The sequence below is a fragment of the Pedobacter sp. N36a genome (assembly GCF_014472395.1).
Classification (GTDB): Bacteria; Bacteroidota; Bacteroidia; order Sphingobacteriales; family Sphingobacteriaceae; genus Pedobacter.
Map to the genome: position 1 here is coordinate 518,818 of NZ_JACSZW010000001.1, position 57,671 is coordinate 576,488.

The following is a 57,671-nucleotide window of genomic DNA, read 5'->3' on the forward strand; positions in this document are numbered from 1 at the left end:
ACATCGTCTGATTAACATCATCACTACCACCGTATTGACTCTGAATCGCTGCCGAAACATTGGCTGCATTATAATCCAGTTCATTGGCAGGATAAAGCCAGCGCAATGGGAAATTAGTACTAGGTGTATTTAAGTTAGTGCTGCTGTTTAAAGTAAAGACCGGATAGCCAGTTCTTCTGTTCTCCATCCAGGCACTGTACTTGCCTCCATGTAAGAAATTAGCCAGGTATTTTTGGGTGATAATTTGTTCCAGCTGCTGTGCATTGGTTCCTGCCAGTGCTACACCTGCAGTATTTGGGAAGGCCGAAATATAGGCCGCATCCATTTTCATATTGTGGTTATAATCTGCCATATCCGGTGTACTCGCGGCTACAAAAGTCATCGAGCTGCTAATTCCAGAAGCGTAATAAGATTGTGCAGTAGCAGTGCTGATCCATCCTCTTAAACTAGCTTCCGCCAGGATAAATTGCTGGTCCCAAAAACTAAATAAGCTCACTGCTTCTGCATTCACCAATTGTACATAACGGTTATTCAAATCTGCATAATCCTTTCCTACCCTACGGGTTTGCAGACTAGAAAAAGCATCAGCAGGTTCTACACCAGGGTAAGCATTATAATCTGAGGCCAATAATCCGGCGGTAATTTTTAGGGGTGATGGCTTCGCATAATAGAATAAACGCTGATCCTTTAGCGCCTTCATAGGTGCCAACAAGGTATTGGAAAGCATCGTATAATTTGATTTTACAAATGAATTTCCTGAACCTGCCGGCACATCCGACCATGGATAGTTTTGTCCGGCAACATTGTTGTAAGCTAAAGCAAAATTATCTTTATAATCACGCATCAAGGGACGATTAGCAACAATATCCTTAAAGCGATCGATTACTTTTAATTCTGCATCACCTGTTTTTTTATACAAATTCATCAAGACATGAAGTTCGAAGCTATTCGTCAGCCTTCTCCAGTTGTCTATGTTTCCGCCATAAATCGGATCGCCCTCAAAATTGACTCCTTCGGAAAATAATTGATTGGCCTGATCCAGCTCATTTAAGATCCCTAAAAATACTGTTTTTTGGGTATCATATTTTGGTTGCAGCACTTTTTCACTTTCTCCTTTAATGGCATCCGCATAAGGGACATCTCCCACCTGCATACTGGCATTAAAAAACTGCCAAGCCCGAATAAAATGACCTAATGCCTGATAAGATTTCCTCAATCTTTCATTTGTTGCATATTTTTCCATTGGCGGAATGTTACGCAGCAAGGTGAGGCGAGTAAAATCTGCTCTCCCTAGCTTATTGTATTGCAGGTTTTCCTGACCTTCTCCCCAGGTGATGTATTTAGCTAATAAAAATGGCTGTATGAAACCCTTTGTATTAGCGATTTCGGATCTGGTGATGTTCAGAATCATTCCTGTGGCCAGGATAGAAGAGCTGACCTCTGTAGTTTTATCCGGGTTCGAATTGATATCTTCAAACTTCTGGCATCCAGCGCTCAAAAGCCATAATACCGGCAAAATTGATATATATTTTAAAACGTTAGTTTTCATAAGAATTTATTTAATGATTAGAAGCCTATTTTAAAATTGAAACCCAGCATACGCTGCGATGGTGAATTCAGGTTCTCGGTATCCACATCCGGATCGGAATATTTAAAATTGGTCCACATCCATAAGTTTTGTCCTGTGACCGAGAAGGAAGCTCTTTTTAACCCTAGTTTGCTTACGAATTTCTGGTTAAAACTATAGCCCAGCGACAACTCGCGAAGTTTCACAAATGACTCATTCTGAATCCCTTTATCACCACCTCTAAAGTTCTGCGCATAATCCTGATAACCTACTTCTACATCATTGGGTGCATACTGACGGGTATCACTTGTAATCTGGCCATACTTATCATAGGTCACATTTCCAGAAATCACTTTCACCCCTTTACCTATAAAATTATTCTTACCATTGACCACCTGATCATAACGATATTGATTATCTGAATCTGGATTTGTACCGGTATCCCACATCTTGTCGTACATATAATTGTACATCAGGCCACCAATACGGCCATCAATATTTACATTCAGGTTCCAGTTTTTATACCTGAAACTATTGATAAAGCCGAAGCTGAAATCAGGCTCTCCATAACCATATTTTTTGTTGTAATCACTTTCCACTGGAGAACCATTATTGAAAATGATATTGCCTTGTGGATCTCTCAGCCAATAACTGGCTTTATAAGTATCCAGTCTTTCTCCTTTTTTAGTCCATAAATCATCCGGAGAATATAAAGGATCGATATCTACATAATAACGGTGCTGCTGGGCCCAGTTCATGGTGGCATACCATTCAAAATCTCTTCCTTTAATCACCGAACCATCTACAGTAATCTCAATACCACGGCGTTCATAAGTTTCCTTAGTATTGACGATTGCCATGCCAAAACCACTTGAATTAGGCAAATAAGCGGTATTTCCTTGTCCTTTTAGATCTGTTTGTCTGTTATAGTAATACTTATTAAAATAAGCTACATCAAAATGCAGGCGTTTTTTAAAGAGGTAACCTACAGCACCAATTTCCCAGGTACGCTGTGAGCTTGGCAACAGATTTTCACCCAATAAATAACTAGGATAGGAAGCGGAATTTAGTGTATTCCAGGCCGCAGTATTGGTCGTATAGACACTATTAATAGCATAAGGATCGAAGGCTTTTTTAAAGATCGTCCATGACCCGCGCAGCTTAAACATATCCACTACTTCCGGGAATTTCAGGAGTTCAGAGATCACCACACTGGAACCTATAGAAGGATAAAAATAGTCTCTTGACGATTTAGGCTGTGCCGAATTCCAATCATTTCTACCGGTTACATCCAAGAAAACTGCATCGTTCCAGCCAATGGAGGCTCTGCCATACAAACTATTGATTTGTCTGGAGTTATGAAAAGGCTCCACAGTTGGCGCCTCAATAGAACCTGCCAATGAAAAGAAGGTTGGAGAAATCAACCCATTTCTAGTGGTCGATTTCAGCCCTTGATCCGCGAAATAATAAATCGTTCCCCCTACCAGGCCATCAAATGACCATTTATTGAGTTTCTTTTTATAGGTTAAAATCAGGTCATCATTGGTGCTATATCCTGTGGTATTGTTGATACCATACATCCCTCTTGCATTCCAGCCTCCTCTGGTAGAGAAGATATTTGCTGTCGGATTTCGCTTTGTTTCTGAGTTGTTGTAGTTGTCGTAACCCAAACGCAGCATCAGGTTAAACTCTTCATTAAACTTATAATTTGCGGTCACATTCGCATTAACGGTATTTTCAGTTTTTCCATTTAATTTCTCATGTGCAATCAGATAAGGGTTGTCATACCAGTTGGTATACATCCAATTTTGCGTTTTATTTGGCACTACCCAGTAATCTTTATAATCACGAATGTCGTACTCGGTACCAGTCCACATCACCAATTGATACAGGTAACCCTGGTTGTCATAACCACCGCCCCAAATTTGAGGAGCAGAGCGTCTGCTCAGACCAAAATGACTTTCGATTTTAAATTTATCATTGATTCTGATCTCTCCACCGGAGGTTAAATTCATCATGCTCAGCTTCTGATTAGGAAACTGTCCTTTATTATAAATATGATTTAAGCCGATTCTGAAGCTTCCATTTTCTCCGGTCTGGGCAATGGAAATGTTATTACTGGTCACTACACCGGTATTCATAAAGTTCTTCAGGTTGTCTTTACCAACAGATACCAGCGGTCGATTGTCTTCAAACTGTTTCGTTACCGGGTTCCAATCTCTGGCAGTATTTCCAGCATCCAGCTTAGGGCCCCAAACGTAATCATTGTCGATCACCCCATTTTGTCCGCGGCCATAAGAACTCTGTACTTCCGGAACGGCCAGATAGCCCAGTTGAAACATGGTATTGCTATTGATGTCAACGGCAAAACCTTTACCGGCAGCCCCTTTTTTAGTCGTAATCAACAATACCCCGCCATCTGCACGTGAACCGTATAATGCAGAAGCGGTAGATCCTTTTAACAGGTCCATGCTTTCAATATCATCAGCAGGAACATCGCGAAGCGTCATATTCCCATAAGGAACCCCATCGATAACCAATAATACGCCTTCTCCTCGAAGTTCCAGTTTTGGCTTTTCATTAAATTCCGTAGAATTCTTCACCACCAATCCTGCGACCTGTCCGGTTAAGGAAGTTCCAAGATCCACTCCTTTTACGGTCTGCACCTTATCACCGCCAATCTTTTGAACGGCATATCCCAGAGATTTCTCCGAGCGTTTCACTCCTAAAGCGGTGACGACTACTTCAGATAAGTCTTGTTTTTGCGCTTCCAGTACAATGTTGAGCACTCCAGTAGTTGAGGCCACTGTAATTTCTCTGGTGGCATAGCCGAGGTACCTGACTACCAGTACATCTCCTGCTTTTGCATTGATCACAAAATCACCGGAGGTACTACTTGAAGCACCTTCTTTTGTGCCCTTCACAATAATTGAAGCACCTGGCAGGGGATTTCCTTCTGTATCTACCACCTTTCCTTTAATCGGCAAAAGCGCAACAACTTCCCCCTTTGGGATGGCCTCCTTTTCAATTATTTTCTTTTTAATCACCACTGTTTTATTGAGGATCATATAAGAATAAGGTCTGTTTTTAAAAATCTGGGTTAGGGCATCTTCCAGGCTTACTCCTTCCATTTCAATACTGATCAGACCTTCCTGCTTGATCAACTTATTGTTGTAGAAGAAAGTATAACCACTTTGCTTTTTAATGTTTTCAAAAAGCGCATTGAAAGTGGTGTTTTTTTCTGAGAGTGTAATTTTCTGGGAGAACCCATCTGCGGATACCTGCAGGCAGCCAAAGAAAATTAAAATTACGGTGAGTTTCATGGCCAATACGGTCTGTGTTGAGCATAACCACCTCATAAAAGGGGTTTTACTACATGAGTTTAATTTCATATTTTTGAATGTTTCGTTTATTCATTAATTATCCAATAAGTTTTTTTTGAGGTCAACCGGAACATTGTTCCATTCTGATAAGATCGGATTGGGCAGACAGGGCCCTGTTGCGAGCAGGGTTCTGTTTTTCCTTCCTAACAGTGTTGTTTTGCAAGCATTTATTTTTCCATAAGCGTTGGTGGTGGTTTTAGAGCTTGGTTAGCGTTTAATTATTTGGTTAAGGTTTAATTAGATTTTACTTTTTAACGATCAGCTTACGGCCTTCAATCCTAAATTGAGTCCCTTCAAAAGACAATATTTTGAGTGCCTCGCTGAGCTTAATTCCTCTGGGTATATCGCCCACAAATTCATCGTCATGACGGTCTACTTCATACACAACTTCTATATCGTACCATCGGGAAAGCTGTCTCATGACCTCGTGCAGGTTCTCTTTTTCAAAATGGAAGAAGCCATTTTTCCAGGCCATCACCTGTGCAATATTTGCCGTATTGACTTTTAAATCTCCTGATCCATTTCTCTTCAAATTGGACTGCTGCCCCGGTTTAAGCACAATTGTATTTGCGGCTATCACCTTCACCCTACCTTCAAGAAGTGTAGTTTTCAATTCTCCCTCATCGGTATAAGAACTGATATTAAAGTGAGTACCCAATACCTGTACCTGCTGACCGCTTGTGGAGACAACGAAAGGGACTTTCTTATTTTTCGCCACTTCAAAATAGGCTTCTCCTTCTAGTTCAACTTTCCGCTGACTCACATGTGCGAATGTGGTTGGGAACTTTATGGAGGATGCGGCATTGAGCCATACTTTTGTACCATCGGGAAGATTGACCTGATAGACACCGCCTTTAGGAGTGCTTATGGTATTATAAGCCACTGATGTGGCATCGGATGCAGTCACCGAATACACCAATTCTCCGTTTTTACTTTTCGAAATCTTTACCCCACTTTGTTTAGCCAGTTCTCCATCATTGGCATCGGTGAGCGAAATTTTTGAGCCATCGGCCAAGGTTAAAGTGGCCTTATTTCCACCAGGATCTACGTCATGAGTGTTTACCGCCAGCTGATTTTCGGTATTTGCTGATTTGTTCTGAAAATAAAGGTATCCACCAACAGACAGCACCATTAAAAATACGGCAGCAGCAACAGCCTTTGGCCATAGAAACCTAGGCTGCTGACTGCGGTTAAAATCCTGTTCATCAGCTTCAGTAAGCTCCGCATCTACATTCCAGGCCTTGAACAATTGTCCGTCCAGCTTCCCTTTACTCAGCAATTCCGCAAAAAGTTCCAGTTCCTGATCCGTCAGCTGTTTCTTCAGATAACGTTCTACAAGTATTTCATAAAAATTATTCTCTTCCATAGGATGTCCGTTCAAATATTAAGACAATATTTAAGGGGCTTAAGGGTAGCTGAAAATTATTTATTTCGTAATTATTTTAGGAAGACCGTTAAAAGTATGCCTAATGATATCCCCAGGTCTTTTTTCACAGAAGCGCTCAATACTTTCATGGAACTCACCATGTGATTTTTGACTGCATTTCTGGAAATCCCCAAAGCCAGTGCCACCTCATCATAACTTTTACCTTCCTGCCTGCAAAGTTTAAAGATTTCTCTTGTTCTCGATGGCAAGGCTGCAAGCGCTTTCTCCAGGTATTCCAGATATTCTTTCGCCAGCAGTTCCTCTTCGGTACAGCTCCGTTGTTCGACAAAGCTATTGATCACTTCTCCCATCGCTACATCAGACCTCATTGCCTTTTTTAGGCTATTTAGGGTATGATTTCTGGCCATAATAAATAAGTAGGCCTTAATCGATCTGACTTCCTCCAGCTTAGATCTGTGCTGCCACATTTTAATAAAAACTTCTTGACTCAAGTCTTCGGATAAATCTGAAGAATTCACAAATCTTTTGATGTAAAGGGAGATAGCAGGACTATACCGATCATAGAGTTGAGAAAAAGCAGATTCCTGCCCTGCCATTATTTTGGCCTGCAGCTCCTGATCAGAAATGGTGTATTTTGTTGACATCTATAAATCCCGAAACTAAATTATCGAAATTAAGTCAATGTTATCCTAATGTTTTCGAATTAACCAATTCCTTCCTACAAGAACCAAAATTTCGCCTTATTTCTTGATTTCAGATATTTCAATGCTGCTGTAGCGTTTAGCTGCTGGAGCTCGTTTACTTAAATGCACGCTAGATTATGTTACCGGAGGGAGACCCATATCTTTCTCCGGTTTCTTTTCAACAAGAGGCCATTAACTCTGAGTGCAGGATTCCTCATCCCTGGTCAGCCGGAATATTCAATTCCGCTTTCTCCGCCACCATACAATTCCCTATATTTACCAAAAAACCTTTATATATGTTAGCTCATCACGTTTTATTCTGGCTAAAAGCCGACACTACAGAAGATCAGAAAGCCGCCTTCAGAATCGGCCTGGAAGGATTAGAAGCCATCGAAACGGTAGAAGCTTTCCACATTGGAACTCCCGCTCCAATTGATCGCGCGGTAGTAGACACTACCTATTCTTTCTCTTTGATTTTATTTTTCTCAGACCTGGAAGGACACGATGTGTACCAGGTTCACGATTTACACAAAGCATTTTTGGATGAATTCCGTGGTCTTTTTGAGAAAGTAATCATTTATGACGCTCATTAACATTTAAACGGAGAAAAACTTTATCCCAGCTGGGATGTTTTTCTCCGGAATACTAATTTTAACGATAACCATTTAAAAATAAACAGCCATGAGTGCATTTCAAGAATTGATCCAGTCAGGTACACCAGTACTCATTGATTTCTATGCAGATTGGTGCGGGCCATGTAAAACGATGAACCCTATCGTGCAGGAAGTAGCCAGAATTACCGAGGGCAAGGCGCGAGTGATTAAAATCAATATTGATAAAAACCAGGCCGCTGCACAAAAATATAATGTACGGTCGGTACCCACCTTTATGGTTTTTAAAAACGGAGCAATTGTATGGAGACACTCTGGTACCATTGACCAGATGAGCTTGTTAAAACAATTGTCTATTTAACATTAACAGAAATCATATTGCTATTTCTGGCTCCTGAAAAAGGAGCTGTTCTTAAAGAAAAGATCAGTTTATACTGACCGCTTGCTGCAGGACTTTCGATTTCTGCATCAATCGTTACTGCACCTTTTGCCGGAATCCTCAGTTGCTCCACATCAGCTTTGACCATTTTAAACTCCCCGAAATCTTCCCCATTTTTGTACCCATACTCCAGCAGGCAAGTCCATTTCTGGCCAATATTTCCTAAGAATATTTCCTCATCATAAGGATTTTCAATCTTCAGTTTTAACTTTAAAGGTTTACCTCTTTCAAGGATAGACGGGATTTCCAACGGATTAACAGCTACTTTCTGATACATTCTTACGGAATCAACCCAGTTGCCATAAAGCAGGCCTTTTGCCGTATTTAAGGTATCCTGACCTGGTAAACCTTTACTGTCTTCCACTACCCAATACACACGTTTATTTCTTAAACTATCTTCCAATGGCCAGATGTCATATTGATTTTTACGATAATCACGTGAATCATAACCAAAGCCTTTCGTGGTTTTGTTATAATAATTGTACTTCGAGGGCTCCTGAAAAGCATTCATAAAGATCACCGGAGCATCACCTGCCTTTTCATGAATCTGTTTTGCCCAGCTTTCATTGCCAAAATAATAAGCAACACTTCTATTCTTCATTAGGAAAGGAATAGGAATCAACAGCACCATCCTAACCAATAAAATCAGGACAATGTTAACAATAGCCAGCCTTTCAAACCATTTAGGAACCGTTCCCTTTGACAAATAAAGATAGGCCAGGATAAACAGACAAATCATTCCTGGTAAAGTCCAGTGTGCTTCTACCCTGCCTTTAAAAGTGCTGAACAGGAAAAAAATGAATACCCCATAGCAGTTGACTTTAAGCGCCCTCACAAAGGCATCGGGAGTTTTCAGCAAAGATGCTGAGCGGTATAAGAACCAACCTACTAATGGACCTGCTAATGCCAATTGCGCCAGCAGGTATTCTATAGTAAACTTTGATTTATAGAAAGCCGCAGAGCGATCAATTACGTGGTAATAAAATGAAGGGTAATTGTTTTCCACCTGCCACCAGATGTGTGGGAGAAAAGCGAAAATAGCCACCCCAACAATCAGCCAGAAAGAAGGACGTTTCAGCAGTTTCAGGTTAGAAAGAATCGTGAACAGCAATACTAAAATCCCATGGTATTTACTGTACAGCAAACAAGCAATGACTATGGCCAGCAATAAGGTCCATTTCAATTCATCAGACGCTACATATCTTTGATAGATATAGAAAAATAAGATCGTAAAAAAGAACAAAGGTGCGTCTGGCGTGGTGATAAAACCATATACATGAAAGAGTACGATCGAGCTGAACAGCAGGATAAACAGTTTGATATTCTCTCCATAAGGCTTTACAATTTTCCAGAGCAGCAGCACTGATAAGGAGCTCGTGATCACGGTAAAAAAACGCATTCCCAACGTGGATGGGCATAAAAGATCGCCTATTTTGATAAAGAGGGCCACCATTGGAGGATGGTCAAAATACCCCCAGTCTAAAAACTTAGAGTACATCCAATAGTAAGCCTCATCCGAGTGAACCTCCACAAAACTAGCTTGTATGATGTTCAGTAACGTCCACAGCCCTAAGAAAATAAATAATATCTGCTCGTTACTCTTTTTGGTTTGTAGCATTTAGGGATAGATTTTAACTGGAGAAAGTATATAGGTAATTGGCGAAGAAATTCCATAAGGAGATGACCACGATGGCGCAGGCCTTGGCCACATAAAAATTCCATTTTAGTTTATCATGCAGCAGATAAATCAGAATATTACTGAGGAATAGTCCCACTAGGGCAATCATAAAAAATTTACCGAATTGCGTAAAGCTGGCTCCGGCATGGTCTTCAAAAGTCCAGTTGCGGTTGAGGGTATAATTGGAAGCCGTAGCCACCATAAAACCCAACGAACTGGATACATATTTATGGATCTTGAGTTTTTCCTTGCAGAGATAAGTAATGCCAAAATCTATGGCCAGACCGGAAAAGCCCACGACACCGAATCTGATAAACTTATACAGTAAAGTAGGACTAAATTCAATTACGGCAAGCTTGATCATAGAAATAGAAATCGGTACGTTTCGCAAAAGTACATATTAATTTCATTTTCGGAGGATTTCCAAGCCCTTAAAGCTTCGGAGATGGTTAGGGAAGAGACCAGCTGGGCTTTAGCCGCAGGAGGGGGTTCGGTTAGGGTTTGGATAGCACAGACTAAGGCGACCCTACGCGAACCCTACGCGAACCCCTTCCGCTCCCTATTATAAGGCCCTTCTCTTCCCGACCACTTCCCGACCACTACCAGTAGAAAACTTTAGTTTTTCAATATTTTCACTTAATGAAAATTAATTACCAATTAATAGTGACTTTTCAGCTCAACTACTGAATCATTGTTTATTGCTGATTCAGTATCAAGATGTTTTATTTTGATCCGGCTGCTCATTTTCTTTATTTTGATCAATTAAATGATGAATGCGCTGTACGGTTGCTGCTGATCTCCAACCATCTTCTGGTGTATGCAACACATAATCCAGCAGCTGATCGATGGTACTGGTGGCCACATGAATTCTGGAATCTGAAGCTGCGTAATAAATAAATACCTTACCGTCTTCATCTGCAATCCAGCCGTTGCTGAACACCACATTAGACACATCGCCAATGCGCTCTGTCCCTTCTGGCGCAATAAAATATCCGGCAGGTTTATGAGTCACCAAACTCAGGTCATTGAGGTCTGTCATGAACATATAGAGCACATACCTTAATCCCGCAGCCGTATTTCTAACGCCATGAGCGAGGTGCAGCCAGCCGTATTTTGTTTTTATTGGGGCTGGCCCTTGACCATTTTTAGCTTCATAAACGGTATGGTATTCTTTTCTATCAATCACCAGTTCTTCCGGAATCTCTGCATTTTCTATAGATTCGGAAAGGCCAAAAGCAATTCCTCCGCCATTACCTGCTTCAATAAATGAATCCTGAGGACGGGTATAAAAAGCATATTTCCCATCAACGAACTCTGGATGCAGCACTACATTTCGCTGCTGTTGGGAGCCTGTTTTCAAGTCTGCCAGGCGTTCCCAGCTCAGCAAATCTTTGGAACGGATAATTCCACATTGCGCCAATGCCGCCGACTGGTCTCCTATAGATGCGGCAGGATCTCTCCTTTCCGTACAAAACAATCCGTACACCCATCCGTCTTCATGAGCAGTGAGCCGTACATCGTAAACATTAGTGTCGGGTAAATCCGTTTCAGGAATCACCACCGGATATTCCCAGAATTTAAACTGGTCGATCCCATTGTCGCTTTCCGCAATGGCAAAGAAAGATTTCCTGTCGCTAGCCTCTACTCTGGCCATCAACAGGTACTTGTTGTTCCACTTGATCGCGCCCGCATTGAATACCGAGTTGATGCCAATCCTTTCCATCAGGTAAGGGTTATTTTCTTTGCTCAAATTATAACGCCAGTACAGCGGGGTATGTGCAGCGGTTAATACTGGATTTTCATAACGTTTGAAAATACCATTTCCCAGGTTTTCAGATTTGTTTTTGCGCGTAATTAAAGACTGATGGGCGCGGCTGAGCTCCTCCAGTCTTTTGTCGTAATCCATCATATAATTCTATTAATCTTCGAGTTTATTCCACCAGGTTCTTTTCAGGATGAACACAATCACAGCCAATATGGCGATGGTGATCATCAATGGCATTTTCATCATTAAAATCAGGTACATTGGCAGCAGGGTGAGACAAAGCTGTGCAATAATGCCCAGCAGTACATTGAACATATCCCTGCCAAAATTCTTATTCGCTTCAAAGGAAGGATCCTCCTTTAAAACCATTTCATGAACGGGTTTCCAGAAGCCCCATGGCCTCACAGTCTTATAAAAACTTTTCAAGGTATTTTCATCTGTAGGAGGCGCCATATAGGTTCCGATCACAGATCCTGCTAAGGAAAGCAAAAACAGCAATGGGAAATAGTATAGAAACTCTACACCAGAGAAGAACCTCGTAAATACCAGGGCAGCGACAATACCTGTAAACATTCCCCAGAAAAAACCGTTGGAGTTGAACCTCCACCAATGCCATTTCAGTACGTTTGCAGCGATATAACCCCCGTATAAAGCGGATACGATCCATTGCAGTACGCTATTTACATCTCTCGCAAAGAAACCCAGCGTGATTCCTATGATCACAACCGATACACCGGATATATAATTCATGGAAATGATCTTTTTATTAGTGGCAGCAGGATTGACATATTTAAGGTATACATCATTTACAATATATGCTTGTGCCGCATTTAATGTCCCTGAAAAAGTACCCATAAAAGCGCCTAGCAAACCTGTTAATACCAATCCAAACAGACCGACAGGTACAAAACTGTTGATACTTGCCGGCAAAATCCTTTCGTAATCTATGGTGCCGTCCAGTCCCCTGAGGTTCATTTGATCGTAATAAAGAAGGCCTAAAACGGTGAGTCCTACAATGAGAGCATACCTGATCGGCAGCAATACAATAGAGACAAAACCACTCATTTTACTGGCTTCTTTTGGTGATTTTGTAGACAAAATCTTTTGCATATCATAGTTCGGAGGTGGGCCGGCAAGAGAGGCAAACACCCCTTTGAACAGCATCATCATAAAGAAAATGCTGAACAAGGAATAGCCATCACTTTCGATTTTTTTATTGACATCATCGATAATACCAGTCCAGTTGAGCTCCAAATGCGTTCCGAAGAAAGGATGATCCCAGCCCTTTGGCACATTTAAATGCTGTCCATGCAGGTTAATCATGGCAATCACGGCTATAGCAATACAAACCACTGTCATGATGGCGTACTTGATCATATCCCCAAACACGATCCCATGCATTCCTCCCAAAATGGAATAAAACATTGCAAAAAGTGTAAATATGATGCCGTAAAAATGAGGTACGTAGTGCTTGGAGACTTCAAAAGGCACATATCCTTGCACAAATTCCCAGGGAATAAAGATCTCAACAAACTTACCAAGACCTATAAAACCATAAGCAAGAAAACCCAGACAGCTCAATAGTGCAAAGGCCACTACTACTTTGTGAGAAGCGCCAACGCCTCGTCCTTCCAATCCGAATCTGGTAGACAACCATTCGGCGCCAGTAGTCGCATTGGAACGCCTCAGCCATTTAGACAAATACATCATCAAAAAGACCTGATTAAATACCGGCCATAACCATGGAATCCAAATGCTTTTCATGCCATAGACAAAGCAAAGGCTCACCATCCACATCGTGCCGCTAATGTCGAACATATCAGAGGCATCGCTTAATCCCAGTTTATACCAGGGCAACGATTTACCTCCCATGATATAACTCTGGTTATTCTCTTTGGCCTTTTTACGGTACCAAAAACCTATAATGATGGTGCTGATCAGATAAGTGATGATAATGAGAACATCAATGAGTTGAAACTTCATAAAATCAAAACTATACTATTTTCGCATATAGGTTCAATACTATTTTAACAATTAATTGTATTCACAAAACAAAAAGACTTATTAATATGACATTAGTACTAATTTAGACTAGTACTATTTTAACATAAAGCTAATTCATTACTACACTATTATTATATTTATAGGATGGCCAATAATATAGTCAGGGAAATTACCCCTTTAACGCAAAGTGATTGTTTTACTATTTTTTCCAGGACTAAAAAAGAGTTCGATTTCCCTTTACACTACCATGAGGAGTACGAATTGAACCTGATCCTTCATGCTAAAGGTGCAAAAAGAATTGTAGGAGACCATATTGAGGTGATCGAAAATGCGGAACTGGTATTTATTGGTCCCAATTTATACCATGCCTGGTTTACCCATCAATGTAAAAGTGAGGAAATTCTGGAAATTACCATTCAGTTTCACAAAGACCTGTTTGACGATCGCTTACTTAAAAGAAATCAATTGAGTTTCATTTCGAATATGTTTGAACGTGCCCAAAAAGGAATATTGTTTTCTGCGGATACGATTGAGCGGTTGATTCCACGCATCCTTTCTTTAAATCAGAAAAAAGGGTTTGATTCCGTGCTGGAGCTTTTTTCTATTCTTCATGACTTGTCAATTTCCAGGAATATGCGCACGTTATCAAATTCCAGTTTCAACAATGAACAGTTCAATTACAACAGCCGCAGGATCGAAAAAGCGTTTGATTATATGAATATGCATTACAATCGCGGGGTTTCATTGGAAGAGGTGGCAAAAGCGGCAAGCATGCCGGAAGTATCCTTCAGCAGGTTCATCAAAAAAAGAACAGGCAGCACTTTTATCGACAGCTTAAATGAGATCCGTTTGGGTCATGCCACAAAAATGTTGATTTCAAGTACACAGACCATTTCAGAAATCGCTTATAAATGTGGGTTTAATAACATTTCTAACTTCAACCGCATTTTCAAAAAGAAGAAAAACTGTACGCCAAAAGAGTTTAGAGACAGTTTTTCGGGTACGCGTTCCTTTATTTAACAGAGATTACATTGATCTAATTCAGGTTAAACTTGTCATTTTTAACTTGTACCACATTAGAAGCAGAAATAATCCCGACTACCAAAATCCCGATCAATATGGCCAATGCAATTTGCAGCGTGGAGTACAGCTTACTTCTGGACACCATAGATTCAGAACTTTGAATCAGCTCCTGCCCTACCTGCGTTTGAATGGTCATCAGCTCCGTTAACTGCTGTAAGGTTCTTCTCGAAGTTGCTCTTCCAACGGTCTCATAAAGTTTTCTTCCATCTTCAATACTATGGCTATCACTTAAAGAAATCACGTGCTGTTCTGCTGCGATAGAGCCGATCAACCGGATTTTCAATTCTTTCAGTTCTTCCTTTTCCTGTTTCACCAAAAAAGTCTTTTCATATTTTTTCATCAGAGAGTCAATCGTGGTGTTGAACTTTCCAAATTGGGTTTTCAGTAAATTGACATCCTTTTGATCCGGATTTCCTGAATACAGAAAACTATCGAGGCTGAATTTTTTCGCAAAGATGCTTTCTGCGATGTAGAAAAGGTCTGTTGCAGGAACCAGACGGTCGTTATACATGGAAACGAAAGATTCATTCATACTTTTTACACTCTTATCCTCAAGGATTCTAATGAGAATCATACAGGCCATAATCGCAAAAAGGAACGTAGCGATTTTCATTTTCTGTTTTAAAGAATAAGCAACTTTCATAGCATTCAGGTTTAATGGGCTTTAGAATTAGTCTTCCAAAGGGGTAATGAAAAGGTTAGGTGCAAAATTTACTAAAAATAATTCTCTTTTTGCCCTGGTAACACCAGTATATAACCATCGTAAGAAATCCAGGTCGATCATTTCTTCTGTTAAATAGCCTTGATCTACGAAAACAGCCTCCCATTGGCCACCCTGGGCTTTGTGACAAGTTACCGCATAAGCGAATTTAATTTGCAGCGCATTGTAGTAAGGATCTTCCTTGATGGCTGCGAAACGGGCTTTTTTACTCGTCAGGTGTTCATATTCGACATTTAATGCTTCAAACAGTTTATTTCCCAGTTCATAAGAAAGGTTTGGTGTTTCGGCGGTTAAGGTATCGAGCATCACTTTGCAGGAGATTTGTCCGGCATCCGGGAAATCCAGGAACTCCAGGGCTACTTCGGCAAAACGGAAGCCGAAACGCTCTTCGGTACCCCTCACGCGTACGATTTTGGCCATATCACCATTGGCAATAAAGGCAGCAGATTCATTGTCGGGGAGCCAGTAATAATTGTTTTTAACTACCATGATCTGGTCGCCACCAGTCAATTCCTCTTCGCGATAAAGTATTCTCGCTCGGATCTGCTGGTTGTATACGTTGGCTGATTTATTAGACCTGCAGACCACCAATGTATTTTCCATACCAAATTTACTATAGGCATATTCCAGGCCTTCGACCAGCTTAAGACCGGTCATCCTGAAAATATCCTTGTACCCAGTGGTGATAAATTTAGGCAGTTCAATCTCATCAGCGTCTTCAGACGACCCTTCATTGATCAGTTTCCGCAGCATGGTGGCATTGGCCAGAATCCCGGATTCCTTCTCTTGCCGCACGACCTCCTGAAGTTCTACCGCCCGCACTGACATCCCAAAATTTGCTGCTATATAATCTTTGTTCAATGCCGGACTGTCGATGCTGCCCACCGGTGGCAGCTGTGCTGTATCTCCAACAAATATTGCCGCACAATTTTTATGGTTGTATACATATTGCATCAGATCCTTCAAAAATGAGGAACTGGTTTGTGTATTCCATTCATCGGCAATCATGGAGGCCTCATCGATAATAAATACCGTATGTTCTGATATATTTGGCGTAATCTGAAAAGACATATCCGTAGATACCGCAGATTTTTTTCTGTAAATTCTCTTATGAATAGTGAGTGCTTTACGCCCGGTATAGTTGCTCATCACCTTTGCTGCACGACCTGTAGGCGCCATCAACACTGCTTTAAAGCCAAATTTCGGTAAAGCTTTAACCAGCGCCCCAACAGAAGTGGTCTTTCCTGTACCTGCATATCCCCTCAATATAAAACACTGATCGTCTAAGTCTTGACTTAAAAAGGCAGCCATTTCCTGACAGAAAACCAGCTGTTCGGCAGTCGGTGTAAAGGCGTAAGACTGGGCTATAATTGATGCTTTATCCATTTAACAAAGATGCAATGGTGATGTTATAGAAAAAAGGATTAATTTTGATCTTAAATAATTAGATACAGATGAGCCATAAAAACAGCATTTTATTAGTTGATCCGGAATTTGATCCTAGTACTGCGCCAGACTGCAATTTATTGTTAAAAATTACCGCAGATAGCTTCTCTTATGCCATTATTGATAAAACCAGCAACCAGTTGAAAGCTGTTTATGATCAGCAGGAATCAAAAAACATTCCCCATGATCTTGCTGTAAAATTAAAAAACGACAGTTACTTGAATTTGGCTTTTAAAGACATCAAAGTAGCAGTATACAGTGAAAACTCAATTGCCATCCCAACTGAGCTATTTGATGTCAAGAATTTGGATCAATATGCAAAGTTCTTCACAGATGAACAATCGGATAACCTTTATGTAAGGCCATTTGCTAATTATGGATTCACTTCTATTTTTACGCTGCAGCGTTTTATGGATGAGACCTTAGCGGATGCGCTGCTGAGCTGCAAATTATTCGACCAGATGGCACCAATGCTGGCCATGGTTGCTAATAAAACCAGTAAGACGTTGGTCCTTGATTTTACCGCAGCATCTTTTACAGCAGTGCTGACAGCAGGAGAAAAGCTGATTTTCCGCAATTGTTATGAGATTGAAAATGCGGAAGAGTTTAACTATTACCTGCTGCTGATGATGAACCAGGTTCAAATCGATAGTAAAGAGACGGAGGTGTTATTGAGTGGCATTGTTCACGAAGATGATGCTTACCATCAATGTCTGGAGAAATACTTCCAGAAAATAAAATTTAACACTCCCTTAAGTGATCAGGTAGATCACAAAATTTTAGAAGACATGCCTGCTCATTATTACAGCAGCTTGCTAGCACTGGATATATGCGAATAATTGGCGGTACATTAAAAGGCATTCGTTTCAATGCCCCGGAAAGCTTACCGGTAAGGCCCACTACAGATATGGCCAAAGAAGCACTTTTTAACATTCTTTACAATACTTACGATTTTGACAGCTGTGATGTGCTGGATCTTTTCTGTGGCACAGGAAATATCAGTTTTGAATTTGCTTCCAGAGGGGCGAAAAGCGTAACCGCAGTAGACAAACATTCGGGATGTATCTTTTGGGTACAGTCGGTGATCGCCAAGCATAAGCTAGATGTGATTGAGGTGCAGAAAGCAGATGTTTTCAAGTTTTTAGATACGCATAAGAAATCCTATCAGATTATTTTTGCAGACCCTCCTTATGATCTGCCTACGATTCCAAAGATTCCTGAATTGGTGATCAAGAATGACTTACTGACGGATAACGGTTTATTGATCGTGGAGCACCCTTCTTTATTAAAGATGAATGGCCAGCCAGGTTATAAGGAAACCAGAAGATATGGGAATTCGTCCTTTAGCTTCTTTGAAAAAGTAAAATAATCATTTCGCCACCTTGATAAGGGTGGCGATGTTATAACCTATATACTGATATTGATGAAAATCGCCCTGTTCCCAGGATCATTTGATCCGATTACTATCGCCCATGTGGACATCCTGAAACGTGCATTGCCGCTATTTGATAAAGTGGTAGTCGGAATCGGATTGAACAGCTCTAAACAGAACTACCTATCTGCGGAAAAACGCGAAGAGATTGTAAAAACAGTGTTTGAAGCAGAACCTAAAGTGGAGGTACAGCTTTATGAAGGCCTGACTGTTGATTTCTGCAGGAAGATCAATGCGCAGTACATGGTTCGCGGAATCCGTTCTGTTGGTGATTTTGAGTATGAGCGTGCGATTGCTCAGATCAATCAGACGATGATGCCGGAAATGGAGACGATCTTTATATTGAGTAAGCCGGAATATTCGGCAATCAGCTCTACCATCGTCCGTGACATCCTTAGAAATCACGGAGATGTGAGTCAGTTTTTACCTCAAAACGCTATCCCGTTCCTCTAATAAGGAGCCTACTTCCAACACCTGGAGGATAGATGGGTAAGTATTTGCGAGTACTGGAGCCAGGTCTGCTTTATTTAACCATTTCGCTTTCGTAATTCCTTCTTCTTTTTGGGGAATCAATTTTGGTTCTCCTTTAACAGTCATGCTGTACCATTTGGTCTTCTTTAAAACCAGTTTATTACCCATTGGGTAAACATGGTAGGTTTTACAAAGCTTCTCGTCGTTGGTGTAAATCGTTACGCCGCACTCCTCTTCCACTTCTCTCAAACCCGCTTCTCTCATTTTTTCGCCTTTCTCTACTTTTCCTTTTGGCAGGTCCCACTTTTTATTCCTGAAGATAAACAGATAATTCCCTTTCGAGCTTTTAACGAGTCCGCCGGCAGCTTTAATCAAAGTAAGGTTGTTTTTGATTTGCTTAAAAACCGCTTTTGGGTCAGCTACCAACAGTAGATAATCCCTAGCAGCATTTACAGGCAGGTTTTTGTAGAACAATCTGAAATCAAAACCTTCCAGCTCCAATTGCTGAATTTCTTTTTCCTGTGTAGGTTTCGAATCTGCAATAAACAAGGTATTGTCGTTGATATAAATGCTGTATTTTTTCATGCTTAACGCTTAAAATGCTTTTTAGGACAGGCTGTAAATTTCCTTAGAAAAAACAGACCCCTTTGAATTGCATTCTAAAGGGGTTTCAATCAAATTCCTTACAAAATCGCCTGAATATTTGAATATTCAAAATTATAAATATTTATCCAATAATTCCCATCAAAAGAATGGAGGATGACTAAGAAAATATCGATCAGAAATTTTTAGAAGGTTATTTTTTCTACGTTTAGAGTAGCGTTTTAGAAATCAAATGCGTTATCCTATCAAACCACTTCACTCTCTACACCATGAAACAACTCTCTTTACTATTATTCGTCCTGTTCCTCTCTGCCTGTTCTAAAGAAGAAACGTATGGTCCTTTGAAATTAAAAGACGGACAAGAGGTCGAATTATTAGTAGATCACCGTTTTTATGCAGTCGACGAAACTTTAATTCAGCTGCCAAATAAAAATCCTGCGGAATTCTCCTTGAATGGCTTCGACAAAAGAAAGCCTGGCTACAGCTACCTGGTCAAAGCTCGTTTTCATCTGGAAAAAAATCCGCTACAAGATGCCTCAGATCGGTGGTTTGACTTCGTCAAAGTGGTCAGTGAGCAAAAATATAACGGACAGGAATCATTTAACATCAATTTGATCCAGTCGTTTGTTCCAGGCGGGCCAACAATTTACCTGACAAAAGAAGGAGAAAAATTTTATTATTTAAAAGGTCAGCTGCAGTTGAATTATGCCAATCAAGCCCAAAAAGGTCAACTTGAAGAAATCTGGAAACATGCTCAGGAAATACGTGAAAGCGAAACCAAGCAGCAAAACATAATGATTCCAAAATGGAAATCTATTCTTGCCACAGTAATCCATGACCCGAGCAATTTTGGAAATGCCTATTTAGTGCAAAGCATCAAACTAACACCTTAAAGATCTATGCTAACTTCCACCTAAGAGGCCTGCTTATTCCTATTTATTTCCCTGATGTTCAGTGACTCAGAAAAAACTCCTTTTCTCGCTAACAATAATTACCGACCTTTATGGGACACAAATAATTAATTAAACCAGGATTTATTTATTTTGCTCCTCACAATAGCAATTAGTGCTAGGACAAACGTATGAAAATCTGTAATTTTGTAGTATGTATAATAAAAGTGATATTGAATTAAAGGTAGCTGAATTTTTATTACAAATAAAAGCAATAAAGTTACAACCGAATAACCCTTTTACATGGGCATCAGGCTGGAAATCTCCAATTTATTGCGATAATAGAGTTACACTTTCCCACCCCTCAGTAAGAACATACATCAGACAAAAACTGACGCAATTGATCCAGGAAGAATTCGGTTCTGTGGACATCATTGCTGGAGTAGCAACAGCTGGAATCCCTCAAGGCGTACTTGTTGCACAAGAATTGGGATTACCTTTTGCTTATGTGAGAGCGAAGGCAAAAGAACATGGCACAGGAAGTCTGATTGAAGGAGAAATCGTAGAAGGTCAACGTGTAGTTGTGGTAGAAGATTTAATTTCTACAGGCAAAAGCAGCTTACAGGCAGTGGAAGCCTTGAGAAATGCAGGACTATCGGTAGCAGGTTTGGTTTCTATCTTCACTTATGGTTTCGACCAGGCTGAAGAAAACTTCAAAGCAGCAAAATGTCGTTTCGCCACCCTATCTAATTACAATACATTAATTGAATATGCTGCTGAACATAGCTTTATCGCTCAAAACGACGTAGATCTATTGACTAAATGGCGCAGAAACCCTTCAGAGTGGGGAAAAGAATTAGAACAACTAACCTAAAATCATAATGACAGTTATTGAGAGTACTACTGACATCAACCAGCCTGTAGCAAAAGTCTATACATTTTTAGCTGACATGAACAATCATCAGCAATTGATGCCGGAAAACATCTACAATTGGTCGTCCACTACTGATGAGGCTAACTTTACCATCCAAAACATGGCTAAATTAGCAATCAAGATTTCTAATCGCGTAGAAAATCAGGAATTAACCGCTATCCCAACAGAGAAACCTCCGTTTGATTTAGAGTTAAAATGGACAGTTGCAGACAATGGGAATGGTGGAACTACCGCTACATTGATCATTTCTGCGGACTTGAACATGATGATGAAAATGCTTGCTGCCGGCCCATTAAAAAAATTGGCTGACCATCAGACTCAAAAACTGGCAGAAATATTAAATTAGTTTCAACACCTACAAAAAATAGCCGATCCATTACAGATCGGCTATTTTTTTTATGCTCATTTTCCGAAGATGCTTCGATTAATTTAAAGAGAATTCCAGATAAACAGGCACATGATCGGAGATTCTCCGCGCTTCTTTTAGATCCTCAAACTGGGTGTAAAAGGGAACAATTCCGGTACTGATCACCTTTAGCTTGTCGGCATGATAAAAGAAGTTATCATATTCTGAAGCCAGTGATTCCCCTTTGACCACCTTTTGCTTCAAAGAGGTCTTCTGATTCACCATCGCTGATACATAACCCATATTTCTTAATGGATTAAACACAGAGTGAGATTGTGGAAGGTTGAAGTCTCCGCAAAAGATCAGTGTTTCGTTTGGATGCAGATCCGGCAGGAATTTCAAATATTTGATTTCCGTTTCCGGCTGTTTCGCCTTTGGCTTCGCATGAAAAGAGACTAGGGTAAATGTTTTTTTCCCTAGCTGAAACTTCCCAAAATAAGGCTCTCGTTCTACTTCCATCTGGTACTTTTTTTCCAGCCAGGGCTCCCCTACTTTTTTCAGCTTTTTGCTTTTCCACATAAAAGCGTAACGCTCTTTACTATATCTATCACTGGAAGTACCATGGCTAAAAACGTACTCCCATTGTTCTCCCGTCTTATTTAAGGCTTCAGCAAGCCTGATGACCGCTTTCGGTCCGCCATAACCGGCCACCACTTCCTGGATAGCAATCACATCAAAACGCTTGACCACATGGGCAATAAAAAGGATATTTTCATCTGTTTTGGACTGGCCAAAATCTTTAAGGTTCCAGGAACCCACACGAACACTTTGCCCGGAGGCACTAAAAAAACAAACCGTAAGCAGCACCAGGAGCGTATTCCTACGCATCCACAAAAGGGAATTTTTCAAAAGATATTTATTTAATGGTATTTAATTTCATTCTTTTCATTACGCAAAAGAAGCCAATGGCGGTCAATAATAACACAGCTGCTGTTCCCCACCACAAAGTATTGAAACCATACATTGCCGCAATACGGGTTCCTAGAAAAGGAGAAAATACATGCGCGGCAGAAGTACATAGTGCATTAACGCCCATATAAGCGCCACGAGTTTGAAGGGTAGAGCGCTGCAAAGTGACTGTCGCCATAAAAGGCATGGCCAGAATTTCCGCCAGACAAAGCACAAACATTGCCATATAGAGCACCCATATTCCATGGGCAAGGTTTAAAATCAGGAAAGAAAAGCCGCAAAGCAAAGTGCCCATCACCATGATGTCTCTAGGGGTAAAACGCTTCTCTGCAATATGTACCAAGAGCATTTCCAAAAGAAAAACAACCATCCCACTGAAGGCCAGGATGATCCCGATATTTCCTTCCGACATCTGATACACTTCTCTATAATATAAAGGCAGAGTACTCAATAATTGCAGGAAGCAGATCGTAAAAATACTGCAGAGCAGGCTAAACAGCATAAATAACAAATCTTTATAAGGAGATTTCGCCGGAACTGCGGATATAGGATCTTCATGCACCGCTGCTTTCGCTCCTTCTGCTTGCTCATTCCCTTTTCTATTTCTAAAATAGATGAAAAACAAGATCGCTGAGCAAAAAGCCGCTATGGCATTGCCATAAAATAAAAAGGTATAGGAGATCGCCGCAAGGAAACCACCGAGCGCTGGGCCTATCGAAAAACCGAGATTCATCGCCATGCGGTTTAAAGAAAACGAACGAATGATATTATCCGGTTTTGAATAGTAGGCAATAGATACAGAGTTGGCGGGTCTGAAAGTTTCAGAAATCACACTCAATATAAATACGCCTACTGCAAGTTTGACGACTGTATTCAGCTCAGGAAGCAGAAAAAACATGGGTACCGTAAAAATTAAGCTAAACAGCTGCACTTTAAAATGACCTACTTTATCGGTTAACCAGCCGCCAGCAAAAGAACCTGCTACTGCCCCTACTCCAAAACAGCTCAGCACCGTTCCGGTATCCTCCAAAGAGAAACTCAAATGGTTGATCATGTATATCCCCAGAAAAGGGATCACCATGGCACCACTTCTATTGATCAGCATCACCAACGCCAGCATCCAGGCTGGTGTAGATAGCCCACGATACGCCTCTAAATATAACCGTAAAAACTCCTTCATCTCTCTCCTTATTATAAAATTCATCAATTTGCCGGGCCAGCGAATTTAAGAAGAATATTGCCTTTAAGACCAATATTTGGGCATTCAATTTCTAAAATGATGTTGCAGATTCTAATTACCCTGAGCAGCATTCAATGGACTATTTCAGAATTGCAAGACAAAAATTCAGCAGCAGCCCAACAAAACAGTCAATATGTCATACTAATCTCATTAAATCAGACATTTTTTCCGGAATTTCTTTTAAGAACAATATGGCATTTGCTTTGTTTAACAGATGATATGAACTTCAACAATTTCACTATAAAAGCACAGGAAGCGATTCAACAGGCTTCTGAAATAGCTCAAGGCAACCAGCAACAAGCTATTGAGACAGCTCATCTACTTAAAGGGCTGCTCACTGTTGATGAGAATGTGGTTTCTTATATTTTAAAGAAATTAAATGTAAATCTAAATGTGGTAAACCAACATTTAGATGGCCAGATTGCAAAGTTCCCTAAAGTTAGCGGAAGTAGTCCGTATTTAACTTCAGGCAGTAACTCCGCAATACAAAAGGCGCAATCTTATTTGAAAGAGTTCAAGGATGAATTCGTTTCAGTAGAGCACCTTTTACTGGGTTTGCTGTCTGTGAACGACAATACTTCTAAGCTATTAAAAGATCAAGGGGTGACTGAGAAAGACCTTAAAAAGGCCATTGTGGCTTTGAGAGGGGATAATCATGTCACGGATCAAAATGCTGAAGCAACATTTAATGCTTTAAATAAATATGCAAGAAACCTGAATGAATATGCAGAATCAGGAAAGCTTGACCCTGTAATTGGTCGTGATGAAGAGATCCGAAGAGTGATCCAGATTCTTTCCAGACGTACCAAGAACAATCCGATCCTCATCGGTGAGCCTGGTGTTGGTAAAACTGCCATCGCCGAAGGTATTGCCCACAGGATTATTCAAGGAGATGTTCCTACAAATCTAAAGACAAAAACAGTATTCTCTTTAGATATGGGGGCCCTGATTGCAGGCGCCAAGTACAAAGGAGAGTTTGAGGAACGCTTGAAAGCAGTGGTTAAGGAGGTGACTCAAAGCGATGGAGACATCATTCTTTTCATTGATGAGATCCACACTTTGGTGGGTGCCGGCGGTGGAGAAGGTGCAATGGATGCAGCCAATATCCTAAAACCTGCATTGGCCAGAGGTGAACTTCGCGCAATTGGAGCCACTACCCTTGATGAGTATCAAAAATATCTTGAAAAAGATAAGGCTCTGGAACGCCGTTTCCAAAAGGTAATGGTGAATGAGCCGGATACCCAGGATGCGATTTCCATTCTGCGTGGACTGAAAGAAAAATATGAGACTCACCACAAGGTGAGGATATTAGATGAGGCGATCATTGCCGCAGTAGAAATGTCGCAGCGCTATATTGCGGATCGTTTCTTGCCGGATAAAGCCATCGACTTAATGGATGAGGCCGCTTCTAAACTGCGTTTGGAAATGGACAGTGTTCCGGAAGAATTAGATGAACTGAACCGCAAGATCATGCAGTTGGAAATTGAGCGTGAAGCAATTAAAAGAGAGAATGACGACAAAAAAGTGCAGTCTCTCGCTGAAGAAATTGCCAATATCTCTGCAGAACGTGATCAGCTGAAAGCGAAATGGCAAGGTGAAAAAGACCTTGTAGATGCGATTAACGCGGAAAGCGAACAGATTGAGCATTATAAACTGGAAGCAGACCAGGCAGAACGTGCCGGAGATTACGGTAAAGTAGCGGAGATCCGTTATGGAAAAATTAAAGAGTCGCAAGACAAAGTAGAGCAACTGAAAGCGAAACTGGAAGGTCAGCAATCCGAAAGCAGAATGCTGAAGGAAGAAGTGACTGCTGATGACATCGCCGGAGTGGTAGGTAGATGGACCGGTATTCCGGTGACGAAACTGATCTCCAGTGAAAGGGAAAAATTGCTCCATCTGGAAGACGAGCTGCACAAGCGTGTGGCCGGACAGGATGAAGCAATCGAAGCCATTTCCGATGCGATTCGCAGGTCCAGAGCTGGATTACAGGATAAACGCAAGCCAATTGGTTCGTTCATCTTCCTGGGTACTACCGGTGTTGGTAAAACCGAGCTGGCCAAAGCATTGGCAGAGTTCTTATTTAACGATGAGCATGCCATGACCAGGATTGATATGAGTGAGTACCAGGAGCGTCATGCAGTATCCAGATTGATCGGAGCGCCTCCAGGATATGTGGGTTACGATGAAGGCGGACAATTAACGGAAGCCGTTCGTAGGAAACCTTATTCGGTGGTACTGCTGGATGAGATTGAAAAAGCGCATCCAGATGTGTTCAACATCTTATTGCAGGTACTCGATGATGGTCGTCTAACAGACAATAAAGGCCGTCTGGTGAACTTTAAGAACACCATTATCATCATGACCTCCAATATTGGGGCACACATGATTCAGGATAATTTCAAAGACCTGAACGAAGGCAACCGTGAAGAGGTGATTGCCAAGACAAAGAACGAACTGTTCGAAATCTTGAAACAAACCATCAGACCGGAATTCTTAAACAGGATTGATGAACTGATCATGTTTACGCCGTTGAACCGCAGCGAGATCAGAAACATTGTGAACTTACAGTTCAACCATGTGAAAGAGACGCTTGCTGAGATGGGCATCCAGATCGAAGCGACTACAGAAGCATTGGACTGGTTAGCAGAATTAGGTTATGATCCTCAATTTGGAGCGAGACCGTTGAAACGTGTCATCCAAAAGAGAATTTTAAATGAATTATCTAAAGAGATTCTTGCTGGAAAAATAGACAAAGACAGTAAGATAAAATTAGATACGTTCGACAATAAGTTCGTGTTTTTAAACAATAAATAAGCGTCCTTGCTTATTTAATTGCAACCATTGTTAGCTAAAAATCCCAGTTAAGTTTTGACTTAACCGGGATTTTTTTTTGAGTAATACCTATTTTAGGCTTTCTTTTTACTGCCTTCAATATTTGGCAGGAAACCGGTTAGTAAGCCGATTAGTGGTAAGAAAGAACAGATGTGGAACACATAAGCAATGCTGGTACTGTCGGCCAGATTACCTAACAATGCAGATCCTATCCCTCCCATTCCAAAGGCGAAACCGAAAAATAATCCGGATACCAATCCTACTTTACCAGGAATCAATTCCTGTGCATACACAAGAATTGCAGAGAAAGCAGAAGCCAGAATCACACCGATCGGCACAATCAAAACTCCCGTCCAAAACAAATTGGCATAAGGCAGCATCAAAGCAAATGGCGCGGTTCCGAGGATTGAAAACCAGATCACATATTTACGACCAAAACGATCGCCAATAGGCCCACCGATCAATGTTCCTGCCGCTACAGAGAACAAGAACACAAACAGGTATAACTGGGAAGTCTGAACAGAAACATGGAACTTTTCAATCACATAAAATGTGAAATAACTCGTCAGACTGGCCATGTAAAAGTATTTAGAGAAAATAAGGATCAATAAAATAGAGACCGCAAAAATCACTTTGTTTTTAGAAAATTGACTGGCAACGGTTACTACAGCAGCCCCCTGCTTTGCTTTCTTGATCACGTGTCCTTTATACCACTTGCCTACCCTGCTTAAAATCAGGATCGCCAATAGCGCAATCAAAGAAAACCAGATCACACTGAATTGTCCTTGCGGCACAATGATCCAGGCGGCCAGCAATGGTCCTAAAGAACTTCCTGCATTTCCACCCAATTGGAAAATAGATTGTGCCAATCCTCTTCTGCCCCCAGAGGCAGCGTGTGCCATCCTGGATGCTTCCGGATGAAAAATAGAAGAGCCTGTACCGATTAAGGCTACAGACAACAACATCATATAAAAACCATTAGAAAGGGACAATGTGACCAAACCAATCAAAGTAAAGCCCATTCCTATCGCTAAAGAATAAGGCTGTGGCTTCTTATCAGTATACATTCCTACAAAAGGCTGAAATATAGAGGCCGACATTTGAAACATCAGGGTAATCAGACCAATCTGTGAAAAACTTAGCTTATAACTCTCTTTAATTACCGGATAAATGGCAGGAATTAAAGATTGGATCGTGTCATTTAGCAAATGCGAGAAACTGATGGCAAAAAGAATAGGAAATACGGTGTTTTCTACCATTTTTCCCGTAGAAGGAACAGAATTCATAATAAAACTATAATTAAGCCCAAAGGTATAAAAAACAATCCCCTTTCATATATGTTGTTAGCAATGAGATCTCCGCATCTGCAAGAACCCCTATTATTGAAGCTTAAAACCCCATATTATTATGAAAATCGCTTATATTTCTTCTTATCCACCACGAGAATGTGGCATCGCTACGTTTAACCACAATCTACTTCGGGCAATTGGATCTGATAAGGTTGCCGTATCCGACGACAGTTTCGTGGTGGCCATGAATGATTCAGAGCATTTGGGTGAATATGAATACCCTAAAGAAGTGAAATACGTTATCCGTCAGGAAAATCAAAAAGATTATATCCGGGCGGCAGATTATATCAATACCAGTCTGGCCGATGCCTGTATTCTGGAGCATGAATTTGGAATTTATGGTGGAGAAAGTGGGATTTATATCCTTCCCTTAATTGCCAGGTTGCAAAAACCACTGATCACGATTTTCCATACTATTTTAAAAGATCCGAATTACCTGCAGCTGACCATCATCAGAGAAATTGCAAAACATTCTTCCAGAGTGGTGGTGATGAGCCACCGTGCAGTAGGCTTCCTGACCGGAATTTACGGCATTCCTTTTTCAAAAATACAGCTCATTGAGCATGGTGTTCCGGATCTGGAAGCAAAAGTTGAAAACCCGGTGAAACAATCGCTGGCTTTTAAAAATAAGAAAGTACTGTTTACCTTCGGACTGATCAGTAGAAATAAAGGATTGGAAACTGTGATTGAGGCGCTGCCTAAAATTGTGGCGCAAAATCCAGATGTCATGTATGTGATCCTCGGTACTACCCATCCAGGAGTCATTAAGAACTCAGGAGAAGAATATCGAGATAGCTTAAAAAAGCTGGCAAAAAAACTGAATGTATCCGACAACCTGACCTTCATCAACAAATTTGTTTCAGAAGAGGAATTGTTTGATTACCTGACTGCCGCAGACATGTACATTACGCCTTATTTAAACGAGGCACAAATTACCAGCGGCACTTTGTCTTATGCAGTAGGCTCAGGTGCAGCGGTGATTTCTACCCCATACTGGCATGCGCAAGAATTACTTGCCGACAACAGAGGTCGATTATTTGATTTCAGGGATAGCGATGGATTGGCTCACATTGTAAATGAACTGTTCAACGAGAAAGACAAACTAGCGCAATTACGTTCCAATGCTTATGAATATGGTTTACACTTACGTTGGCCCAGTACCGGACAGGTATTCATTGATGTACTAGATGAGGCCGTTTCTAAATATCTTTCCGAAATAGAAAAAGGTGGCAAACAGATTATAGATCCAGATATGATGCCTGCATTTAGTCTGGCACATGTACAGCGTCTAACTGATGATACCGGTATTGTGCAGCATGCAAAATATGGTATTCCAAATCTTAAAGAAGGTTATTGCTTAGATGATAATTCCAGGGCATTGATTCTGGCCATCCTGGCTTATCAGCAAAATAAAAGTAAAGCTGCATTGGAATTACTGCCCATCTATCTGAGCTTCATTCAATACATGCAATGCGACAATGGAAATTTCAGGAACTTCCTCAGCTTTAAACGTGAATACCTAGATGAAGTGGGTTCTGAAGATTCTTTCGGACGTACAGTCTGGGCATTAGGCTACCTGATCAGTAATGCACCCAACAATTCATACCGGGAATTTGGTAAAGACTTATTCTTAAAATCAGCACCTCATTTCAGCAACCTGACTCATCTAAGAGGAATCGCCAACACAGTGATCGGCTTGGAAAAATACCTGGAAGCACATCCTTATGATGGACATATCAAAGCGCAGATGAATATGCTGATCGTACCCTTAAAGGCAGCTTATCAGACCCATCGCAATGATAAATGGCATTGGTTTGAAGAAAAAATGACGTACGACAATGGTATTCTTCCCCTCGCTTTACTTTGCCATTATCAGGTCACCAAAGATGAAGATTCTTTAAGCATGGCACTTGAAAGCATGGCATTCTTATCTAAACATACCATTTCTGATGGTTATCTGAATCCGGTAGGCAATGACGGCTGGCTATTTAAAGAAGGCGGACAAATGGCGCTTTACGATCAACAAGCCATCGAAACTATGGCTATGGTATTGATGTATTTCAAAGCTTATGAAATCACCTTAGATCTGGGGTATATCAAACAAATGTATTTGTGTTACCAATGGTTTTTAGGCGAAAACAGTTTGAAACTCCCATTATATGACCATGAGACAAAAGGTTGCGGCGATGGATTACAGCCACATGGCGTCAACAGAAATCAAGGTGCAGAAAGCACATTGGCTTATTGGATTTCACACTTAATTGTACTTCAGGCATTAGAATCAGAGTATGAATATATTCAGAGCGGCGAGTTATTTGGCATTCAAAAAGAAGAAAACAAGCGTTTAATATAAGTATGAAAATCGCAGTATTAGCGCCCGTAGCCTGGAGAACTCCTCCAAGGCATTACGGGCCCTGGGAGCAGATGGCCTCAAATTTAACAGAAGGATTGGTTAAGTCCGGTTTAGAAGTCACCTTGTTTGCAACAGGCGATTCAATGACCTCAGGAAAACTGGATGCAGTGATTGGGGCAGGATATGAGGAAAACAGAGCGCAGGATGCAAAAGTTGTAGAATGTTTACACATCAGCAACCTGATGGAAAAAGCTGGATCATTTGATTTGATACACAACCATTATGACTTCCTGCCCTTAACCTATAGCGCTTTGATAGAGACGCCAATGCTCACTACGATTCATGGTTTTTCTTCAGAAAAGATCATTCCAGTATATCAAAAATATAATTCAAGGGGGTATTATGTGTCGATTAGTAACGCAGACCGGCATCCTGCACTTAAATACCTTAAAACTGTTTACAATGGGATAGATTCTACTGGTTTTGAGTTTAATGCGATTCCTGAGGATTATCTTTTATTTTTTGGGAGGATTCATCCGGATAAAGGGACGGCTGAAGCGATACAGATTGCCATTCAGAGCAACAAAAGGCTAATTATTGCTGGCATTGTTCAAGATCAGGGTTATTTCGATTCCCATGTTGCTCCGTTTCTAAATGGAGATATTGAATTTGTAGGTGCTGCTGGTCCAGAACAAAGAAACCAGTTGTTAAAACAGGCTTCGGCTCTATTGCATCCTATAAATTTTGAAGAACCTTTTGGCTTGAGTGTTGCAGAAGCCATGATTTGCGGCACACCAGTGATCGCTTTTAACAGAGGATCCATGCGGGAGCTCATCAAAGATCAGGAAACGGGTTTCTTAGTAGCTGATGTGGAAGGGGCAGTAGATGCAGTTAAAAAACTGAATACCATCCATAGGAAAACCTGCAGGGACTGGGCATTGAGTCAGTTTTCGCAAGAAAAAATGGTAAAGGACTATATCAGCCTTTACCATCATATCTTAGCTCTTTAAACCTTTTTTACCGGCATTTCTTTGCCTTGCTCTACAGCAGCTGGTGCAGCTGTGATGATTTCGGCCTCATTTTTCTCCGCCAATTGCGAAGCTTCCTGCGCTTCGTTTTCTTTCCCGGTTTTGATCAGACAGTCAGAACTTTTCAAACGTGATAAAACGAGGTCTATTTTAACAGAAGCGAATGAAGAACAATAATCGGACAAGCCATAAGGAATGATCAGCTCGCCATTGTGAATAATCGATCCGCAGGAATAAAGTACATTAGGCACATAGCCCTCCCGCTCATCGGTATTGGGAACGACAAGAGGCTCGTTTAGTCGGCCGATCTCTATCGATGGGTCTTCCAGATCGAACAAACTGGCGCCTAAGCAGTATCTGCGCATTGGTCCTACACCATGGGTGATCACCAGCCAGCCATCCTCGGTCTCTATAGGAGAACCGCAGTTCCCAATCTGTATGAATTCCCAAGGGAACTTAGGCGACTGCAGTTTGACTGGATTGTCCCAAACCGTTAACTTATCGGAATACATCAGGTAATTGTTCCAGCCATCGATCCTGGACATCATCACATACTTTCCATTGATCTTTCTTGGAAATAATGCCAGATTTTTGTTCTGAGCACCAATACCATGTAATGGGCTCACTTTAAAATCATAGAAATCCGTGGTTTGAAGAAGTTTAGGCATAATCATCGCCCCATCAAAAGCGGTATAGGTGGCATAATAAATGACTGATCCATCAGCTTTCACAAAGCGTACGAATCGAGCATCCTCAATGCCTTTCCTCTCAAATTCGGAGATCGGGAAGATCACACGATCTGAAATATCGGTATCCCTGGAGAAACTGATTTCGTGATAGGTATCAGAAAGCCAAAGTATTTTATCGTATTCTAATTTTCTCAGATCATCTTCCTGCAGGCTTTTCGTATCCAGTATGATTCTCCTTAAAGTCGCGTAATCGAATTTATCTTCTAGTTTATGCCCCAGTTCATCCAGGATTTCTATATCTATTTTGGAATCTGCGGCTTTCTTAAGGAATAGTTTCTTGTTATATACGGCATTTTTAACCACCTCTGCTTCGTCAATATAGCTTCCAGCAGGGATAACCGTAATGTTATTGTCTTTATCGATCAGCGCTCTTCTAAAAACGACTGAAGAGATGTGTCCCTCTCCCACTGCTCTAAAACTGATGATGACCCTTTTTTCGCCTTCTACTAATTCCGATTGATCCGGATCTTCTACAATAGAAGGGTTGAAGAAGGCGGCAGATTCTATGGAATATTCATGTGTAAAATATGACCCGATCAACAAACGTTGGTATTTATCGAGAGATTCAGGATCATGGCCGGCTTCTTTAATCGCATTGACTACCTTTTTACAATGCCTGGTCAGGATTTTTGTAATGTTCCTGTGTCTTTTCGAATATTCTTGCAGCAATGGGGAGATGATACCAAATACTTCCTGCTCAGAAAGTGCCAATACGTGTTTGATCACTTCTATTGCCCGCTCTTCGCCATTAAAGAAAAAACGTGCAATCACACGTTTTGGATCGGGATATACTTTAACCGGTTTTCGTTCTACAGATAATCTCATGTGTTATTAACGTTTTATAGGGGTAAAAAGGTTTATGAAATTATACATTTTTTAAAATAAATACGGTGGTGTGCCGAATTATTCTTGAGTTCCTGTTGGAATAGCGGTTGCCAAAGTCTGACTTGAACATGCTTTTTGTCAGACTTTGTACAAAAAGCCATACAAACAACCCTGACAATCTTACAAAAATAGTCAGGATGACTACTCTACTTGGAGACCCTAAAATGACAATACTCAGGGCTTTGTCACCACAAAATAATAATGAGTTATCTGGATAAAACTTATTTGATTATCAATTAAGCACTTACAAAAAACCAGGCTTTTTGATACCATAGAAAAGATATACTTTGGCATAGCTGTTGACTATAGAACGTAAATGGTCAGAAATAACAAAACATTAACGACCAGATTAATCATTAAAAAACAAGAAAATGAAAAAATTAGTATTATCATTAGTTGCAGTTTCTGCATTTGCTTTCAGCACTCAAGCACAAACTGAAAAAGGAAAAATTATTGTAGGTGGTAATGTTGCATTTGATACTCAAAAAAGTGATGCTGCTGGTGCAAAATCAAACAGCAATTTTCAAATCGTACCTAGTGTAGGTTACTTTGTTTCTGATAACATCGCAATTGGTACTGGTATCGGATATGGTTACAGCAAAACGAATGGAGTTGCAGCTGCTGACAACACTACAGCACAATTTGGCAATAAAAACACATCATTTGTGGTAAATCCTTTCGGACGTTACTATGCAAACTTATCTGAGTCTTTTAAATTCTTCGGACAATTATCTGTTCCAATGGCATTCGGTAAAGACAAAGCTGTAGATGCAGCAGGTAACACAGGTGCAAAAACAGGCACAACTACAGAAATCGGTGTAGCTTTATCTCCAGGTTTTGCTTTCTACCCTACCAAGAAAATCGGTATTGAGTTCGCATTAAACGGATTAAACTACAATACACTTCGTAAAGAAGGTGTGAATGACGAAAAATTAAAAGGTCAGGGTTATGATGAATTTAGCTTCGGTGCGAACTTCTTCTCTCCAAAAATCGGTGTACAGTTCCATTTCTAAGCACGCTACTTAATTTAGTTTTTTTTAAAGGCCCCGGAGGAAATCCTCCGGGGCCTTTATGCTTTACATAGATTTACAGTTTACAAAGCTTTCTATTTTACGCCCATTTATTTTATTGTTTTTAGTTAAGTTAGCGCTTGATTTAGCGCCTAATTCAACTAACATTAGATACATGAAAAAAATATTTTTAATTGCCTGCGGTATCGGCTTCGGCTTTTCTCTGTATGCGCAGGAAGCCCCTTTAAAAAAGATTAAAGACAATGCGGCAACGTCCGTGAAAAATCAAGGACAGTCGGGCACTTGCTGGAACTACGCTACTACCTCGATGATAGAATCTGAAGAAATGCGCAAAGGATTGGGCGAATTCAACCTTTCAGAGATGTTTCCCGCTAGAAATATCTATATTGAGAAAGCAAAAAACTATGTGCTTCGTCAGGGTAAAGCGCAATTTGGAGAAGGTGGTTTAGGCCATGACCTGATCCGTGCAATTGCCCTATACGGCGCGATGCCACAAGAAGCTTTTCAAGGTGTTAGCGGAGAAATTCCAGACCATAGCGGCCTGGAATTAGCACTTAAAAGTTACCTCGATACGGTATTGACAAAACGCCCGATTGCAGACAACTGGCTTGCAGGTTACGAGGAGATTTTAGATAAAAAAATAGGTACTCCACCTGCAAATTTTGATTATAAAGGAAAAAATTATACGCCAAAAACGTTTGCTAAAGAGGTATTAAAGTTTGATGCCATCGACTATGTAAATATTTCTTCATTTACCCACCATCCGTATTATTCTACTTTCGTGCTGGAAGCTCCGGATAATTTTGCCAATGGTGCTTTTTACAACATACCACTGGAGGAGATGATAAACCTGACAAAAACTGCCGTTAAAAACGGATATACCCTGATGTGGGATGCCGATGTGAGCAGCAAAAATTTCCAGCAGAAAAAAGGTTACGCGATGTGGTTTGCTGATGATGCAGATGTGAAAGCGGAAAAGTTAAACCCTAATGCGAAAGAAAAAGCATATTCCCCGGAATTGCGTCAGAAGTTGTACGAGGATTTGACCACACAGGATGATCATTTGATGCATTTGGTCGGCTTAGATCAAGCTACTGATGGTAAATACTTTTTTAAAGTGAAAAACTCTTGGGGTGATGTAGGCCCATTCAAAGGATACATTGAGGTGTCTGAACCTTATTTTGCGATTAACACGGTGAGTTTAGTCGTGCCAAAAGCAGCGCTTTCTTCAGAATTGAAAAAGAAATTAGGGATTTAATGCTGCAAAATCTTATCAGCCTGTGCGCTTTAAGGTAGCAACATCCCACGCAATCATTTAGGTCAACAACCGTTGATCTTTAGCCATGCCTGCTTTTTAGGCATAAAAAAGCCCGGATTCGTTGAGTACCTGCAAACCTTTCATTCAAAGATTTGAGTACAAAAAGAATCCGGGCTTTTAAAAATTAGAACTATTTCTTCGGTTCCAATTCCATTCCAGTCACATCAACCTCTCCTGTCTGCGAAAAATCGCCGATCAGGTATTTATTGAAATGATCTGCCAGTTTCCAGAACGTGTATTCTGTTAGGTCCCCAAAACCATGACGCTGACCAGGAACGATCACAAACTCGAATCTTTTCCCAGCTCTCATCAGTGCATTTGCTACTCTAATTGTATTAGCAGGGTGAACATTGTTGTCAATATCACCAGTCATCAACATCAAGTGACCTTTCAGGTTTTTAGCCAGATCAGGATTCTTATCAATGCTATATTTGAAAGTCGTATCGCCTTTGGCAGAAATCATTTCTTTTACCCCATGGTGTTTCTCACTCCACCAACGGTTATAAATGCTGTTATCATGGTTACCGGCATTAGATACCGCTGCTTTAAAGAAATCAGGATAAACCAACATCGCGGCTGTAGACATGAATCCACCACCAGAGTGACCGGTGATTCCTACTTTAGTGGCATCAATAAACTTGTTTTTATCAGCCAATTGCTCTACTGCGGCTTTTTTGTCAGCCAATCCATAATCACGCAGGTTGCCATAACCAAAGGTATGATACCATTTAGAACGGGCAGGATTTCCACCTCTATTACCAACCGTGATTACGATATAGCCAAATTGTGCCAATCGCTCCGTTCTATCCATGCTTTTACTGAAAGCTTTGTTTACCGCTTCTGTCTGAGGGCCTGGATATACATACTCGATGATTGGGTATTTTTTGTTTGGATCGAAATCAAACGGTTTGTACATCACGCCATAAATATCTGTAATTCCATCGTCCGCTTTCAGTTTAAAAGGTTCAGGGAATTTGTATCCGGTGGCCATAAGCAGGGATAAATCTGTGGTTTCAAGATTCATGACTACCCTTCCGTTATTGTCCATCACCACTGCTTTAGGGGCTGTGTTCACTCTGGAGAAATTGTCTACAAAGAACTTCGCTTCGTCATTCATGCTGATGGCATGGTCGAAATCACCTGGATTTAGCAGTTTCATACCTGAGCCATCAAAGTTAATGCGGTATAAGTGTAGATAGTAAGGATCTTCTTTGCTTTCTTTGCCGTTGGCACTGAAGTAAAGCACCCTATTTTTCTGGTCCACATTTACGATTTCTTCGCAATGGAAAGCGCCTTTAGTGATTTGATTTTTCAGTTTACCGGCAGCATCGAACAGGTAAAAATGTCCCCATCCATCACGTTCCGACCAATGAATTATTTCTTTCCCATCATTTACTAGCCCCGGACGGTTTAACTCCACATAAGTATTGAAACGTTCTTCAATTAATGGGGTAACTGTTCCGGTTTGAATATCTACTGCACATACATCCACGCGCTTCAGATCTCTGCTGGTACGTCCAAAATAAATTTTGTTATTTGTACCTAACCAGATCGAAGGTCTGAACTCATTATCCCTATCCTTATTCAGACTTGGTGCTGGCCATACCGATAAATTCTGATCTTTAAAGGCGGCTGTATTCAGCTTTTTATAGGTTTTAGCTGCGAAGTTGAACAACAGCATCTCATCGATAGGTGCTTCAGCTTCACCAGGCATCTGGTATTTATAAGTTTCAAGAGTTGGCCTTCCAGGAGCAACATTATTGATCACCCAAAGATCTTTTACTTTACGGCTATCGGATCTGTTCAACACAAAGTGTTTTGCATCCGGCGACCATAATACATAGGCTCTTCTTCTTTTTTTATTGTTCTTTTCGTTCTCTTCATTGTTCTCCCCATCGCCATTGCTGCCGTAAGAATAGAACTTCTGACCATCTTTTGTTAGCTGATTTTCTACAATTGTACTGTCTTCCTCATTCTTAACCGCTTTCTTATAGTTTTCTTTATCCATCCAGTACAGGTTGTAATTTCTGGTAAAGATGATGGCAGAGGAATCTGGAGCTACAGCACCCCAGCTGGGTTTCGCCTTCGGTTTGGTGTAATTAGGCACTTCTGTCAACTTTGCTGTGGCCATAACATAGTTGAAAAAGAAAATCTTTTTCTGTAGTGAATCTGCCGCTTTTTTATCTTTCCTATCTTTCTTTAGCTCATCAATCGTGCTTTTCACTTCAAAAGTAATCGCCTTTTCATCAGCGGAGAACTTCAGGTTTTCCAATGGCAGATGCTGCGCATCAAAAGGGTCACGCATAATCGTAGTGATTTCTGCAGCCAGCTGAGCATGATCAAAAATTTTCTTTTTTGTTTTCGCTGATGGATCTACCAGATACCATTCTTTACCTGCCGGTGTTTCATATTCATACCAGAATCGGTTGCTCAGCTTTAGCCAATGTGGATCTACCGCTGTAGAATAGACTAGTTTTTTAAGCTTAGCAGGTGAAAATCTCGCTGCCAGCTGGTAATTGGCCTTCGGAGCAGGTGTAGTAGACTCTGTAATGGTAAAAGTTTTGGTTTGCGCCATCGCACCATAACTCATAACAAATGAGAGTAAAAGAGGGGTATACAGTTTCTTCATTAGTGGTTTTAAATAAACCGTCTAAATTATTGATTAAAGGCGGTAAGAATAAGCTCTGTTTTGTAATAAAAGCGATAGTTTTGAATATTTTTGAAAGATTCGATCAAAGTTTTACGAGCGAAGAAGGCGTTTAGATCACAACTGGACTGAGCAGCCACCCTATCGTAAGCACTATGGTATTCAGGCAATGCAAATATTATGAGTAAATCAGGTTTGATTTTTTAGTTTTGTATGAAATACTTATTTATGAAACATACCTTCCTCCCTATTCTAGCAGCAGCAGTCTTATTTACTGCAGCATGCCAGTCGAAATCACAGACCAATGGTGCTGGCGACAACAACAAAGATTCTTTAACGACGACTGCTCCTGAGGGTGCTGTGGCAGCGGATCAAAGTCCGGCGCCAACCACAGACATCTCCAAAATCAAAGTTGCAGATGCTAAAACCATTCTCGCACGTAAGCAAGTACCTATCTTATGTTACCATCAAGTACGCGACTGGAGAGAAAAAGACTCAAAAGCAGCTAAAGATTATATCATTCCTATCGCGACTTTCAAAGATCACATGAAAATGCTGGCAGATAGTGGGTACCATACCATCCTTCCTGATCAATTATATGACTACTTAAATAACGGCACTGCATTGCCAAGTAAGCCAATCATGCTGACCTTTGATGACACCGACCTGGATCAGTTTACCATTGCAGCACCAGAAATGAAAAAATATGGTTTCAAAGGCGTATTTTTTGTGATGACCGTTTCCCTTGGAAGACCAAATTACATGAGCAGAGACCAGGTGAAACAACTTTCTGACATGGGGCATGTGATCGGTTCTCATACCTGGGATCACCACAATGTGAAAAAATACCAAGGTCAAGATTGGGTAACACAAATTGAAAAACCTACCAAAACTTTGGAAGAAATCACAGGAAAAAAGATTCAGCACTTCGCTTACCCGTTTGGATTGTGGAACCCGGAGGCGATTCCAGAGCTTAAGAAAAGAGGCATGAAATCTGCGTACATTCTAGCCACTAAACGTGATGAAAATGATCCTTTGTATACCATCAGAAGAATTATTGCCAGCGGTTACTGGACCTCTAAAACATTAAACAATAGCATCAAAAACAGCTTTTAAGAAATAGAATGAGGAATATATTGTTCACACTGGCCGGAGTTTCGGTCATGTTTTTTTCCTCTTGTGTGGAGAATAGTAAGGCTGGAAAAGAAGGGGCTATAGTAACTGAAAGTGATGCTACTACTGACGCTGCAGTTGTTGAGAGCGGCAAAAAAGCTACCGGCGAGGAGGTATTGGCAAAAAAAGAAGTGCCAGTACTTTGTTACCACCAGATCAGAGACTGGAAAGCCAGTGATTCAAAACGTGCGCATGATGACATCATCCCACCAGCAAATTTTAGTCAGCATATCAAGATGCTGGCCGATAGTGGCTACCATACCATTTTGCCGGATGAGTTGTACGATTACCTGAATTATGGAAAAAAGCTTCCTGAAAAGCCGATTATGATCACTTTTGATGACACCGATCTTGATCAATATACGGTAGGTGCAAAAGAGCTGAAGAAGTATGGTTTTAAAGGTGTTTACTTTATCATGACTGTCTCCATCGGCAGACCGAGGTATATGAGCAAAGCGCAGATTAAGGAACTTTCCGATGATGGCCATGTGATTGCCAGTCATACCTGGAACCATAAAAATTTCGCCGAGTTTACAGATGAGGATTGGGAAATTCAAATTGATAAGCCAACGAAAACTCTGGAAGCGATAACTGGTAAAAAAGTAGCCTATTTTGCCTACCCTTACGGGGTTTCTAAAGCGGCAAACTTGCATAAATTACAAGAACACGGCTTCAAAGCAGCTTTTATCTTATCGACGAAGAGAGATCCTGAATATCCCTTATTTACGATCCGCAGGATTATTGACCCGGGAACTTATACTGCTAAGAATTTATACAATAGCCTCAATAAAAGCTTTAAATAATAGCATTTATAGGGTTTTTAAATAAAAAAAGGTATGCATTGATTTACATACCTTTTTTTGTGAATGGGTATTTCAATGCATCAGTCCATTGAAACTTATTGAATCGATTGGACGAATGCGTACAGCCCCTAAATTCTGTAGAAGAGATTAAATAATTTCCTTAATGACATATTTTTTGCCATTAAAATCAAAAGATGAGGCCTTTTCTTTTCCGATCAGTAAGTTACCGATTGGAGAAGCTGCAGAAATGGCAAAAATAATTTCGTTGTCTAATTTTAACTGTCCGGCACTGATACTGATATAAAATATGCCTTCGGTAGTATAGACTAAATTCCCATTTCTTACTTTATCATTTAGGGGCATTTCTTTAATGGAATTCAGCAAAGCCAGATTTTGCTGCGCATCCATCAACAGTCTCTTGTTCCTACTGATGTCTTGCTGCATCATTTCTCGTGTAGTTTCAAATTTATCGCCTGCACTACTCTTGGTATCGTCATTACTAGCTTCACGTGCCTGTTCCAAAGCCGTCTCAGCAGTATGAATTCTTTGTTCTATAAAGTTCAAACAAAGCAGGTATAGTTTTTCTTTAATATCTTCCATAATTACGACTCTACCCATTTTACTTTATCTGCAATCGGACTTCTTTTTGCAGCTCTAGGCGCTTCATTATGGTAGCCCATATAGAAAAGACCAAAACATTTTTCATTCTTTTCCAGGTTTAAAAAACGACCAAGTTGATCAATCATACCAGGGGAACTCCAATAAGCCCCAATATTTAAGGCCTCCGCAGTTAGTGCCATATTTTGCACAGCACAGGCCAGCGCTGCTAGTTCTTCCCATTCCGGTATTTTATCAGAATGCAAAGCCGCATTTAAGGTAATGATGCAATTTGCCTGTGCCGCTTTTTCCAAAATGCTATCGTACTTCTTTTGAAGGAACTGATGCTTCGGAACTGTTTCCTTATATAACCTGGCCAACTCTTCGCCAAGTTTCATTTTACCTTCGTTTCTGAATACGGTGAAACGCCATGGTTCTGTCAGTTTATGAGTAGGCGCATAATTTGCACTTTCCAAAACCTGCTTTATCAATGCTACGGGTATCTCTTGTGTGGTGTAACTAATTGGGAAAATACTGCGACGACGTTGAATAATGCTGGTTAATATCTCTATTTCTTTTTCCATGAATCTTTGATGTGATATAACTATTGGCAAAAATAACAATATCAGCTCCCCTTTTGTTAGCTAAAGCTGATTGTTTTCCTACTTGATCTTTTTAAGCTGTTTTTTCACCTGTTTTGCCCTTCCAAAGAAAGCAATGCTTTCCAGATCTTCCAAATGAGCAATGGTTTCCAATAATTCGTCTTTAATCCAGGGATATCTAGTCGCAAGATTCGCTAAGGCTTGCATGGCATGAACTTTTGCGGCTACCAATACCTTTTCATCAATCAGCCAATCGAACATCAAACCGATGAGTGGTTCAAAATCTATCTTTTCCAGTTGCCCAGGATGTAAGCCTCTTGCCTGTTTTCCAGTAAGGAAGGCGAGGATCTTACCATAATGTCGCATAGGCCCGGGCTGCCTTTGGTTTGCAAAACGGCTCAGAAAATCTTCCAGATGATCTCCAATGCAATAGTAATTAAAGAAGAGGTGCTCTAGCAGCCATGCTGCCCTGAAAGCCAGATCCTTCCGGGAATGAAAGGTCAAATCAATCACATCTTTAACCGTAAAATCATTTTCAGCATCAGGGTACAAATTCCGGTTTTCAGCAATTTCTGAAATTACCTTCACCATTTTAGCCTCCATAGAGGCACCTAACCGGGTTATTAATTCATCCTTCGTCACAATATTGAAATTAAATTACTCAAAACTAATCAATCCCTATCCAAATCATTTTATAAATTATGACTACCTTTGCGGCTTATTTTTCAGCAATATGATTTCAGTATCTAACTTATCCCTCCGTTACGGAAAACGTACCTTATTTGAAGATGTGAACCTAAAATTCACACATGGCAACTGCTATGGTGTAATTGGGGCAAACGGCGCAGGTAAATCTACCTTCCTTAAAATTCTTTCAGGAGAAGTGAACCAAACTTCAGGTAGTGTGGCTTTTACTCCAGGCGAACGCATGGCAGTTTTAAAGCAAAATCACTATGAGTTTGACGAATTTCCGGTGATTGAGACGGTAATGATGGGTCACAAGGAATTGTACGACATCATGAAGGAAAAAGACGCCATCTATATGAAGGAAGATTTTACCGATAAAGATGGTGAGCGTGCTGGTGAGTTGGAAAACAGGTTTGCAGAAATGGACGGCTGGAACATGGAAAGCAATGCTGCCACCATGTTGAGCAACTTAGGAATTAAAGAAGAACACCACTATAAGCAGTTAAAAGAGCTGGATGGTACTCAAAAAGTACGTGTATTATTGGCACAGGCTTTATTTGGTAACCCAGATGTTTTACTATTGGATGAGCCTACCAACGATTTGGACATTGAAACGATCGCATGGCTAGAGAACTTCCTTGCTGATTACCAAACTATTGTATTGGTGGTATCTCACGATAGACACTTTTTAGATGCGGTATGTACACATATCGTTGATATTGATTTCAGCAAAATGAGTATTTACTCCGGTAACTATACCTTCTGGTATGAGTCTAGCCAACTTGCTTTGAAACAACGTGGTGATCAAAATAAGAAACTGGAAGAAAAAGTTAAAGAACTTCAGGAATTTATTCAGCGCTTTAGTGCGAATGCTTCGAAATCGAAACAAGCTACTTCCCGTAAGAAAGCTTTAGATAAAATAGATATCTCAGAAATTAAAGCTTCCAGCAGAAAATATCCTGCAATTTTATTCAATAATTTGGGTAGAGAAGCTGGTGATCAGATTCTGCAGGTAGAAAACCTTTCTTGCACTTTAAATGGAGATGTGATGTTTAAAAACATCAGCTTCATGGTGAATAAAGGAGATAAAGTAGCTATTCTTTCTCAAAACAGTTTAGCAACCACTGCATTTTATAATGTGCTAACGGGTCGTGAACAAAACTACACCGGTGAATTTAAGTTTGGTATCACCATCAGTATGGCAGATATCCCTAACGACAATACGCCTTACTTTGAAGGAAAAGACGAAAATCTGGTAGACTGGTTACGTGAGTATTCGGGTACAGAAATGGATGAGCAATTTGTACGAAGTTTCTTAGGTAGAATGCTGTTCTCTGGTGAAGAGGTATTGAAAAATGTGAAAGTACTATCAGGTGGTGAGAAAATGCGTTGTATGTTCTCTCAAATGATGTTGAAACATGCGAACTTATTGTTATTGGATGAGCCTACGAATCACTTGGATTTGGAGTCGATCACCGCACTAAACAACGGATTAAAAGATTTTAGAGGTACTGCTTTGTTTACTTCACGAGATCATGCTTTGACTGAATCGGTAGCTACTAGAATCATCGAATTGACACCTAAAGGCACCATTGATAAAATGATGACCTACGACGATTATATTACAAGCGAAGAAGTTGCTCAACTAAGAGCAGAAATGTATAAATAATTCTAAAGGGGGCTTCGCAGCCCCCTTTTTTATGGACGTCATCTTTATTTTTAATTAGTGGTCATGACCATTCGCTTCAACAGGATGCAGCTCAAATTTTAAGTCCAATTCATTCGCTCCGGAAAACTTAAGCGCAAAACCGGGTTCATTCCAGTCCGCAGCAGTAATTCCAGCCTTTACACCAGAATTAAGGTGGCGCAATACATACCGAAAGGTAAATCCTGCCGAAGCTTCCTCTACCGTTAAATAGCCTGTTACCCCAACATTTATCTTCTTATTGTCTTTGTCGCGGTCTGCATAGGCATAAGTCAAAATTCCAGTAGGAGCCCCTAGAATAAAGGCTTGATGCCGCTCCTGCTGATCTAAAAATCCTTGCTGCAGTTCCTTGCCAGCAGCATCAAATGACCGTAAACTCAATTTATAGGTTTTTCCTTCTTGTAAATGGGCATGGGTACCTGCTGGAGGTAATCCTTTACCATCAAATGTGATCACTAAAGGTTTTGCAGCCGCTATGGCATTGTAATGAAAATGATCTCCATGTGCTTCCCGCTCTACTTCTAAAAAAGTAAGCGCTGATTTTCCTGTTTCCTCTTCTGGTGCTTCAGGTTTAGCCTCTTTTTTACAGGCGTTAAAAGTTAAGGCGATCAGCGCGACTAAAATGGCTAGGGAATACTGACGTAATTTGTTCATGGTTGTTTTTGTTAAGTATTAAAATTTATAAGCTATTGATGTTCCTGGCCAGGTTTCTCATATTATTGCAATCATGTTGCAAATATATCTCAATAAATCACAAATGCAACTATATTGCTTTTATATTTGTAACCTTAATATTTAGATCATGATCAAAGCCACTAACAAAAAAACATTACTGAAAACTGGCCAATTGGACCAGCTGGGAATCACGGCTTCAATTGCTTGTGCCATTCATTGCGCTGCGCTCCCTTTCCTCATCACTTTATTACCATTCTGGGGCTTGAGCTTCCTTGCCCATCCATGGGTCGAGTTCAGTATGATTGGCTTATCGCTTTTGGTTGGCACCTGGTCTTTAGCACAATCCTATCCTAAACACAAAAGCATCATTCCTATTCTGGTATTAATCATTGGATTTATGTTGATCGGAACAGGACATTACGGCTTCCATTTTTTAGAAGCCTTATTGATTCCTTTAGGAGGATTCAGTATTGCGCTGGCACATTTCCTCAATTGGAAATATACCCGAAGCTGTACACATCAATCCTAACCTTAACGCAGTAGCAAATACTTTACAACCAAAGCACTTGCAATATTATGGCATTTACTATTTTTGTAACTTCACGAAAATGAACAGAAAACTAATATTCGGCGTATTTTTACTTTTTGTGAGCATGATCAACCCAGGCTGCAATCACCCGCATCCAGGTGGAAAACAACTCTACTTAAAATATCTAAAAAGCCACGTAATAAATAGCAAACATTTATGATCTCTTTAAAATCTGTAACGCATCGGTATCATCCTCAGCAAGACATTCGCTTTGAGGATTGGCAAATTGATGCCGGATCCCAATGGCTGCTTCTTGGGGCGTCAGGAAGTGGTAAATCAACATTACTTCACATCCTGACGGGGATCTTGAAACCTGAACAAGGACACGTAACCATCAAAGGAACCTCCATCTATGACCTATCTGCTAAAGCACTGGATCAGTTTAGAGGCCGCAACATCGGAATCATTTTTCAACGTCCACACCTGATTAAAAGCCTGAGTATATCAGAAAACTTAGTGATAGCGCAAAGCTTTGCGAATTTACCTACAGATTTGAAAAGAGTAGATGAGGTATTGGGTGCTTTAGGAATTGCCGACAAGAAGAATGCTTATCCGGATCAACTGAGCCAGGGACAGTTGCAGCGAGTATCTATTGCAAGGGCAGTCATCAATAAACCTGCCTTGCTGATTGCTGATGAGCCTACTTCCAGTCTTGACGACAACAATGCCCGGATTGTATTGGAATTATTGATGCAGCAATCGGGTGCTAATCAAGCCACACTCGTGGTAGCTACCCACGATAAAAGAGTTAAAGACGCATTTAAACATACTTACGAATTATCATGAGCCCTATAAAGATCAGCTGGAAGAGCTTATGGTCTAAGCCGCTTTCTTCCGCATTAAACATGATGCTCATTGCCTTTGGTACCGGGATATTGACCATATTATTATTAGCATCCCATCAGATTTCACAAAAGCTGGACAACAACTCGAAAGATATTGACCTGGTAGTTGGTGCGAAAGGCAGTCCGCTGCAATTGATCCTGAGCAGTATTTACTACATTGATTTCCCTACCGGAAACATCCCGCTTAAATCCGCAAAAGAACTGTCGCGCAGTCCTTTTGTGAAAAGAGCAGTACCCCTAGCATTGGGCGACAATTACAATGGAACCCGAATTGTGGGTACAGACAGTAATTTTGTAGCCTTATATCAGTTGAAATTGAATGATGGAAAGTTCTGGAACAATGATTTTGAAGCCACTATCGGAGCTGGAGTCGCAAAAGAGCATCAGCTGAAAGTTGGCGATACATTTTTCGGTGCCCATGGATTAAGCAGCACGAGCGATGTCCATAAAAACCATCCTTATACGGTATCAGGAATCCTAGAGTCCCAGGGAAATGTAACAGACAACCTGATTTTAACCAATATTGCCAGTGTATGGAAGATGCACGATGATCATGAAGATGATCATAAAAATGAGGCAGCAAGTAAACATGGAGACCATCAGCATGCTGCTGCAAAGCAGGTAGAAAATGAGGACGATAAAGAATTGACTTCTTTACTGATTCAATACCGCTCTCCCATGTCTGTGGCTATCTTCCCTAGAATGGTAAATGAAACTACAAATATGCAGGCGGCATCTCCTGCACAGGAAAGCACCAGCTTATTCTCTTTAATCGGAGTTGGTGTAGAAACCCTACAATGGTTCGCGGTTTTAATCATGCTCATCGCTGCAATCAGCGTATTTGTGAACCTATACAATTCACTAAAGGAACGTCAATACGACCTGGCCATCATGCGTACCTTAGGTGCTTCCAGAGGAAAACTCTTCTTGATTGTCATCATAGAAGGAATCATTCTTACCCTTGCAGGGACGATTATTGGGGTCGCACTAGGCCACTTTGCCTTACAATTTATCGGCAATTATCAGGAAAGTAATCAGGCACGCCTTACCGGAATCATCTTCCTAAAGGAGGAAATATATTTATTTGTTGCTGGCTTGGCGATTGGTATATTTGCCGCTATCATCCCTGCAATACAGGCTTACAAGTCCAATATTTCTAAAATATTGTCTAAAAATTAACACTAATACTAAAGAAATGAAACGATTCCTGCTCGCTATTTTACTTTTTACCGGATTAACGGTAAAAGCCCAGCACAATCCTGATGATCAAATCCTATCCGACAACTGGGATGTGGTAGGTGGTGTAGACTTTAAGATTGTTAAAGACTCAGAAATGTATGCGGTTTATTCGCCAGAAATTAAAAAACATGCCAATAAAACCTTTGAATTGGAAGGATATATCGTGCCAATTAAAGATGGCATGAAACAAACGAAGTTCATGCTTTCTACCTTGCCTATTAATCAATGCTTTTATTGCGGAAAAAATGGCGTTCCAATCATGGTCTTGGTAGAAATGACAGAACCGATTAAATTCACCTACAAAACAATTGTCGTAAAAGGCACGTTGAAATTAAACACAGGAAATGCAATGGACAACCCACCCATTTCCCTGATCAACGCAAAAACGATATAATTATGAAACTAGATCCTGTAAATATTTTAAAAGAACACGACCTTAAACATACCAAACAAAGGGTACGTGTACTCGAAGAAATTGCGCTGGATACGGTAGCAATCTCCCAGCCTGAACTGGAAAAAAAACTAGGTAAAGAGATCGATCGCGTCACGCTTTATAGAATCCTCAATACCTACGAAGAAAAAGGAATTGTACACCGGATTATGGACCTGAATGGCACCGCAAACTATGCATTATGCTCTTCTGCCTGCTCTGAAGACCACCATCATGATGAACATGTGCATTTCAACTGTACCACTTGTGGTAAGATCTATTGCCTGGAAGTAATCGTACCCAAAATTAAAATGCCGAATGGATTTACTGCTAAAACAGTCAACACGACGGCTTACGGCACCTGCGAAAAATGCAATGCACTCCTCCCGGTATCCGCATAAAAATAACAAGCCAATCCAAGCATAAAAACCGGAAGCTTTCAATTGAAGCTTCCGGTTTTTTTTTATTCTGTGTTTGAATCGAGATACACAGCCAAAGGCCTAAGCCCAGGCTTTATACAAAAAATTCAGCCAGTTCTTATGAAAAATCAGTTCCAGATCTGCGGCGGAATACCCTTTGGCAGCAAACATGGCGACCATCTTTTGCAAGTCGGAGATCGTATCCAGGTCAAAGGGCGATTGCTCTGTTCCAAAAGCACCATCCAAATCAGATCCGATACCAATATGCCCGGCATTACCTGCCAGCTGACAGATATGATCCGCATGCTCCACTACTTTTTCTAATCCGCAGTTCATTCCTTTTGGCGTAGATACCCCTCTTTGCCAACCAGGAACAATCATCCAGGCATCCAAAGCGCCACCAATAACCGCTCCTCTGCTGATCAACGCCAGAATTTGCTCATCGCTATACTGTCTGTTGTGATTTACAAATGTCCGGCAATTGTTATGACTCGCCCAAACCGGGCCAGAGAAATGATCCAGTGCCTGCCAAAATGCATCATCACATAAATGTGTCGCATCTAAGATGAAGTTTAACCGCTCCATTTCCTTTAACAAATCCAAGCCCATCTGGCCCATCTTCCCGGTAGCATCGGTTCCATTTGCGTATCTGCCGGGGCCATAATGCGCCGGACCGATGGCGCTTAATCCATATTGATGTGCGCGTTCCAGGTAAGAAATATCGACAATAGAATCTGCCCCCTCTAAGCTTAAAACATAACCGATCGCCTTCTGATCATTTGAAGTCCCATCATTCCAAAGCTCATAATGGCTTTTCAATTGCTGCGCATCCGTAATCTGAAACAATTCACCCGCCTCTTCCATCGCTTTATACCAGGCCAATTGTCCTTGGGTTTGCGCCCAGGCTTGCTCCGGCGAATTCCAGCCCGGAATTAAACTGCCAGGTTTCACATATCTGGCAATTTGTGTAGCCACAACAATCCCAATATTTCCTTTTCTAAGTTCCGGAAATGAGACAGTAGACTTTTCACGGTCAGGCTTATCCTTCATCCCTTTTTCCAAGGTTCTGATCGTAGTGACTGGCAGTCTCAAATCCCTGTTCCATTCCATGGCATTCATGCTAAGGTCAAGGTGAGCATCGATTATAAACATAGGTTCTAATGGTTAAAATAATTCAAAAACTGCTTCTACTTCTACCGGGATATTATCCGGCAAAGAGCCCATTCCTACCGCACTTCTTACGCCAATTCCATTCTCTTGGCCCCATACAGCCGCAAATAACTCACTGCAGCCGTTAATAATGTAAGCGACTGATCTGGCTGTACTGGCCCATGACCTGATAAATATAAATATTTACCCTCTACTAGAAACGTTTTATAAATTCCCAGCGGTTTTGGAGCGGGCGGAAATTCGAGTTCTAATTTTAAAAACACTTCTTGGGCTGATAAATTCATGGTCATGATTGAAAGTACCAGTATCAGCCCGAGCAACAGAAATAACAAGGTAGTTTCGAATCATGGTTTTTGAGTTAGATGGGCTTTTTGGCTTAAAAATCAAATATAGAATTGTTTTAGCTACACTGCATATTAATTGCAATTATTTTTTGCAAAAAAAACACCCATCAGCAGGCTGCTCCAAACCCATGGTCAATGAAAAGAAATAAAAAGCACAATAAAACAATTTAAATCTCCTGAATCTAGGTAACACTCGAATAAGTTGAAGAGAAAATCAGTAAACAACAGTTAATAAAGGAGATTAAAAACCATTTAATTGCAAAATATATGCAATAAAAAAAAAAGAGGGCATCCTGATTAGGATACCCTCTTTTTATATCAATTCTGATCTACTAGTGACCTTGGTGACCATCTGCACCGTGTGCATGGCCATGACTTAATTCTTCTTCAGTTGCTTCACGCACAGAAAGGATTTTACCCGCAAAAATTAGGTTTTTACCAGCCATTGGGTGATTCAAATCTACAGAAACAGTAGTTTCGTGGATTGCAGTTACACCAGCTCTGAAGTGGTTACCTTGGTTATCTTGCAAAGGAATTACATCACCTACAGCAGGTAATCCAGCTTCTTTGAACATATCGATCGGTAAATCAGCAAAAGCTCCCGGATCTAAATCACCGTAACCATCAGCTGCAGAAAGCTCAAAGCTATACTCATCACCAACATTTAATCCAGCCAAATGCTCTTCAAACTTAGGCAACATCATTCCTGTACCATATAAAAACACTAGTGCATTTTGCTCATCTGCTTTTTCTACGAAAACTTGTTGTCCTTCTTCATTAGTCGTATGCAATTCGTACGTTAATGATACTACTGTATTGGGTTTAATACTCATTATGATGTTATTTTAGTTATCAATTTTAATGTTTCATCACTAATTTTTATGCCAAATGGCATAATTAGTCGGCAAATATAACCAGATTTTTAATATACCAGCTTTGTTTAATCGTGGGGGAATACAATCTGTTTTAAATCCAACAATTAAACCGCCTTTATTGTTCGATAAAGGCAGTTTTAAAATTTCAGCCACTTACAAAATCCAGCACCAACATCGTCAGAAAAAGAGGAAGAGTTTGCTGCTTTAAAACCAGCTGCGAAAGTACTTACTGGCTGCGTAAAAAGGATGCTTTAAACATTTGACTCCTCATTTTTGCCAGTATTGTTTTCCTCAAATAAATAACAGAAAAAGCGATAGATGCCCTTATCTTTAACCACAATTAAAAGCCGATAAATACGCTACATTATGATCAGATTAAATAACGACACCCCATCAGCAGTACTGCAAGAAGTAAAAAAGGGAGATTTGGTAACCGATACGTTTAGCAAAACCGGCCTTGTAGAAGAGATTGAAACTTCTGATGATGGTTTATACAGGATTTATACTTTCCATTTGGTCACTGGCAGAACTATTACCATCAAAAAGTAATGGATCTTCAAAAATTTAATACGGGTATTATTCGCATGTAGTATGGCCATAAATTCCTGGTAATAATCATGAGCCAGGTGTTCCGGATAACATCATCATAAAAAGAAAGACCTGGCCAGATAGGGACAAATGATACAAAATCGGTAATTTTAAGAAAACCAAGAACCGTCATGAAAATCAGCCATACAGAAATATATCGCTTTAGCATCCCTATGATTCCATTTGTGATTGCCACTGGGACTATGGATTTCGCACAAAATGTGCTGATCAGGATCCATACGGATACCGGAATATATGGTGTAGGCGAATGCTCCGCCTTTCCCATGATTGTTGGTGAAACCCAGGAAACTTGTCTGGCAATGGCCAAAGTCTTTGCTAAAATCCTGATTGGAAAAGACCCATTGGACATCCCGGAAAGGATGAACGACTTAATGGGTTATGCGCACAATGGAACCATCAAGAGTGCATTCGATATGGCCTTATTTGACATTGCTGCAAAACACGCTGAACAACCATTATATCAATTCCTCGGCGGACAAAACCGAATCGTAGAAACAGACATGACCATTGGTATTGATGCGCCTGAAACTATGGCCGATACCGCTTTAAAATATCAAGAACAGGGATGCAATATTTTAAAAATCAAGCTTGGCAAAAACATTAAAGACGACATTGAGCGCGTGAAACAGATCCGACATGCTGTAGGAGAAAACATAAAAATCCGCCTGGATGCCAATCAGGGATGGAATTTTGATGATGCGCTATTCGGACTGGGCAAACTTGCCGAATACAACATAGAGTTTTGCGAGCAGCCCATGAGAACCTGGTATGATGACCAATTGCCGGAATTAAACCTCAATTCTCCGGTTAAAATTATGGCCGATGAAAGCTGTTACAACCATCATGACGCACGTAGACTCATCAACAGTAAGTCTTGCGAATACTTAAACATTAAATTCTCCAAATCCGGGGGGATCCTGGAAGCCCAAAAGATCCATGAAATCGCATTGCAAACCGGCACAAAATGTATGATTGGCAGTATGCTGGAAAGTAGGATCGCGACCAGTGCCAACCTTCATTTCGCTTTATCCAGCCCGAATGTAATGTTCTTTGACCTCGATACCTGCTTACTAGGACATCTGGTTGATCCGGCAATAGGTGGTGTAATTTACAACGGCTATTTGCTCGAAGTTCCTGAAACTCCAGGCATCGGAGCAGATGCGGATCCTGAATTCTTAAAAACATGTGAGCTTTTTCTGATCTAATTGTTCATTCAACCAAATAACCCTAGTGCTTACTCTGCTAAATCACTTCAGTTTCCGATGAATCTTTTTAGAGAAAAAAATTCTAAATCCCGTATAAACACCCTTGACATTTTTAATCCATTTTGTTAGTTTAGTAAACTAAGTTTACAAAACCACCACATTAATGATAGACTACCATAAACAAGCTGTTCTGTTCAAACAATTATATGTCCTCAAGAAATTAACAGACGATTGGGGAGATAAAAATATATGCCACCTTCACCAGCCACATTTCAACATGGCTTCCCTGCCCTTTTTCATGGCCGTTGGACTGAGTGGAAAATCCAGCAGTGCCATCGCCGCAGACCTAAAAGTAAGCAGACAGGCGACGGGAAAGGTCATGAAAGAACTGGAGCAGAGTGGTTTGATTAAAGTCGAAAAAAGTACGACTGATGCCCGTGCCAACCTCCTGCAATTGACTGAAGAAGGTCGTAATTTTTACCTTCAAGTGGCACAGCAGTCCAGTTTACTCAGCAGTAAATACGAAAAACTGATCGGAAAGAAACCACTCGAAATGATGACTGAAACAATGGAAAAAATGATTCATTTTCATGAGAAATTGAACCAATGCCACCTTCTCGGCGGCACCTGCGGTTAGCTAGTAACTGAGGATTTTAGGAATCCTCAGTCGCTCAAAAGCGGTACTATCACCGTTAAACGCATTAAAATCTACCACATGATTGATTCCCGTAATCCGGGCTTTATCTGAATGCTGCCAGAAAAACCAATTGGTATCTCCGCTGACTCTCAATTTTGCCTGATGATAATGGGCAATCCATAATGGATATTCATCGAAATGTCCTTTCAGATAATCTCTATAAAAGGTAAGACCCGAATAAATGATCGGCTTTACCTTCGTTTTTTTCTCTACATAACTGATAAAATCCTGGAGTTCCTTACGCATACTCGCTGGATCTACCCCATTCAACTGTTCAATATCCACTACTGGGGGTAAATCTCCCTCCTCAAATTTCACCGTTTGCAGGAAAAACTTCGCCTGCCATTCGCCAGATTTCTGAGGTCTGAAAAAATGATAAGCGCCGCAAATGATCCCTGCTTTTGCCGCTTCCCTCCAATTGCGCTGGAAATAAGGATCTACACTCAAAATTCCTTCAGTAGCTTTTATAAATGCGAATTTCACCTGTACTTCATCTTCCTTCATCGCTTTCACCTTCCGCCAATCAATCTTTCCCTGATAATAGGAAACATCAATACCATGAATTGAATATTTCTTTGGAATACGGATATCAAAACTGCTGTAAGTACGGTAATTTGGATCTTGTCCCCAATCTTTCACCCAGCGCCAGGTAGAACTGAAACCTTTAATGATATAGCCATAGTAAAATGGAGAAAATAGAATCAACATTAACCCTACAATGGCAAACTTCCACTCCATGGCCATCGGTTTTTTCTTCTTTACCACTTTCCGCCTCACAGGAGTCTTTGCTGCGGACTTCGCTGCTGGCTTTTTTCTAGGCGCAGCTGGCTTTTTGGCCACAGGTTCTTTTTTAAGTAAAGGAGAATTTGGAGGTATCAAAGGCATGGGGTAAAAATACAAAAGGGCAGCCGATTTGGCCACCCTTTTTTGAATAAGTATTTATTCGTTTTAGAATCAAGCGCTTATTTGCTCAACTCCGCGAAATATTTATGGAATAAAGGTAAAGTCTCAATTCCTTTATAATAATTATAGATGTCAAACTTCTCATTTGGAGAGTGTAATGCATCGCTATCTAATCCGAATCCGAACAAAACAGATTTAATACCTAATGAACTTTCAAATAAGGCTACAATTGGAATACTGCCGCCACCTCTTGTAGGGATTGGTTTTTTACCAAATGAATTTAAAATTGCCTGTTCTGCAGCACGGTAAGCAATGCTATCTGTTGGCGTCACTACCGGTTCACCACCATGATGTGCGGTAACTTTTACTTTTACGTAATCAGGAGCAATACTTTCGAAATGTTTAGCGAAAATCTCAGAGATCTCTTCAGAAGTCTGATTTGGAACCAAACGCATAGAGATTTTAGCATTCGCTTTAGAAGGCAATACGGTTTTTGCACCTTCGCCGATATAACCGCTCCAGATGCCGTTTACTTCTAAAGTTGGTCTTGTACCAGTACGCTCCAGGGTTGAATAACCTTTCTCACCCCATTCCGCACCAATCTCCAGGTCCTTTTTATATTCATCCAGATCGAATGGCGCTGAATTTAAAGCTGCTTTTTCAGCATCAGACAATTCTACTACCTTATCATAAAATGCAGGAATCGTAATGTGGTTATTTTCGTCATGCAGAGAAGCAATCAGTTTACACAAGATCGTAGCCGGGTTGGCCACTGCACCACCATATACACCTGAGTGTAAATCACGGTTCGGACCTACCACTTCTACTTCCATATAAGCCAGACCACGAAGGCCAGTCTCAATAGAAGGATTTTCCATGCTGATCATAGAAGTATCAGAAATCAAGACCACATCCGCTTTTAGACGCGCTGTATTTGCTTTCACAAACACACCAAGATTTGCAGAACCTACTTCTTCCTCCCCTTCGATCATGAACTTCACGTTACAAGCCAAAGTATTGGTTTTCATCATCAGTTCAAAAGCCTTAACATGCATATAGAACTGACCTTTATCATCACAGGCACCACGTGCATAGATTTTACCATCACGTACTGTTGGCTCAAAAGGAGGTGTTTTCCATAATTCCAAAGGATCTGCAGGCTGCACATCATAGTGACCGTAAATTAAAACGGTAGGTAATGCTGCATCAATGATTTTCTCCCCGTAAACAATAGGATAGCCGGCAGTTTCACAGATTTCAACATTATCCGCACCAGCGTCTTTCAACTTCTGAGCTACAAAATCAGCCGTCTTTAATACCTCACCTTTGTATTTAGGATCTGCACTTACCGAAGGAAAACGTAACAGTTCAAACAACTCCTCTAAAAAACGTTGTTTGTTGTCTTCTACATATTTTTTAATCTCTTGCATAACAAATGGTTATTTCAAAATTTAGTTTAAACACCTATCAAGTCGTTTGTAATCTGGTAATGAAGAGCTGAGCAGCCATTTGAAGCGCATCTTCCCAACAATTCCCCACCTTAAAACGCCAATAATTTGAGTCGATAAAACTAGAAAAATTTATTCTGAAAAGCGCATAAAAAAACCCTTATTAAAATCATTAATAAGGGTTACTGAAGGATGATATATCCTACAAACTCTTTTGCAAGCCAATAAGATCAGCTACCAATTGATCTCTAAGCGCGATAAAATCATAGTTTAAGAAATCACAAGAGTATTTTCTGAAGGCCATTTTATAGCCAATTGTAAATTCTCCCATTTCATAAGTACTGTCTTTAATTGCCGTATCCAGCTCCCCATCGTTTTCAGCGACTTTAAGACCTTCGATCAATTCATTAAAGATGTATTTCTTATCTTCTCTGTGCGCATCAGTACTATATATAAAACTAAACAAAGCTTCAGCGTAAACTCTAATGGAATCCATCATGGTGATGTGCTCCGAAATCGCTTTTTTCAGTCCTCTATTAATTTTATCCTTTATCTCTTTTTCCGTTCCGGCAAGTTCTTCCGCATCATCCTGGATCAACGCTGACTTATATTCTTTCAGTGAATCAATACCTAAAAATGTCATTTTAACACCACTATCCACACTATCAATAAAAGTAGGTGCTACTATCTTTCCTTCAAAATCAGCCAAATGAACACCTATAACATCTACTTCAATTTCTAACTTCATAAAATATTTTTTATAAAAATATGAAAATAAACACAAATCCCTCTGAAGCCGGGCATAAGAATAATTTATTAACTTCGTTTCGAACGCCCTTTTACCTATGAATTTACCTACGAAATGCAAGATTTTACAAACGAAAACTTAGACCTCAGCCTGCTTCCAAAGTATGAGACTGTGCCCCTTAATGAGGTGGATAAGAACTACTGGAAGGTGATTTTATTAAATATAGTGGTATTCATGGCCTTTTTAGCCCTGGCTGCCGCAGTCTTGTTTTTCCTGCTGAAATCCTTAAAACCTGAACCTTATCTTTTTATTGGCGGATATATACTGGTTGGGATTTTATTGGTCGCCTTTTATGCAATTAGTATCAAAAAAAGAGGCTACGCCATCCGAGAAAAAGACGTAATTTATAAAAGCGGCATCATTTCCATCACCACTTCCGTCATTCCATTTAACAGAATTCAGCACATCACCCTAAATGAAGGAGTATTCTCCAGAATGTTTCAACTGGCGTCTTTACATATTTATACTGCCGGTGGAGTTTCCGGAAATATTGTGATCCCGGGATTGCCGATCAAACTGGCAAAAACCATTAAAGAAGAGCTAACCAGACAGCTCAACAACCAGGAAGCCAATGGCAACTAATTTCTCCGCCCCAAAAAGGCAATCTCCAGTTGGTGTCATCATCATTTTTGCCAACCAGCTCCAGCAGAGCATCCGGGTATTGATATTTCCGATCATCTTGCTGCTGGTCCGCACAAAAAGCAGCGGAACCGGTTATCTTATTGCAGGCTTTCTGGCCTATCTAATCATTCTTGCCATACACTCCTACTTCAGCTACCTTAAATTCACGTTCTTTCTCGATGAGGAAAGACAGGAATTTATCATCCAAAAAGGCATATTTAACCGAGAAAACCTGATCATTAGACTGGATAAAATCCAACAGGTAAACCTCAACCAATCGCTGATTCAAAGAATTGCTGGTGTATACAGCCTCGATATTGATACCGCTGGAAGCGATAAAAAAGAAGCCAGTATCAAAGCCATTGATCATGGTGCGGCAACCATCCTCAGGGAAAAATTGCTGAGCAGAACCTTTGCTGCAGCAGCAAATGAATCAACAGACGCCAACAACCTCAGGTATTCAGCTGCTCCAGGAAATAATTCGCAAATAGCTGCTGAGGGCGATAAACAGCAGCAAAGTAACCAGGGTAACGATATCGGCTACAGCGGTTTCCCAATCTTAAAATTAAGCAACAGTACGCTATTTAAAGTTGGCTTAACCTCTAACTACGGGGCAAGTATCGCATTATTGGGTGGTTTTATCTATGCGATCATGGAGGCCACAAAGAACTATACCGAAGCTTTTGAGCTGGAACAGAATCCCATCAGCCAGCTGACTACACAGGGCCTGGGGCTAATTTCCTTGTGCATCCTGCTGATTTTCGCCCTGCTCATCGTTTTAGGGACCAACCTGATCCGAACTTTTCTAAAGTACTATAACTTTGAAATCAGGAAAGAAAAAACCTTCCTTTCTATTCATTCTGGTCTGTTTGAAAAAAAACACATCTTGTTGAAACCTGCAAGAGTACAAATCAGCAGCTACAGCCAGAATTATTTCCAGAAAAAATTAAACCTGATCAATTTAAAGTTTAAACAAGCAGCATTCAATACCGCTGAAGAAGAAAATAAAGACCATAAGAAACACGATATAGAAATCCCGGGATGTGATGAAAAGGAAAGAAATGAAATCTTAAAAATGATCTACAACTGCTTGCCAATAAACGGCAGTGCTTTTGTACCCAACTACAGGTTTCTATTCCTTACAGTCATGCTGCGCATTGTCCTTCCATCCTTAGTTTTTATAGGCATCACAGCGCTCAGACCAGTTTTACAACCTTACCTATGGCTGATTATTCCCTATACCATTTTCGCTGGGATCCTCCTCTATTTTGAATATGTGCACCATAGGTTATATGTATCTGAAGATTTCATCATCAAAAAAAGCGGTATCTGGGACATTGAGTACCAAACAATGGAACCCCATAAAATTCAAAAGATGACTAC

General features: G+C 40.5%; 53 protein-coding genes (2 of these 53 only partly in view). 27 read left to right on the plus strand and 26 right to left on the minus strand.

Annotation, left to right across the window (positions count from 1 at the left end):
- The 4 genes from H9X96_RS02440 to H9X96_RS02455 all read right to left on the minus strand — a co-directional run.
- A protein-coding gene (locus H9X96_RS02440) for a SusD/RagB family nutrient-binding outer membrane lipoprotein (protein WP_187664735.1) crosses the window boundary here: on the minus strand, positions 1–1,549 show its 5' portion. It extends 14 nt beyond the left edge of the window; 1,549 of the gene's 1,563 nt are visible here — the first part of the coding sequence; its start codon is at positions 1,547–1,549; its stop codon lies off the left edge, out of view.
- 17 nt (positions 1,550–1,566) lie between these two features.
- Complete coding sequence (locus H9X96_RS02445; protein ID WP_187664736.1) at positions 1,567–4,926, minus strand: SusC/RagA family TonB-linked outer membrane protein; 3,360 nt, start codon at positions 4,924–4,926, stop codon at positions 1,567–1,569.
- A 268-nt stretch (positions 4,927–5,194) separates the two neighbouring features.
- Positions 5,195–6,316, minus strand: coding sequence for a FecR family protein (locus H9X96_RS02450; RefSeq protein WP_187664737.1), 1,122 nt, complete (start codon positions 6,314–6,316; stop codon positions 5,195–5,197).
- Positions 6,317–6,387: 71 nt separating this feature from the next.
- A complete protein-coding gene (locus H9X96_RS02455; protein WP_187664738.1) occupies positions 6,388–6,981 on the minus strand; it encodes an RNA polymerase sigma factor in 594 nt (197 codons plus the stop codon).
- Positions 6,982–7,316: 335 nt separating this feature from the next.
- Here H9X96_RS02455 and H9X96_RS02460 point away from each other — a divergent pair, with 335 nt between their 5' ends.
- On the plus strand, positions 7,317–7,613 hold the full coding sequence (locus H9X96_RS02460; RefSeq protein ID WP_187664739.1) for a Dabb family protein: 297 nt from the start codon (positions 7,317–7,319) through the stop codon (positions 7,611–7,613).
- 88 nt (positions 7,614–7,701) lie between these two features.
- The gene (trxA, locus tag H9X96_RS02465) at positions 7,702–7,992 is read left to right on the plus strand and encodes a thioredoxin (RefSeq protein WP_187664740.1); all 291 of its coding nucleotides are present in this window, start codon (positions 7,702–7,704) and stop codon (positions 7,990–7,992) included.
- Here trxA and H9X96_RS02470 read toward each other — a convergent pair.
- From H9X96_RS02470 to H9X96_RS02485, 4 genes are all read right to left on the minus strand, one after another.
- Complete coding sequence (locus H9X96_RS02470) at positions 7,985–9,688, minus strand: glycosyltransferase family 39 protein (RefSeq protein ID WP_187664741.1); 1,704 nt, start codon at positions 9,686–9,688, stop codon at positions 7,985–7,987. The two genes, trxA and H9X96_RS02470, sit on opposite strands and share 8 nt — an antisense overlap.
- Positions 9,689–9,701: 13 nt before the next feature.
- Positions 9,702–10,139: a GtrA family protein gene (locus tag H9X96_RS02475; protein WP_255430956.1), complete on the minus strand. Its 438-nt coding sequence runs from the start codon at positions 10,137–10,139 to the stop codon at positions 9,702–9,704.
- Positions 10,140–10,460: 321 nt separating this feature from the next.
- The gene (locus tag H9X96_RS02480) at positions 10,461–11,657 is read right to left on the minus strand and encodes a glycosidase (protein WP_187664742.1); all 1,197 of its coding nucleotides are present in this window, start codon (positions 11,655–11,657) and stop codon (positions 10,461–10,463) included.
- 9 nt (positions 11,658–11,666) lie between these two features.
- Entirely contained in the window at positions 11,667–13,496 is a 1,830-nt protein-coding gene (locus tag H9X96_RS02485) for a sodium:solute symporter family protein (RefSeq protein WP_187664743.1), read from the minus strand.
- 165 nt (positions 13,497–13,661) lie between these two features.
- On the opposite strand from H9X96_RS02485, the gene H9X96_RS02490 reads away from it, so the two are divergent.
- On the plus strand, positions 13,662–14,537 hold the full coding sequence (locus H9X96_RS02490; protein WP_187664744.1) for an AraC family transcriptional regulator: 876 nt from the start codon (positions 13,662–13,664) through the stop codon (positions 14,535–14,537).
- A 16-nt stretch (positions 14,538–14,553) separates the two neighbouring features.
- Here H9X96_RS02490 and H9X96_RS02495 read toward each other — a convergent pair whose 3' ends face one another.
- Together H9X96_RS02495 and H9X96_RS02500 are read right to left on the minus strand one after the other, a co-directional pair.
- Complete coding sequence (locus H9X96_RS02495) at positions 14,554–15,243, minus strand: MCP four helix bundle domain-containing protein (RefSeq protein ID WP_187664745.1); 690 nt, start codon at positions 15,241–15,243, stop codon at positions 14,554–14,556.
- Between the two features lie 27 nt (positions 15,244–15,270).
- Positions 15,271–16,707, minus strand: a complete 1,437-nt coding sequence (locus tag H9X96_RS02500; RefSeq protein WP_187664746.1) for an ATP-dependent RecD-like DNA helicase — start codon at positions 16,705–16,707, stop codon at positions 15,271–15,273.
- A gap of 68 nt (positions 16,708–16,775) precedes the next feature.
- Here H9X96_RS02500 and H9X96_RS02505 point away from each other — a divergent pair, with 68 nt between their 5' ends.
- The 3 genes from H9X96_RS02505 to coaD are packed head-to-tail and all read left to right on the plus strand — an operon-like array spanning position 16,776 to position 18,652.
- Positions 16,776–17,606, plus strand: a complete 831-nt coding sequence (locus tag H9X96_RS02505) for a DUF3822 family protein (RefSeq protein ID WP_187664747.1) — start codon at positions 16,776–16,778, stop codon at positions 17,604–17,606.
- Entirely contained in the window at positions 17,597–18,136 is a 540-nt protein-coding gene (locus H9X96_RS02510) for an RsmD family RNA methyltransferase (RefSeq protein ID WP_187664748.1), read from the plus strand. Before H9X96_RS02505 ends, H9X96_RS02510 begins: the two co-directional genes overlap by 10 nt.
- Positions 18,137–18,190: 54 nt before the next feature.
- A complete protein-coding gene (coaD, locus tag H9X96_RS02515; RefSeq protein WP_187664749.1) occupies positions 18,191–18,652 on the plus strand; it encodes a pantetheine-phosphate adenylyltransferase in 462 nt (153 codons plus the stop codon).
- On the opposite strand, the gene H9X96_RS02520 is transcribed toward coaD, so the two are convergent.
- Positions 18,623–19,255, minus strand: coding sequence for an NUDIX hydrolase (locus H9X96_RS02520; RefSeq protein ID WP_187664750.1), 633 nt, complete (start codon positions 19,253–19,255; stop codon positions 18,623–18,625). The two genes, coaD and H9X96_RS02520, sit on opposite strands and share 30 nt — an antisense overlap.
- Positions 19,256–19,542: 287 nt before the next feature.
- Here H9X96_RS02520 and H9X96_RS02525 point away from each other — a divergent pair, with 287 nt between their 5' ends.
- The 3 genes from H9X96_RS02525 to H9X96_RS02535 all read left to right on the plus strand — a co-directional run bounded on the left by H9X96_RS02525 (position 19,543) and on the right by H9X96_RS02535 (position 21,443).
- Positions 19,543–20,166 (plus strand): hypothetical protein, encoded by a 624-nt coding sequence (locus H9X96_RS02525; protein WP_187664751.1) that lies wholly within the window; start codon positions 19,543–19,545, stop codon positions 20,164–20,166.
- Between the two features lie 211 nt (positions 20,167–20,377).
- Positions 20,378–21,037, plus strand: coding sequence for an orotate phosphoribosyltransferase (gene pyrE, locus H9X96_RS02530; protein ID WP_062549919.1), 660 nt, complete (start codon positions 20,378–20,380; stop codon positions 21,035–21,037).
- 7 nt (positions 21,038–21,044) lie between these two features.
- Positions 21,045–21,443 carry an SRPBCC family protein gene (locus H9X96_RS02535; RefSeq protein WP_187664752.1) on the plus strand — a complete coding sequence of 133 codons (399 nt, stop codon included), beginning with the start codon at positions 21,045–21,047 and terminating at the stop codon, positions 21,441–21,443.
- A 78-nt stretch (positions 21,444–21,521) separates the two neighbouring features.
- Here H9X96_RS02535 and H9X96_RS02540 read toward each other — a convergent pair whose 3' ends face one another.
- Both H9X96_RS02540 and H9X96_RS02545 read right to left on the minus strand, forming a co-directional pair.
- Positions 21,522–22,352, minus strand: a complete 831-nt coding sequence (locus tag H9X96_RS02540) for an endonuclease/exonuclease/phosphatase family protein (RefSeq protein WP_222943816.1) — start codon at positions 22,350–22,352, stop codon at positions 21,522–21,524.
- A gap of 7 nt (positions 22,353–22,359) precedes the next feature.
- Positions 22,360–23,592: an MFS transporter gene (locus tag H9X96_RS02545; protein WP_187664753.1), complete on the minus strand. Its 1,233-nt coding sequence runs from the start codon at positions 23,590–23,592 to the stop codon at positions 22,360–22,362.
- Positions 23,593–23,871: 279 nt separating this feature from the next.
- Between H9X96_RS02545 and clpB the strand changes: the two genes are divergently transcribed.
- Positions 23,872–26,466, plus strand: coding sequence for an ATP-dependent chaperone ClpB (gene clpB / locus H9X96_RS02550; protein WP_187664754.1), 2,595 nt, complete (start codon positions 23,872–23,874; stop codon positions 26,464–26,466).
- A 92-nt stretch (positions 26,467–26,558) separates the two neighbouring features.
- On the opposite strand, the gene H9X96_RS02555 is transcribed toward clpB, so the two are convergent.
- Positions 26,559–27,770 carry an MFS transporter gene (locus tag H9X96_RS02555; RefSeq protein WP_187664755.1) on the minus strand — a complete coding sequence of 404 codons (1,212 nt, stop codon included), beginning with the start codon at positions 27,768–27,770 and terminating at the stop codon, positions 26,559–26,561.
- A 121-nt stretch (positions 27,771–27,891) separates the two neighbouring features.
- On the opposite strand from H9X96_RS02555, the gene H9X96_RS02560 reads away from it, so the two are divergent.
- Together H9X96_RS02560 and H9X96_RS02565 are read left to right on the plus strand one after the other, a co-directional pair.
- On the plus strand, positions 27,892–30,186 hold the full coding sequence (locus tag H9X96_RS02560; protein ID WP_187664756.1) for a glycosyltransferase family 4 protein: 2,295 nt from the start codon (positions 27,892–27,894) through the stop codon (positions 30,184–30,186).
- A 2-nt stretch (positions 30,187–30,188) separates the two neighbouring features.
- Positions 30,189–31,196: a glycosyltransferase family 4 protein gene (locus tag H9X96_RS02565; RefSeq protein ID WP_187664757.1), complete on the plus strand. Its 1,008-nt coding sequence runs from the start codon at positions 30,189–30,191 to the stop codon at positions 31,194–31,196.
- Here H9X96_RS02565 and H9X96_RS02570 read toward each other — a convergent pair.
- Positions 31,193–32,788 carry a glycoside hydrolase family 130 protein gene (locus H9X96_RS02570; RefSeq protein ID WP_255430957.1) on the minus strand — a complete coding sequence of 532 codons (1,596 nt, stop codon included), beginning with the start codon at positions 32,786–32,788 and terminating at the stop codon, positions 31,193–31,195. The genes H9X96_RS02565 and H9X96_RS02570 overlap by 4 nt on opposite strands.
- A 431-nt stretch (positions 32,789–33,219) precedes the next feature.
- Between H9X96_RS02570 and H9X96_RS02575 the strand changes: the two genes are divergently transcribed.
- Positions 33,220–33,861 (plus strand): outer membrane beta-barrel protein, encoded by a 642-nt coding sequence (locus H9X96_RS02575; protein ID WP_187664758.1) that lies wholly within the window; start codon positions 33,220–33,222, stop codon positions 33,859–33,861.
- A gap of 172 nt (positions 33,862–34,033) precedes the next feature.
- Positions 34,034–35,137: a C1 family peptidase gene (locus tag H9X96_RS02580; RefSeq protein ID WP_187664759.1), complete on the plus strand. Its 1,104-nt coding sequence runs from the start codon at positions 34,034–34,036 to the stop codon at positions 35,135–35,137.
- 190 nt (positions 35,138–35,327) lie between these two features.
- Here H9X96_RS02580 and H9X96_RS02585 read toward each other — a convergent pair whose 3' ends face one another.
- Entirely contained in the window at positions 35,328–37,826 is a 2,499-nt protein-coding gene (locus H9X96_RS02585) for a DPP IV N-terminal domain-containing protein (RefSeq protein WP_187664760.1), read from the minus strand.
- Between the two features lie 246 nt (positions 37,827–38,072).
- Between H9X96_RS02585 and H9X96_RS02590 the strand changes: the two genes are divergently transcribed.
- Together H9X96_RS02590 and H9X96_RS02595 are read left to right on the plus strand one after the other, a co-directional pair.
- The gene (locus H9X96_RS02590; RefSeq protein WP_187665010.1) at positions 38,073–38,960 is read left to right on the plus strand and encodes a polysaccharide deacetylase family protein; all 888 of its coding nucleotides are present in this window, start codon (positions 38,073–38,075) and stop codon (positions 38,958–38,960) included.
- A gap of 8 nt (positions 38,961–38,968) precedes the next feature.
- Complete coding sequence (locus tag H9X96_RS02595; RefSeq protein WP_187664761.1) at positions 38,969–39,820, plus strand: polysaccharide deacetylase family protein; 852 nt, start codon at positions 38,969–38,971, stop codon at positions 39,818–39,820.
- 147 nt (positions 39,821–39,967) lie between these two features.
- Here the strand turns inward: H9X96_RS02595 and H9X96_RS02600 are convergent, their stop codons facing one another.
- From H9X96_RS02600 to H9X96_RS02610, 3 genes are all read right to left on the minus strand, one after another.
- Positions 39,968–40,420, minus strand: a complete 453-nt coding sequence (locus H9X96_RS02600) for a 3-oxoacyl-ACP synthase (RefSeq protein ID WP_255430959.1) — start codon at positions 40,418–40,420, stop codon at positions 39,968–39,970.
- A 2-nt stretch (positions 40,421–40,422) separates the two neighbouring features.
- Positions 40,423–41,001 carry a nitroreductase gene (locus H9X96_RS02605; protein ID WP_187664763.1) on the minus strand — a complete coding sequence of 193 codons (579 nt, stop codon included), beginning with the start codon at positions 40,999–41,001 and terminating at the stop codon, positions 40,423–40,425.
- A 78-nt stretch (positions 41,002–41,079) separates the two neighbouring features.
- Entirely contained in the window at positions 41,080–41,661 is a 582-nt protein-coding gene (locus H9X96_RS02610; protein WP_187664764.1) for a hypothetical protein, read from the minus strand.
- Between the two features lie 91 nt (positions 41,662–41,752).
- Here H9X96_RS02610 and H9X96_RS02615 point away from each other — a divergent pair, with 91 nt between their 5' ends.
- Positions 41,753–43,375 carry an ABC-F family ATP-binding cassette domain-containing protein gene (locus H9X96_RS02615; protein ID WP_187664765.1) on the plus strand — a complete coding sequence of 541 codons (1,623 nt, stop codon included), beginning with the start codon at positions 41,753–41,755 and terminating at the stop codon, positions 43,373–43,375.
- A 54-nt stretch (positions 43,376–43,429) separates the two neighbouring features.
- Here H9X96_RS02615 and H9X96_RS02620 read toward each other — a convergent pair whose 3' ends face one another.
- Positions 43,430–44,065, minus strand: a complete 636-nt coding sequence (locus tag H9X96_RS02620) for a hypothetical protein (protein ID WP_187664766.1) — start codon at positions 44,063–44,065, stop codon at positions 43,430–43,432.
- 148 nt (positions 44,066–44,213) lie between these two features.
- On the opposite strand from H9X96_RS02620, the gene H9X96_RS02625 reads away from it, so the two are divergent.
- The 5 genes from H9X96_RS02625 (at position 44,214) to H9X96_RS02645 (ending at position 47,590) form a co-directional block, all read left to right on the plus strand.
- Positions 44,214–44,615, plus strand: coding sequence for a MerC domain-containing protein (locus H9X96_RS02625; protein WP_187664767.1), 402 nt, complete (start codon positions 44,214–44,216; stop codon positions 44,613–44,615).
- 216 nt (positions 44,616–44,831) lie between these two features.
- The gene (locus tag H9X96_RS02630; protein ID WP_187664768.1) at positions 44,832–45,461 is read left to right on the plus strand and encodes an ABC transporter ATP-binding protein; all 630 of its coding nucleotides are present in this window, start codon (positions 44,832–44,834) and stop codon (positions 45,459–45,461) included.
- The gene (locus tag H9X96_RS02635) at positions 45,458–46,699 is read left to right on the plus strand and encodes an FtsX-like permease family protein (RefSeq protein ID WP_187664769.1); all 1,242 of its coding nucleotides are present in this window, start codon (positions 45,458–45,460) and stop codon (positions 46,697–46,699) included. Before H9X96_RS02630 ends, H9X96_RS02635 begins: the two co-directional genes overlap by 4 nt.
- A 16-nt stretch (positions 46,700–46,715) precedes the next feature.
- Positions 46,716–47,153: a hypothetical protein gene (locus H9X96_RS02640; protein WP_187664770.1), complete on the plus strand. Its 438-nt coding sequence runs from the start codon at positions 46,716–46,718 to the stop codon at positions 47,151–47,153.
- 2 nt (positions 47,154–47,155) lie between these two features.
- Positions 47,156–47,590 carry a Fur family transcriptional regulator gene (locus tag H9X96_RS02645; protein WP_187664771.1) on the plus strand — a complete coding sequence of 145 codons (435 nt, stop codon included), beginning with the start codon at positions 47,156–47,158 and terminating at the stop codon, positions 47,588–47,590.
- Between the two features lie 99 nt (positions 47,591–47,689).
- On the opposite strand, the gene H9X96_RS02650 is transcribed toward H9X96_RS02645, so the two are convergent.
- The 3 genes from H9X96_RS02650 to H9X96_RS02660 form a co-directional block, all read right to left on the minus strand.
- A complete protein-coding gene (locus H9X96_RS02650; RefSeq protein WP_187664772.1) occupies positions 47,690–48,760 on the minus strand; it encodes a dipeptidase in 1,071 nt (356 codons plus the stop codon).
- A gap of 86 nt (positions 48,761–48,846) precedes the next feature.
- The gene (locus tag H9X96_RS02655) at positions 48,847–49,068 is read right to left on the minus strand and encodes a hypothetical protein (RefSeq protein WP_255430960.1); all 222 of its coding nucleotides are present in this window, start codon (positions 49,066–49,068) and stop codon (positions 48,847–48,849) included.
- Positions 49,069–49,454: 386 nt separating this feature from the next.
- Positions 49,455–49,955, minus strand: a complete 501-nt coding sequence (locus H9X96_RS02660) for a peptidylprolyl isomerase (RefSeq protein WP_062549947.1) — start codon at positions 49,953–49,955, stop codon at positions 49,455–49,457.
- Between the two features lie 408 nt (positions 49,956–50,363).
- On the opposite strand from H9X96_RS02660, the gene H9X96_RS02665 reads away from it, so the two are divergent.
- The 3 genes from H9X96_RS02665 to H9X96_RS02675 all read left to right on the plus strand — a co-directional run bounded on the left by H9X96_RS02665 (position 50,364) and on the right by H9X96_RS02675 (position 52,448).
- On the plus strand, positions 50,364–50,546 hold the full coding sequence (locus H9X96_RS02665; protein ID WP_187664773.1) for a hypothetical protein: 183 nt from the start codon (positions 50,364–50,366) through the stop codon (positions 50,544–50,546).
- 170 nt (positions 50,547–50,716) lie between these two features.
- Positions 50,717–51,811, plus strand: a complete 1,095-nt coding sequence (locus H9X96_RS02670) for a mandelate racemase/muconate lactonizing enzyme family protein (RefSeq protein WP_187664774.1) — start codon at positions 50,717–50,719, stop codon at positions 51,809–51,811.
- 163 nt (positions 51,812–51,974) lie between these two features.
- Positions 51,975–52,448 (plus strand): MarR family winged helix-turn-helix transcriptional regulator, encoded by a 474-nt coding sequence (locus H9X96_RS02675; protein ID WP_187664775.1) that lies wholly within the window; start codon positions 51,975–51,977, stop codon positions 52,446–52,448.
- Here H9X96_RS02675 and H9X96_RS02680 read toward each other — a convergent pair whose 3' ends face one another.
- The 3 genes from H9X96_RS02680 to H9X96_RS02690 all read right to left on the minus strand — a co-directional run bounded on the left by H9X96_RS02680 (position 52,449) and on the right by H9X96_RS02690 (position 55,607).
- Entirely contained in the window at positions 52,449–53,348 is a 900-nt protein-coding gene (locus H9X96_RS02680) for a glycoside hydrolase family 25 protein (RefSeq protein WP_370576703.1), read from the minus strand.
- 122 nt (positions 53,349–53,470) lie between these two features.
- The gene (locus H9X96_RS02685; protein ID WP_187664777.1) at positions 53,471–54,841 is read right to left on the minus strand and encodes a dipeptidase; all 1,371 of its coding nucleotides are present in this window, start codon (positions 54,839–54,841) and stop codon (positions 53,471–53,473) included.
- Between the two features lie 220 nt (positions 54,842–55,061).
- Positions 55,062–55,607 (minus strand): hypothetical protein, encoded by a 546-nt coding sequence (locus H9X96_RS02690; protein WP_187664778.1) that lies wholly within the window; start codon positions 55,605–55,607, stop codon positions 55,062–55,064.
- A gap of 114 nt (positions 55,608–55,721) precedes the next feature.
- Between H9X96_RS02690 and H9X96_RS02695 the strand changes: the two genes are divergently transcribed.
- Both H9X96_RS02695 and H9X96_RS02700 read left to right on the plus strand, forming a co-directional pair.
- Positions 55,722–56,249, plus strand: a complete 528-nt coding sequence (locus tag H9X96_RS02695; RefSeq protein ID WP_187664779.1) for a PH domain-containing protein — start codon at positions 55,722–55,724, stop codon at positions 56,247–56,249.
- Positions 56,239–57,671: the 5' portion of a PH domain-containing protein gene (locus H9X96_RS02700; protein WP_187664780.1), read on the plus strand. 160 nt of this gene lie beyond the right edge of the window; the window shows 1,433 of its 1,593 coding nt (coding positions 1–1,433); its start codon is at positions 56,239–56,241; its stop codon lies off the right edge, out of view. Before H9X96_RS02695 ends, H9X96_RS02700 begins: the two co-directional genes overlap by 11 nt.

What these genes read in the sequence shown, in the direction of transcription:
- H9X96_RS02615 (WP_187664765.1), top strand. Translation starts at nt 41,753, where the DNA reads ATGATTTCAGTATCTAACTTATCCCTCCGTTACGGAAAACGTACCTTA.
- H9X96_RS02665 (WP_187664773.1), top strand. Translation starts at nt 50,364, where the DNA reads ATGATCAGATTAAATAACGACACCCCATCAGCAGTACTGCAAGAAGTA.
- H9X96_RS02595 (WP_187664761.1), top strand. Translation starts at nt 38,969, where the DNA reads ATGAGGAATATATTGTTCACACTGGCCGGAGTTTCGGTCATGTTTTTT.
- H9X96_RS02635 (WP_187664769.1), top strand. Translation starts at nt 45,458, where the DNA reads ATGAGCCCTATAAAGATCAGCTGGAAGAGCTTATGGTCTAAGCCGCTT.
- H9X96_RS02645 (WP_187664771.1), top strand. Translation starts at nt 47,156, where the DNA reads ATGAAACTAGATCCTGTAAATATTTTAAAAGAACACGACCTTAAACAT.
- H9X96_RS02590 (WP_187665010.1), top strand. Translation starts at nt 38,073, where the DNA reads ATGAAACATACCTTCCTCCCTATTCTAGCAGCAGCAGTCTTATTTACT.
- H9X96_RS02525 (WP_187664751.1), top strand. Translation starts at nt 19,543, where the DNA reads ATGAAACAACTCTCTTTACTATTATTCGTCCTGTTCCTCTCTGCCTGT.
- H9X96_RS02625 (WP_187664767.1), top strand. Translation starts at nt 44,214, where the DNA reads ATGATCAAAGCCACTAACAAAAAAACATTACTGAAAACTGGCCAATTG.
- H9X96_RS02485 (WP_187664743.1), bottom strand. Translation starts at nt 13,496, where the DNA reads ATGAAGTTTCAACTCATTGATGTTCTCATTATCATCACTTATCTGATC.
- H9X96_RS02685 (WP_187664777.1), bottom strand. Translation starts at nt 54,841, where the DNA reads ATGCAAGAGATTAAAAAATATGTAGAAGACAACAAACAACGTTTTTTA.
- H9X96_RS02570 (WP_255430957.1), bottom strand. Translation starts at nt 32,788, where the DNA reads ATGAGATTATCTGTAGAACGAAAACCGGTTAAAGTATATCCCGATCCA.
- coaD (WP_187664749.1), top strand. Translation starts at nt 18,191, where the DNA reads ATGAAAATCGCCCTGTTCCCAGGATCATTTGATCCGATTACTATCGCC.
- H9X96_RS02690 (WP_187664778.1), bottom strand. Translation starts at nt 55,607, where the DNA reads ATGAAGTTAGAAATTGAAGTAGATGTTATAGGTGTTCATTTGGCTGAT.
- H9X96_RS02600 (WP_255430959.1), bottom strand. Translation starts at nt 40,420, where the DNA reads ATGGAAGATATTAAAGAAAAACTATACCTGCTTTGTTTGAACTTTATA.
- H9X96_RS02455 (WP_187664738.1), bottom strand. Translation starts at nt 6,981, where the DNA reads ATGTCAACAAAATACACCATTTCTGATCAGGAGCTGCAGGCCAAAATA.
- H9X96_RS02640 (WP_187664770.1), top strand. Translation starts at nt 46,716, where the DNA reads ATGAAACGATTCCTGCTCGCTATTTTACTTTTTACCGGATTAACGGTA.
- H9X96_RS02620 (WP_187664766.1), bottom strand. Translation starts at nt 44,065, where the DNA reads ATGAACAAATTACGTCAGTATTCCCTAGCCATTTTAGTCGCGCTGATC.
- H9X96_RS02500 (WP_187664746.1), bottom strand. Translation starts at nt 16,707, where the DNA reads ATGGATAAAGCATCAATTATAGCCCAGTCTTACGCCTTTACACCGACT.
- H9X96_RS02495 (WP_187664745.1), bottom strand. Translation starts at nt 15,243, where the DNA reads ATGAAAGTTGCTTATTCTTTAAAACAGAAAATGAAAATCGCTACGTTC.
- H9X96_RS02520 (WP_187664750.1), bottom strand. Translation starts at nt 19,255, where the DNA reads ATGAAAAAATACAGCATTTATATCAACGACAATACCTTGTTTATTGCA.
- H9X96_RS02575 (WP_187664758.1), top strand. Translation starts at nt 33,220, where the DNA reads ATGAAAAAATTAGTATTATCATTAGTTGCAGTTTCTGCATTTGCTTTC.
- H9X96_RS02565 (WP_187664757.1), top strand. Translation starts at nt 30,189, where the DNA reads ATGAAAATCGCAGTATTAGCGCCCGTAGCCTGGAGAACTCCTCCAAGG.
- H9X96_RS02535 (WP_187664752.1), top strand. Translation starts at nt 21,045, where the DNA reads ATGACAGTTATTGAGAGTACTACTGACATCAACCAGCCTGTAGCAAAA.
- H9X96_RS02470 (WP_187664741.1), bottom strand. Translation starts at nt 9,688, where the DNA reads ATGCTACAAACCAAAAAGAGTAACGAGCAGATATTATTTATTTTCTTA.
- H9X96_RS02545 (WP_187664753.1), bottom strand. Translation starts at nt 23,592, where the DNA reads ATGAAGGAGTTTTTACGGTTATATTTAGAGGCGTATCGTGGGCTATCT.
- H9X96_RS02670 (WP_187664774.1), top strand. Translation starts at nt 50,717, where the DNA reads ATGAAAATCAGCCATACAGAAATATATCGCTTTAGCATCCCTATGATT.
- clpB (WP_187664754.1), top strand. Translation starts at nt 23,872, where the DNA reads ATGAACTTCAACAATTTCACTATAAAAGCACAGGAAGCGATTCAACAG.
- H9X96_RS02450 (WP_187664737.1), bottom strand. Translation starts at nt 6,316, where the DNA reads ATGGAAGAGAATAATTTTTATGAAATACTTGTAGAACGTTATCTGAAG.
- H9X96_RS02510 (WP_187664748.1), top strand. Translation starts at nt 17,597, where the DNA reads ATGCGAATAATTGGCGGTACATTAAAAGGCATTCGTTTCAATGCCCCG.
- H9X96_RS02480 (WP_187664742.1), bottom strand. Translation starts at nt 11,657, where the DNA reads ATGATGGATTACGACAAAAGACTGGAGGAGCTCAGCCGCGCCCATCAG.
- H9X96_RS02505 (WP_187664747.1), top strand. Translation starts at nt 16,776, where the DNA reads ATGAGCCATAAAAACAGCATTTTATTAGTTGATCCGGAATTTGATCCT.
- H9X96_RS02655 (WP_255430960.1), bottom strand. Translation starts at nt 49,068, where the DNA reads ATGACCATGAATTTATCAGCCCAAGAAGTGTTTTTAAAATTAGAACTC.
- trxA (WP_187664740.1), top strand. Translation starts at nt 7,702, where the DNA reads ATGAGTGCATTTCAAGAATTGATCCAGTCAGGTACACCAGTACTCATT.
- H9X96_RS02660 (WP_062549947.1), bottom strand. Translation starts at nt 49,955, where the DNA reads ATGAGTATTAAACCCAATACAGTAGTATCATTAACGTACGAATTGCAT.
- H9X96_RS02560 (WP_187664756.1), top strand. Translation starts at nt 27,892, where the DNA reads ATGAAAATCGCTTATATTTCTTCTTATCCACCACGAGAATGTGGCATC.
- pyrE (WP_062549919.1), top strand. Translation starts at nt 20,378, where the DNA reads ATGTATAATAAAAGTGATATTGAATTAAAGGTAGCTGAATTTTTATTA.
- H9X96_RS02605 (WP_187664763.1), bottom strand. Translation starts at nt 41,001, where the DNA reads ATGGAAAAAGAAATAGAGATATTAACCAGCATTATTCAACGTCGTCGC.
- H9X96_RS02580 (WP_187664759.1), top strand. Translation starts at nt 34,034, where the DNA reads ATGAAAAAAATATTTTTAATTGCCTGCGGTATCGGCTTCGGCTTTTCT.
- H9X96_RS02675 (WP_187664775.1), top strand. Translation starts at nt 51,975, where the DNA reads ATGATAGACTACCATAAACAAGCTGTTCTGTTCAAACAATTATATGTC.
- H9X96_RS02630 (WP_187664768.1), top strand. Translation starts at nt 44,832, where the DNA reads ATGATCTCTTTAAAATCTGTAACGCATCGGTATCATCCTCAGCAAGAC.
- H9X96_RS02490 (WP_187664744.1), top strand. Translation starts at nt 13,662, where the DNA reads ATGGCCAATAATATAGTCAGGGAAATTACCCCTTTAACGCAAAGTGAT.
- H9X96_RS02445 (WP_187664736.1), bottom strand. Translation starts at nt 4,926, where the DNA reads ATGAGGTGGTTATGCTCAACACAGACCGTATTGGCCATGAAACTCACC.
- H9X96_RS02695 (WP_187664779.1), top strand. Translation starts at nt 55,722, where the DNA reads ATGCAAGATTTTACAAACGAAAACTTAGACCTCAGCCTGCTTCCAAAG.
- H9X96_RS02585 (WP_187664760.1), bottom strand. Translation starts at nt 37,826, where the DNA reads ATGAAGAAACTGTATACCCCTCTTTTACTCTCATTTGTTATGAGTTAT.
- H9X96_RS02460 (WP_187664739.1), top strand. Translation starts at nt 7,317, where the DNA reads ATGTTAGCTCATCACGTTTTATTCTGGCTAAAAGCCGACACTACAGAA.
- H9X96_RS02555 (WP_187664755.1), bottom strand. Translation starts at nt 27,770, where the DNA reads ATGAATTCTGTTCCTTCTACGGGAAAAATGGTAGAAAACACCGTATTT.
- H9X96_RS02650 (WP_187664772.1), bottom strand. Translation starts at nt 48,760, where the DNA reads ATGTTTATAATCGATGCTCACCTTGACCTTAGCATGAATGCCATGGAA.